The following is a 42,850-nucleotide window of genomic DNA, read 5'->3' as shown; positions in this document are numbered from 1 at the left end:
CGCCAACTCCTATCGCGCCACCTCGAACCTGCGCATCCGGACGGGTCCGGGCACCCACTATCGTCAGACCGGCAGCCTGTCGGCCGGCCAGACCATGACCGCCATCGGGTCGCAGGGCGAATGGGTGCAGATCGCCGGCGGCGGCTGGGTGAACGCCCACCACCTCGCGCAGAACTAAGCGCTTCGCAGCCTGCAACGTTGAGGGCCGTCCCGAATGGGGCGGCTCTTTCTTTTTGCGCTATCGGCCGTTCCGCCTGCTTGAGCGGCATTCTTTGTGCGCTACCGGCCTTCGGCCTGCTTGAGCGAGCTACTGACTGACCCAGAGGATACGGGCCATCCACAGGATATCGCGGCGGGCCAGGGCGCGGGGCGGATAGGCCGGATTGATCGAGGCCAGGGTCACTTCGCGCGCATTCATTGTCGCGATTTCCTTGGCCAGGGTCTCGCCGCCGGCGGTGCGCACCGCGACCCGGTCGCCGCGCCGCACGTCGGAGGCCTCCAGATCCACGATCACCCGGTCGCCAGGGCGATAGAGGGGCACCATGGAATCGCCGTCTATGGTCAGGCTGAACAGACTGTCCTTGCGCGTCGGCAGGTCGGTTTGATCCCAGCCGTCGGCCAGCGGCAGACCGGCGTCGTCGAAGAAGCCGTCGGCGCCCGCCCTGGCCAGGCCCAGCAGGGGTATGGAGCGATCCTCAGCCGGGGCGTCGTCGGCCAGCGCGGCGAAGGCGCCGAGAGATAGCCCGGTCGCCTCCAGAACGCGCGTCAGGCTCTCGGTCGAGGGCCAGCGCGGCCGGGGCGGCTCGCCGGGGCCGAACCGTTTCGACGGGTTGAAACTGGTGGCGTCCAGGCCCGCGCGCCGCGCCAGGCCAGAGGGCGACGTGCCCTCGCGGCGCGCCAGGGCGTCGATGGCCTTCCAGAGCTGGGCGTGGGACAGCGGCACGGGCGGTTCCGGGGCAGGGGCCGGTGGAGGATGCGACGCCGCAGTCTATCGCGAGGCGATAGGAATATCCACCTAGTCCGCGTCGGCCCCGATGGCGCGTCGCTCCTGCCAGGCCCAGAAGGTGCCGATGGCGATGGCCAGCATGATGCCGTAACCGGTCATGTTGACGACGGTGTAGAAGGCCGAGATCGGGGTGCGCAGGTTCAGGGCGATCATGACGTGGCTGGTCACGACCAGCAGTTGCAGCGCGCAAGCCCAGACCGGCCACGACCGCGGCGCCTTCCAGACCATGGCGATGAAAACCACCAGCATCGCTATGTCGATGGCGAACATCGACCACTGAACGCCGAACAGGCCGGCGTTGCTCTGGACGAGCACCGAAGCGAACCAGCCGAATGCGAACGTGCCGGCGCCTATTCTCTCTGGCTGTTCTCCCTTGAGAAAGGCGAACAGCGCAATGGCAGCGACGAAAACCGCACCGACATAGCCAGCAATGGTCTCGAACAACGAACGCCCCCATCGTCAGATGACAATGAGGGCGAACATACAGCAAAGTTCTCAGGAACCGGAGAGCCGATCCCCAAGATTACTGGAATTTCACGCAACGCGCAGATGGTCGCCCTTGCGGGTCATCGGGCGGTCGTCCCATTCGTCGGGCTTGTTCACCGGGCCCACCGCGTAGGTGCCGTAGCCGAGGCGACGGTGATCCTTTTGCAGCTCGGCGTGGCAGGCGACGACGGCGTCGCGCGCGGTGCTGAGGGCCATGATGGCCTCGATGGCCTTGGCCTGCGAGCCGGCGCCCGAAACCGGCGAGATCGACAGGGCGGCGCGGGCGCCGATCATCGACTGAACCAGGGTGGTGGCGTGGGTGATGGCGTCATCCACCGCTTTTTCGGTGGCGTAGAGCTCGCCGGCGACGCCAGCGATCACTTCAGTGCGGTCCATGACTTTACCCCTCAATAAAGAAAACACCGTCATTTCTTAACGCGCATTAAGGGTGTTTGATAGCGTTTTCTTTACCAGAAGTTACATTCAACCTTTGGTTGATTGTTGGCGCCCTCAGGTTGAGTCGTCGTCGTTGTCGAGCAGGAAGTGGGCGGTCAGGGCGGCGATGGGCTGGTCCCGCTCCTGCTGCCAGGCTTCGGCGGTGACGTGGGCGACGCGCCGACCGGCCTTGTTGATCCGCGCCTGGGCGAAGACGTCTGTCGGCCGACCCGAGCGTAGATAGGCCACGGTGACGTTGATCGGGCGGGGCAGCCGCAGGCGCGGATAGCTGAGCGAGACCTGGGCCACCGCCGTCATCTCCAGCAGGGCGGCGGTCGAACCGCCGTGCAGGGCCGGCAGCATGGGGTTGCCGATCAGGTGGTCGGCGAAGGGCATGACGACGGTCAGGTCGTCGCCGTTCAACTGTGTTCGCAGACCGAGGAAGCGGGCGTAGGGCAGGCTGTCCAGCAGGGAGACGGTCATGCGGCGTCTCCGGCGCGGCCGGCCTTGGCGCGCAGATTGGCGCCGGCGCGATGGTCGCCCTCGGCGCTGATGACATAGGCGGACTGGGCGGCGGCCACGGGGTCGGTCGGGTCGTCCTCGAAGGCCCAGGCGCGGACGAAGCCTATGCTGCGCGTCAGCCGATAGCAGCGCGCCTCGGCGATCAGGTCCCGGCCGGGGACGGCTGCGCGCATATAGTCGACACGCAGGTCCAGGGTGGCGATGGGCTGATAGGTTTTCAGCCCGACCCAGACGGCCAGGCCGCCCACATGGTCCAGCAGGGTCGTGACCAGGCCGCCCGCCAGGACGCCGGTTTCGGGATCGCCGACCAGGTCATCGCGATAGGGAAGCCGGAGACGAACCCGGTCGCCCTCCAGACCTTCATATTGAAAGCCCAGGGCGTGGGTGTGCGCCGCGCCCGAGGCGAGTTGAGGCAGGAGGGTGGTGAGGAAGAGATCCGTCATCGAGACGTCCTTTGGCTAGGGCGTCTGCGGTCGTCCGGGTCGCCGCAGCGCCTCGTCTTGGTGGCCCGCGGCGCAGGCCCTTGTCCATAGTGGATCGGTCGGCGTCGGCGGGCCGAGCCTTTATTGGGCCTTTGTCAGGCGAGGCGTTGACGCGCGACGGGCGCAGTCTCCGCGACCGGGGCGGCGGTTTCGGCGGCGAGGGCCGCGTTCATCGCCATGCGCAGGCGTTCCGGCTTGATCGGCTTTTCGACCACGGCGGCCATGCCGACGGCCAGATAGTGTTTGGCGTCGTCGGGATCGGCGTTGGCGGTCAGGGCCACGATCGGGATGTTGCGGTTGTCGCCGGGCAGGGCGCGAATGGCCTGGGTCGCCTGGACCCCGTCCATGCGCGGCATCTTGATGTCCATCAGGATCAGGTCGAACGGGCGGAGCTGAACGGCCTCCAGCGCCTCCTGGCCATCCTCGACGGTTTCGGAGGTGCAGCCGAACATTTCGCACAGGGCCTGGGCCACGACGCGGTTGGTGGCGTTGTCGTCGGCGATCAGGACGTGCGGGCGGGCCTGCAGGTCCAGTTCGTCCAGGCTGGAGACGTTCGACGGTTCGTCCTGCTGGATGACGGCGCGCGGCGCCGACAGGTCGAAGGCGAAGGTGGCGCCGCGACCGGCGTTGTTCTCGGCCCAGATGCGGCCGTCCATCCGTTCGACGATATGGCGGCAGATCGACAGGCTGAGGCCGGCGCCGTCGGGAGCGGCGGCGTGGTCGAAGATCTGGTCGATGCGGGCGGCGTCCAGGCCGGGGCCGTCGTCGCGGACGCGGGCCTCCAGGCGGACCTGATCGCCGATGACGAGGGCCTTCAGGCTGGCTTCCACCATGCCGTTGCGGGCGAATTTCAGCGCGTGGCCGATCAGGTTGTTGAACACCTGGGTCAGGCGCGGACCGTCCAGAACGCCCGCCAGTTCAGTGTCGCCTTCATAGCCGACCATCAGGGTGACGCCGTCCTGGGCGGCGCGCGGCGCCCACAGGGTCTGAGCCTCGTCCATCACGGCGCGCAGCGGCGTCGGAGCGGCCGACAGTTCCAACTCGCCGGCCTCGGCGCGGGCCAGGTCCAGGGCGTCCTGCAGGGTGTCCAGCAGGTTTTCCGAGGAATCGATGATGGTCTGGACATGGGCCAGGGCGGCGTCGTTCAGCGGCTGGCGACGCAGCAGTTCGGCCACCGCCAGGACGCCGTTCATCGGCGTGCGCAGTTCGCGGCTCATCAGGCCCATGAACTGGCTCTTGGCGCGAGCGGTCGCCGCGGCCTGGATTTCGGCGTCGCCGAGCGCGCGCACCTGCTCGGCCAGGTCGCGGTTCTGCTGGCGCTGGATGTCGTTGACGGCGCGCAGCAGGGACACCGCCGTGCCGACGCCGCGATAGGCGCCGTTGCGGGTGACGATGAAGCCGCGCATCAGGGCGCCGGGGCCGCTTTTCAGGATGATGTCGGAAAAGGCGTCGATGCGGACGCCGGCTTCGACCACGGCCGGCTCATTGTCCATGATGTGGGTGACTTCGCGGGCGCCGTACAGGCTGAGGCCCAGAGGGCCGGCCAGCTTCATCAGGAAGTCGCTGCGTTCGATCAGACCCAGGGGCCGCTCGCCGTCGACGACGGGGATGACCAGGGTGTCCGGCTCGCGCTCGAAACGCGCGAAGACCTCGCTCGCCATGGCGGCGGCGGTCACCGGCTCTACGCGCTCGGTTAGCACTTCGATCGTCGGCATACGGCCGGCACTCCAATAGGACCGGCGGAGATTGGCTGCGAACGCTTTGCGAAAGGGTTAAGGCGAATCGAAAATGCTCACCTTGACGAAAAGGGTCGGGGGTGTCGCGTTTTGCGGCTTCGGACGGACTGGCGTATAGAGGGCGCTGATCCGATCTTTCCCTGTTCCTTCTGGATGCGCGCGGCCGCCGGCCGACCGCAGGTTTGTCATGAGCGTTACGTCGCAAGCTTCTGAAACCTCTGCCCTTGTCCTGTTTTCGGGCGGACAGGACAGCGCCACCTGCCTGGCCTGGGCGCTGGAGCGGTATGAGCGGGTCGAGACCATCGGCTTCGACTATGGCCAGCGTCACGCGGTCGAGATGCAGGCGCGTCAGAGCGTGCGCGCGCAGATGGTGAACGTCCTGCCGCAATGGGCCGACCGGCTGGGGCCGGATCACGTCGTCGACCTGACCGGTTTCGGGGCCATCGGCGAGACAGCCATGACCACGGATCGCGCCATCGAGGCCGACGCGCGCGGCCTGCCCAACACCTTCGTGCCGGGGCGCAACCTGATCTTTCTGGTCGCGGCGGCGGCGCTGGCCGACCGGCGCGGGCTGGAGGTCCTGGTCGGCGGCATGTGCGAGACCGACTTCTCGGGCTATCCCGACTGCCGCAACGACACCATCCAGGCCATGTCGCACGCCCTGACCCTGGGTCTGGCCAAGCCGTCGCCGATCGAGACGCCGCTGATGTTCCTGACCAAGGCCGAGACCTGGGCCCTGGCCGAGCGGATCGGCGGGGCGGCACTGGTCGAGATGATCGTGGAGGCCAGCCACACCTGCTATCTGGGCGACCGGACGCATCGTCACGACTGGGGTTACGGCTGCGGCACCTGCCCGGCCTGCGAACTGCGCGCGGCGGGCTATGCGGAATGGGCGGCGCGCGCATGACCTATTCGGCCAAGGAAGTCTTTCTGACGGTGCAGGGCGAGGGCGGTCAGGCCGGGCGGCCCGCCGTCTTCCTGCGTTTTGCGGGCTGCAACCTGTGGAGCGGGCTGGAGCGGGATCGCGCCACCGCAGTCTGCACCTTCTGCGACACGGACTTCGTCGGCATGAACGGCGACGGCGGCGGCAAGTTCAAGACCGCCGACCTGATGGCTGACCACGTCGCCGGGATGTGGCGGGGCCGCGAGGGCGATCCCAGGCTGGTGGTCTGCACCGGGGGCGAGCCGCTGATGCAGCTGGACGCGCCCCTGATCGAGGCCCTGCACGCGCGCGGGTTCGAGGTCGCCATCGAAAGCAACGGCACCTTGCCCGCGCCCGAGGGGATCGACTGGATCTGCATCAGCCCCAAGGCCGACGCTCCTGTGGTCCAGACCTCGGGTCAGGAACTGAAGCTGGTCTATCCCCAGCCGCTCGCCATGCCCGAGCGGTTCGAGGGCCTCGATTTCGAGCGCTTCTGGCTGCAGCCCATGGACGGCCCCGATCAGGCCGCCAACACCGCCGCCGCCATTGAATACTGCTTGACCCACCCCCAATGGCGGCTCAGCGTCCAGACGCACAAATTTATCGGGGTAAGGTAGGTCCGCTAAGGGTGGTTAGCGAACATCAGCGAGCCGCGCGTCGTAGTCTTTCACATAGTCGAGCGGAAAGGCGTCCAGAACCTCACTCGTGTCAGCCTGGGCCAGATATAGAACCCATCGCTCGCCAGCGGGCGGCAAAGGGGTCTGGCCGCACCCATCGCTGCTAAGCGTGGTCGTGAATTCGAATGTCGATCGATTTACGGTCCGTTCCACTTCGGGCGTGATTTCTGCGACGACCCGCCAAGTGTTCCAGCCGGGAGCCTCAACACGCTCTGCATGGCTCACACTAGCTACGATAATCGCCCGTTGAGCTAACTCATCGGCACGCGGCACTCTCATCCGGCAGGCAATCGCGTCAGTCGCAGCGCCGAGAGCACAGGCGGCAGCGAGGAATGCGTGAAGTGGAGGGCGCATGACAGAAACTCCCGAGCTTGCCCCACCATAGGCGGACCTCTGGAAAGTCTCCAACGGGTCGAAAGCAGGCTTAGGCCACCAGTGTCTTCCCATCCGTCAGAAACGGCTCCACCGCCGCCATGGCGCGCGCGACATACTCGCCCTTCTCGCCGACCGGGGCGACGTAGTGGATGGCGTCCTCGGCGTCTTTGATGGTGGCCATTCGCGCGATCATCCAGGCGGCGAGGTATTGGGAGGCGAGGCAGCCGCCCGCCGTGGCGACATTGCCGTGGGCGGCGAAGGGGGCGTCCACGACGTTGACGCCGGCCTCGATCACCCAGGGCTTGGTGGTCAGGTCGGTGCAGGCGGGCAGGTCGCCGATCAGGCCCAGCTTGGCCAGCAGCAGGGTTCCCGAGCACTGGGCGCCGATCAACTGGCGCGACGGGTCCAGTTTCAGCTGTGACAGGAAGGCGGGGTCGGCGGCGTAGTCGCGGGTCCTGATCCCGCTGCCGATCAGGACGGCGTCGGCTTCGCTCAGGAACTCCAGCGGCTTCTGGCGCTGGATCGTCACCCCGGCCATCGAAGTGACCTCGGGCGTGGGGCAGGTGATGTGCGCCGCCCAGCCCTGGCTCTTCATCCGGTTCAGGATGCCCGCCGCGATGAAGCTGTCCAGCTCGTTGAAGCCGTCGAGGGTCAGGATGGCGATCTGCATGGCGGGCTCGTCAGGGGAGGGAGGCTCACCCTAGGCCGGGAAGGGCGCGCGCCGACAGGGCCGGTTGGTGCGTGAGCGGCCCTAGCCGTCCTTGCTAGCAGTCTTTGCCTTGGCGCTGGCGTTGTTCGCAGCGGCGCTGTTCGCGTTCGTAGTCGCGCTGCTCACGCTCGCGCTTGGCCTTGGTTTCCTCGTCCGAGGTGGTGACGGCGTCGAAGCCTGCGCCGACCACAGCCCCGGTGGCCTTGACCGTGCCGCCGACGACCGCCGCGCCGGTTCCGACCACGGCGCCGACGACGCAGCCTTGCAGCAGCAGCGAACCGCCGACGACGGCCAGAAGGGCGGTCGCCCGCGTGAAGGGTCTTTGCATCTGGTCCATCCCCGATTGATCCGCCTCTATGAGGCGAAAGGCATGAACGGACTCTGACCGTCCGCGCGAGCGCTTTTGAGGCCTAGAGGCTGTCGACCATGACCAGTTCGGCGTCTTCGCTGGCCGTGATGGTGATGGTCGGCTCGTCGACGATGCCGGCGCCGTCGCGGGCGTTCAGCGCCACGCCGTTGACGTCCACCCGGCCCACGGCGGGGACCAGATAGGCGCGGCGACCGGCGGCCAGGTCATAGGTCAGGCTCTCGCCCGCCTTGAGCGTCGCGGCCAGGATCTTGGCGTCGGCGTTGATCGACAGGGCCTCGTCCGCCGGATCGCCCGAGGCGACGACGGTGAAGCGGCCCGAGCGGTCGCTCTTGGGGAAGTCGCGCTGGCCCCAGGACGGCGGGGTGCCCGGCTTGTCGGTCTCGATCCAGATCTGGAACAGGGTGGTCGTCTCGTTCTCGAGGTTGAACTCGGAGTGACGCACGCCCGTGCCCGCGCTCATCACCTGAACGTCGCCCGCGCCGGTGCGGCCCTTGTTGCCCATCGAGTCCTCGTGGGTGATGGCGCCGGTACGGACATAGGTGATGATCTCCATGTCGGCGTGCGGGTGGGGCGGGAAGCCCGAGCGGGCCGCGATCTCGTCGTCGTTCCAGACGCGCAGACGGCCCCAGCCCATGCGCTTGGGATCATAGTAGTTGGCGAACGAGAAGTGGTGGCGGGCGTTCAGCCAGCCGTGGTTGGCGCCGCCGAGGGTGTTGAAAGGTCTGACGTCGATCATGGTTCGGTCTCCCATCCGAGGAATGCTTGAGACCTAGATAGGATCGCCAAATCCTATTTGCAACTGTCTTAGTATCAGATTGACCTCAACCCACCTGCGCCCGATGCCGCAGCTTGGCGTCGGCCAGGACGATGGCCGCCATGGCCTCGACGACCGGGACGCCGCGCAGGGCGACGCAGGGGTCGTGGCGGCCCTTGGTGCGCAGGTCGACCTCGGCGCCGTCGCGGTTGATGGTCTGGCGCAGGGTCAGGATGGAGGAGGTGGGCTTGAAGGCCACGCGCGCCGTCAGCGGCTGGCCGGTGGAGATGCCGCCCAGAACCCCGCCCGCCTTGTTGGACAGGAAGACCGGCAGGCCGTCGTCGCCCAGGCGCATTTCGTCGGCGTTGTCCTCGCCCGTCAGTTCGGCGGCGCCGAAGCCCGCGCCGATCTCGACGCCCTTGACCGCGTTGATGGACATCAGGCCCGCGGCCAGTTCGGCGTCCAGCTTGGCGTAGAGCGGAGCGCCCCAGCCGGCGGGGACGCCCGTGACCTCCAGCGCCACGACGGCCCCGATGGAGGAGCCGGCCTTGCGCACGCCGTCCAGATAGGCCTCCCAGGCGGGGACGACCTCGGCCGAGGCGGCGAACAGGGCATTGTCATAGACGGCGTCGAAGTCGATGGCCTCGTCGGGAATGCGGTGCGGGCCCAGCTGGACCACGCCGGCGCGAATGCGGATGCTGTCGCCCAAGACCTTGCGCGCCACGGCGCCCGCCGCCACGCGGCTGGCGGTTTCGCGGGCCGAGGAACGCCCGCCGCCGCGGTGGTCGCGCACGCCGTACTTGGCCTGATAGGCGTAGTCGGCGTGGCCGGGACGGAAGGCGCGGGCGATCTCGCCGTAGTCCTTCGACCGCTGGTCGGTGTTCTCGATCATCAGACTGATCGGCGTGCCGGTGGTGACCGGGCCGTTCCCGTCGTCGAAGACGCCGGACAGGATGCGGACCTGATCGGCCTCCTGCCGCTGGGTGACGAAGCGGCTGCCGCCGGGCTTGCGCAGGTCCAGCAGGGGCTGGATGTCGGCCTCGGTCAGCGGGATCAGCGGCGGGCAGCCGTCGACGACGCAGCCGATGGCCGGGCCGTGGCTTTCGCCCCAGGTGGTGACGCGGAACAGGTGACCGAAGGTGTTGTGCGACATGCTCTAGGGCTTAAGCCGCGATCCGCTCTGGCGTCCAGACCCGCGTGAAGCGAAGCAGCAGGTCTTCGGCGGCCGAGGGCAGGTCGGCCGAGGCCTCCAGCTTGACGAACAGGTCGCCGGCGGGGCGGTTTCCGCGCGCGGGCAGGCCTAGGCTCTTGAGCCGCAGACGCACCGGCTCGACCATGTCGGGGACCAGCCAGGACGAGCGCGGACCGGCGTGGGTCATGATCTCGATACGGCCGCCGTCATGCATCATCCGCTGCGACACGGCCCAGGTCATGAACAGGTCGCCGCCCAGAACCGAGAGGCCGTCGGCGGGGCGGATCAGGACGGGCAGCAGCAGGTCGCCTCCGTCCGCCGCGCCGCGCTTCAGGCGGATCTTGTCGCCGGTGCGCACGCCGGGCGGGGCGTGGACCAGCAGGGTGCGGGCGCCGAGGGTGATGCGGACGCAACCGCCGTTGAGCGCCTGCATCGGCGTCAGGGCCAGCAGGGGGGCTGGCGCGGGCGGCGGCGTGAAGGGCGTTGGCCTCGCGTGGCCGGGGGGCGCGGGCAGGGCCAGGGTCTGGGCCTGCAACAGGCGATAGGCGGCGATGACGCGGCGGAACTTGTCGGCGTCGCCGCCGGGCGCATCGGGGCGGGCGGCCTTGACCGCCGCGCGGAAGGCCGTCGTCAGGCCCTCGGCGCCGACGGGGCCGTCCAGACCCAGCAGCGACCGGGCGTCATCAAGAGTGAGAGCGTCCGCGCACATGGCCGCCAGCCTCGCCCGGATATGGTCAAGGCCGGGTTAACCTTGCCGAGTTTCGAAAAATCGCGGTCTGATGTCGGAATGGGCCTTGCCCGTTCGACGTAGCGATATCGCGGGGGAATGCCCCGCCGTTTAAACCAAGGGAGAGACGCCATGCGCGTGATGGTGATGATCAAGGGCACGGACGCCATCGAGGCGGGGGTTCAGCCCTCGGAGGCCCTGCTGCGGGACATGACGGCCTTCAATGAGGAACTGGCGGCGGCGGGCATGATGCTGGCGGGCGAGGGGCTGCATCCGTCGTCGAAGGGCAGGCGGGTCGTCTTCGGCGGGCGCGACACGCCGATCGTGGTCGACGGCCCCTTCGCCGAGACCAAGGAGCTGATCGCCGGCTTCTGGATCTGGCAGGTCAAGGACATGGACGAGGCCGTCGCCTGGGCCCGCCGCATCCCCGACACCGACAAGCTGCACGGCGAGGTCGAGATCCGGCCCATCCTGTCGATGGAGGATTTCGACGCCCTGACCCCTGACGTCGCGGCGCGGGAAGAGGCGCTGCGCCAGCAGACGGGAGGTTATGGCGAAGCTTGATGCCGCAACTTGTCCACGCCTGATGACGTAGGGGAAGCGCGGGTGTAAGGATTGAGCCATGACCCAGTCCGTGATCCCGCCCAGCCCGTCCGTCGAGGACTACGCCGCGCAGTTGGCGGCCAATGCGGATGAGACCATCTTCGAGCGGGGCGACCCTGTCGCCCTGTTCGTCGAATGGCTGGAGGCGGCCAAGGCGTCGGAGCCGAACGACGCCAACGCCATGACCGTGGCGACCGTGGATTCGCATGGTCTGCCGGATGCGCGGATGGTGCTGCTGAAGGACGTGGACGGGCGCGGCTTCACCTTCTTCTCCAATCAGGAAAGCGCCAAGGGCGAGCAGCTGTGGGCGCATCCGTCGGCGGCCCTGCTATTCCACTGGAAGTCGTTGCGTCGTCAGGTTCGCGTGCGCGGCCGGATCGAGCGGGTCAGCGACGCGGAGGCTGACGCCTATTTCGCCAGTCGGGCGCGCGAGAGCCGCATCGGCGCCTGGGCCTCGGACCAGTCGCGCCCGCTGGACAGTCGGGCGGTGCTGGAGAACCGGGTGGCCGAGCAGACGGCCTGCTTCGAGGGGAAGGACGTGCCGCGTCCCGACCGCTGGACCGGCTGGCGCGTGATCCCGCAACAGATAGAGTTCTGGCGCGACCGGCCCTTCCGCCTGCACGACCGGCTGCGCTTTGATCGCGAGGGCGACGCCTGGCGACGGACGCGTCTCTGGCCTTAAAGCGGCGTCAGGCGCCGTAGCGGGCCAGGAAGGTCTCGACCGCATCCTCGGCGATCTGCCGGGGCGCACGTCCCGCGATCACCTCGTCGCCCGTGACCAGGGGGACGAAGAAGACGGGATGTTCGATCATCCCCATCAACTGCCCGGCCGCCCACGAGGGCTTGGGCACGTTCAACTGCCCGGCCTTCGTCATCTCGGCCAGGGCCGCCATGAGCACGGCGCCGAAGTCGCGTTTCCCGCGCTCGAAGAAGCGCATGGCGATGGCTTCGAAGCGCGGCCGTTCGGCCAGGACCAGGCGGAAAATCGAGCGAACGAAGCTGTCGCTCATGAACTCGGCATAGGCGGTGATGAAGCCGACCAGCCGCTCACGCGGGGAGCCGGTGCAGGCGTGGACCGCCGCCATCCGCTGAGAGAAGTCCTCCGAGGCGTCGTTGATGACCGCCTCGAACAGGACCGCCTTGCTTTCGAAGAAGGCGTAGAGGGTCGCGGTCGAGACGCCGGCTTCCCGCGCGATCGGCTCCATGCGCGTACCGGCGTACCCTTCGGCTATGAAGTGCAATCGCGCCTGACGCACGATTGCGGCGCGTCGCGGGTCGTCGAGATCGGGGGCCTGAGCGGTCATCGAAACATTACCCAACAGTAATGCAAAAACCCTGCCTTTAAATTGCCGTTATTGCAACAAGGAACGAAGTTCTGCGAATGGAAATCATCTAATGATGCCAAGCCGCTAGAAGCGGGTGGGCCAGGACGGGGGCGGCGAGGCGAACCACCGCCTGCGGATCTTCCAGCCGCACCGCCGCCGTGGCGTCCGCGACGATGAAATCGGCATGGGTGCGCGAGGGTTCCGTATGGCGCTCGTGGCCCGGGCGCACCGTCGCCAGATACTGGGCGATCACCGATTCGGCGGTGCGTCCGCGCTCGGTCTGGTCGCGCAGCAGGCGACGGATGAAGCGGATGTCGGCCGGGGTGTCGACGAAGACCTTGATGTCGAACAGGGCGGTCAGCGCCGGGGTGCACAGGATATGCGTGCCTTCGACCACCACCACCTCGGCCGCCGGAACCGGTTCGCCGCCGGGCTCGCGTCCGTGGTGAATGAAGGAATAGACCGGCGCGGTGATTCCACGTCCCGCTTTCAGGGCGGCGAGGTCCGTGACCAGCAGGTCGTGATCGCGCGCGGCTACGTCGTCGAAGTCGTGCGTCGCCGCATCGAAGCCCGGCACCGAGGCGGCGTCCAGATAGTAGGAATCCTCGCGCAGCAGCACGCCCACGCCGGATGGCAGGGACGCGACGAGCGCCTCGGCCAGGGTGCTTTTGCCGGAACCGGACCCGCCGGTGATCGCGATCAGAATGGTCATGGGCGGCTCCTTCGACCGAAGCGCGAGCAGTGGCAAGCGCCGCTGATAAAACGCCGTGCGGCGCTTCCCTTGCGTCACGTTGCTTATCGGCGATCACATAGATAGCTTGGTTCTCAAGCGTCACTACAAATGAAGACGCAACACGAGGGAATGCGATGCTGGGTTTGATGCAGGACTGGCCGCTGACGGTCGACAAAATTCTCGACCATGCCAAGAATTGGCACCCTAACCGCGAGGTCGTGACGCGATCCGTCGAGGGACCGATCGAGCGCACCACCTATGGCGCCATTCATGGTCGCGCCAAGCGGGTGTCGAACGCGCTGAAGGCCTGGGGCGTGCAGCCCGGCGACCGCATCGCCACCCTGGCCTGGAACACCGCCGACCACATCGAGGCCTGGTACGGCATCATGGGCATCGGCGCGGTCTGCCACACCCTGAACCCGCGCCTGTTCCCGGAACAGCTGGTCTATATCATCAACCACGCCGCCGATCGGATCATCTTCGTCGATCTGACCTTCGTGCCGCTGCTGGACGCCATCCTGCCGCACTGCCCGTCGGTCGAGCGCGTCGTCATCATGACCGACGCCGATCACATGCCGCAGACCAAGCTGCCGGTGGTTGAATGCTACGAAACCGTGCTGGAGCAGTCGTCGGAAGACGTCGAGTGGGGCGGGTTCGAGGAAAACACCGCCTGCGGCCTCTGCTACACCTCGGGAACGACGGGGAACCCGAAGGGCGTCCTCTATTCGCACCGCTCGAACTTCATCCATACCCTGTTGGGGCTGCAGTCGACCGTCCTGGGCGCCACGCCCAAGGAGGTGATCCTGCCGGTGGTGCCCATGTTCCACGCCAACGCCTGGGGCATCGCCTTCGGCGGGCCGGCGGCGGGGTCCAAGCTGGTCATGCCGGGCGCTCGCATGGACGGCCCGGCCATCTATGAGCTGCTGGAGACCGAGGGTGTCACCTTCTCGGCGGCGGTGCCGACCGTCTGGCAGGGGCTGCTGAACCACCTGCGCGAGAACAAGCTGAAGCTCTCGACGGTCACGCGCGTTCTGATCGGCGGCGCCGCCGTGCCGGAAAGCATGATCCGCGCCTTTAACGACGAGTTCGGCGTCGAGGTCCTGCAGGGCTGGGGCATGACCGAGACCTCGCCCATCGGCACCCTGTCGAACATGACGCCGGAACTGGCCGCCATGCCGTTCGAGGAACAGCTGAAGTGGCGGGTCAAGCAGGGCACGCCGCCGCTGGGCGTCGAACTGAAACTGAAGAACTACGCCGGTCAGGAGATGCCGCACGACGGGCACACCTATGGCCGCCTGATGATCAAGGGCCCGACCATCGCCCGCGCCTACTTCCGCGACGAGGGCGGCGAGATCCTGGACACCGAGGGCTTCTTCGACACGGGCGACGTCTCGACCATCGACGATCACGGCTTCATGCAGATCACCGACCGGGCCAAGGACGTCATCAAGTCCGGCGGCGAGTGGATCAGCTCCATCGAGATCGAAAACCTGGCTATCGGCCATCCCAAGGTCGCCCTGGCCGCCGTCATCGGCTCGGCCCACCCGAAATGGGATGAGCGTCCGGTCCTGCTGATCAAGCTCAAGGAAGGCGAGAGCGAGGACAAGCAGGAACATCTCGACTTCCTGGTCGGCAAGATCGCCAAGTGGTGGATGCCGGACGACGTGGTCTTCCTGGCCGACATTCCGCTGGGCGCCACGGGCAAGATCGACAAGAAGCTGCTGCGCGAGCAGATGAAGGATTATCGTCTGCCGACCGCAGGCTGATCTTTCAGGAGGGCCGCATGGCTGAACCGACCCGGACCCAGGCGCGCGCGACGGAAATCCGCCTGCGCTGGTTGACGCTCGCGGCCTGTCTGGCGCCGCTGCTGGTTCTGACTGCGGTGTTCGGGACCCGGTTCGGTCTGTGGAGCGCCGGGTTCGGGCTGGAGGTGCTGACGCTGAAGATCGGCCGCATCCTGGCCTTCGCCGGACTGGCGGCGGCGCTGGTCGCCGTGCTGATCGCGTTCAAGGATATGCGGCGGCGCGGGCTCTACGCCGCCGCGGCGCTGGCGGTCGCCGGTGCGACGGTGGCTCTGTTCCTGATCCAGGGGCAGCGTTTCGCGGTTCCGGCGGCGAGCGACGTCACGACCGACGCCGCCGAGCCGCCGGCCTTTTCGCGCGCGGTCGTCGCCATGCGCGGCGGGCGGGGGACGTCCGGACCGGCTCCGGTCGCCTGTCCCGGCCTGATCGCGGTGCCCCGTCAGGTCGCGCCCGAGACGGCGGCCGCGGCGCTGGAGGCGGCGGGCTTCACCGTGCGCGGCGCAGCAGCCTTCCGCGCCGACGGGTCCAAGGAGGGTTTCTGGTTCGGGTTGACCCATGACGCCGCCATCCGCATCCGCCCGGGCCGCACCGACGTGCGCGTGGCGGCGCGCGGGGACATGAAGATCGGCGACGAAGCCTGTCGTCTGGCGCGCGCCGTCGTTCAGGGGCTGGCGCCGGCAGGTTGAGATTGCATTGTTCGATCGCGCTCCGGTAAGGTCAAGAAAACCGGGGGGTTAGATGACAGATGCAACGCTAGGGACGGAACCGCTCGACGACGGGCTGGGACCCATTCACGGGGTCTATCCTCAGAGCGACGACGCGGGCGAGGTGCTGCGCTTCGAATCGACGCTGCGGCCCAAGCACTTCCTCGGGTTGAGCCTGCGCAACGGCCTGCTGAACATTGTCACCCTGACCCTCTATCGGTTCTGGGGAAAGACCGAGGTGCGGCGTCGGGTCTGGCAGGGCGTCCGGCTGAACGGCGACGCCTTTGAATACACCGGCCGGGGCAAGGAGCTGTTCATCGGCTTCCTGCTGGCGCTCGTGGCCCTGGGCCTGCCGATGCTGCTGCTGATCTTCGCGATCCAGTTCGGCGGGCCGGCGATGATCGTAGTGCTGTATCCGGTCGTCTATTTCGGCCTGTTCTGGCTGTGGGGCTTCGGGATCTTCACGGCCTTCCGCTACATGGCCAGCCGCACGACTTGGCGCGGCGTCCGCTTCCGGCTGGGCGGATCGGCGCGCAGCTATGGCTTCAGGTATCTGGGCGCCCTCTTCCTCAGCGGGCTGTCGATGGGCTGGTTCTGGCCCGTGGCCCAGCGGGGCCTGGCCGAGAAGCTGTGGGACGAGCTGCGGTTCGGCGACCGTCGCATCCGGTTCCGCATGGGCCGGGCGGAAAAGGTCAGCGTCTATGGTTGGTACGCCCTGGGCTGGATCGGCACGGCCGTCGGCTACCTGGTGTTCGTCTTCGGCATGGTCGGTCTGTTCGCCGCACTGGGGATGCTGGATGCGCCGGCGGGGCGGGGCCCCGGCCTGGGTTTCACGCTCGGTCTCTATGGGGTGATGCTGCTTCTGGCGCCGGTTTTCCTGCTGATCTGGTCGCCCTATCACGCCGCCATGCTGCGCTCGATCAGCGCGGGGGTGACGCTGGACGGCGCCGGCTTCCATCTGGACGTCAAGGCGATGCCGCTCTGGTGGCTGACGGTGTCGAACCTGGGCGCCCTGCTGATCTCGCTGGGCTTCCTGATGCCCTGGGTGCAGGCGCGCACGGCGCATTTCATGGTGTCGCGGCTGACCTCGGCGGGCACGGCGCATCTGGATCTGGCGCGGCAGGCGGGCAAGGGGCCGGGATCGGGCGAGGGTCTGGCCGACGCCTTCGGCTTCTCGGCCATCTGACGTGCAGGGTCGCCTTTACGACGGGCTAAGTTCCCGCCCCGCGACGGTCGAGATCGAATGGAGCGACGACGGCCTGCGCTTCGCGTCGGACGCCGGCGAGGCCCGGTTCTGGCCGCAGGACGGGCTGAAGGTCGTGCGCGAGGGCGATCAGGCCCGGTTGTCGCATCCGTCCGATCCCGACGCGCGTCTGGTGCTGGCCGAAGCCGACTGGATCGCGCTTGGCGGATCGGTCGCCGTCGAGAAGCGGGGGCGGATCAGGGAGGCGCGGCTGGTGATCGGTCTGGCCGCCGTCGGCCTGTCGGTCACGGCTTTCGTCTTCTGGGGCGTGCCCGTGTTTGCCGGCCCCTTGGCGCGGGCGACGCCGATCGAGATGGAACAGAAGATGGGCGACAGCTTCGACGCGCAGATGGGCGCCATGTTCCATCGCTGCGAGGGCGAGGCGGGGCAGGACGCGCTGGGTGATCTGGGCGAGCGGCTGGCGGCCCGGTCCGACACCCCGTTCGACGTGCGCGTGCGCGCGGTCCAGGCCCCCTTCGTCAACGCCTTCGCCTTGCCGGGCGGCTCCATCCTGGTCACCGACGACCTGATCCGCGAGGCCGAGACGCCCGACGAACTGGCCGCGGTCGTGGCCCACGAGGTCGCCCATATCGAAAAGCGCCACGTCATGCAGGCAGTCTGGCGCAGTCTGGGCGTCGGCCTGTTGCTGGACGCGGTGGTCGGCGGCGGCACGGGGGCGGGGCAGCAGGCGGTGCTTCTGGCAGGACAGGCCACCGACCTGCGCTATGGCCGTGAGGCTGAGCTGGAGGCCGATCAGCGCGGGCAGGCTCTGCTGGTCGGCGCCGGGCTGTCGTCGCAAGGCATGGCGCCCTTCTTCGAGCGGATGCACGGCGCGGGCGAGGACAGGCGGCTGGAGGCCGCGGCCGAGTTCGTCTCGACCCACCCCGACTCGGCGCGCCGGGCTCAGCGGGCGCGCAACGACGCCAAGCCGGGGGCTTCGGCCCTGACGCCTAGCGAATGGGCCGCCGTTCGCGCCAGCTGCGGCGCGGGGTCAAAGGATCCGGTAACGCGCCTCAAGGACCGGCTGCGGCGACGCGGCGACGACGCCCCGGTCGACCAGGGCGATCAGATGGGCCAGGACCGACAGGCTAGCCGCCGGCCATAGGCGCTGATCCACGGCGGCGTAGAGGGCTGGGACCATCTCGGCGATGGCCTCGTCGCCCGCCGCCAGCCGCGCCATGATCTGCGCCTCGCGCTCCAGCCGGTGATGGCGATAGGCCTTCAGGAAGGGCGCGACCTGGGTGATGGCCGGGCCGTGAGTCGGCCATATGGTCGAGAAGCCGCGCGCCAGCACCCGGTCCAGGCTGGCCATATAGGCCGTCATGTCGCCGTCGGGCGGGGCGACGACCGTGGTGGACCAGCCCATGATATGATCGCCGCTGAACAGGGCGTTCTCCTCGCGCAAGACGAAGGCCATGTGGTTCGAGGCATGGCCGGGCGTGGCCATGGCCTCGATCGTCCAACCGTCGCCCTCGATCCGCTGGCCGTCCGTGATGATGACGTCGGCCTTGAAGTCGGCGTCGTCGTCCTCGTCCATCGCGGCTGCATCCATCTGATCCGAGGCATGGACCGTCGGCCCGTGCGGCCGCGCCGCCAGGATCGGCGCGCCGCCGACGGCCTCGGCGAAGGGGCGGGCGAGGGGGGCGTGGTCGCGGTGGGTGTGGGTCACCAGGATGTGGCTGACGGTCCGCCCCTTCACCGCCCGCAGCAGGGCGTGCAGGTGGGCCTCGTCCTCGGGGCCGGGATCGATCACCGCCACGCCCGCGCCCGGCATATCGCGCCCGACGATATAGGTCCCCGTGCCGGTGAAGGTGAACGGCCCGGGGTTGTCGGCGATCACCCGCTGGATCATCGGCGAGACCTGATCGCGATGGCCATAGGTGAAGTCGAACTGGCGGACATAGGGGATCACGGGCGGGCGTCCTCGGCGGGCGGTAGCGGTCGGTGCGGCGCCGACCTTGCGTTCAACGCTTGTAACCTATTCGGGAGCCCTCGCCGTGATCCAAACCGCCGTTTTTCCTGTGTCAAATCGGCTTCCGGCCGTAATCGTCGCCTTGTCGTGTCTCATCGCGGCGCAATGGGCCGTCGCATCGTGCACGCCGGAACCCGCCGCGCCCTACGCCGCGCGGGCCGCCCTTGTCCGCTAGAGCGGCAAGCGGCTGAGATCGTAGCCGGCGGCCAGGGCCTGGACGCGCAGGGCGTCCGCGTCCGCGCCGCGGCTTCGCTCGGCCATGGCCCAGGTCGCTGCCGACCGCATTCCGGAGCGACAGTACATCAGGGTCGGCGCGGGGTCGGCCAGCCATTGGCCCACGCGCGCCACCGTCTCGGGATCGGGCAGGCCGCGCACCGGCGCGTCCAGATAGTCCAGGCCGGCGGCCTCGGCGGCGGCCCGGACCTCGTCGCTGGTCGGTTGGCCCGGTTCTTCGTGGTCGGGGCGGTTATTGACGATCCGGCGCAGCCCCAGCCGCGCGGCCAGGGCGGCCAGCGACTGGGGGGCGATCTGGCCCGACACCCAGATGTGCGTGTTCAAGGCGACCGGGTCGGTCATGGCTATTGTCTCCTGACGCGCACGGCGCGACTGCGGCCGGCGGTGAGCTGATAACTGCCCAGGGCGGCGCGGCGCACCCGGACATCCATGCCCGCGCGATTCTGGAACCGCACGGGATCGGAATCGATCTGGCGCCATTCCGACCCGTCCGCCAGTCGGAACAGCCATTTTCCGTCCAGGCCCTGGCCGGCGCTCAGAAGCGTGGTCTCGACCGCGTCGATTCGCTCCTTCGCCTCGTCTCGAGCGAACATCGAAGGCAGGGCCGGCATTTCAAAGCCGAACAGCTGGCGACGAGCTTCCCGAATCTGTCCGCGATCGACCACCACCACCTCCCCCTGCCGTTCCGCGGCGTCCAGGGCGCCCGCCGCGCGGTCGAAGCACGTCAGTCGCTCGGCGTCGGTTGTGATCGTCCGGCAACGCGCGACCTCGGCGAGGAGGGCGGATCGCTGGGGAGCGGAATCTTGCGCGCGGCCCGGTTCCGGAAGCAGAAAAACTGCGGCGCAAACGCCGATCAAGGTGAGGGTGGTGCGCATAATCGTGATTTCCTGAACGAATGTCCGGCAAGAATTCGTGCAGGTTCGGCACGTTTTGCCAAGCGTGAGTGTAGATGGAGCGTGGCGATTTTGCGACAGGGTGGAGGCGACTTTATTACGGGAAGGTAATTTCTCTGTCCGATGCCGACATCGGGCGGCTAACCTCTGAGTCAGCTATCGGTCGAGCGCTTTGTCAGGCGTCGAAGAAAGTAGCCGTGAATGACAGGCCGGGGCGAAAGCCTTGCCGTTGTCAGTCACAACATCAGGAGGGTGACACTTGAAATTCCAGATCAAACGCGAGCGTCTGCTGGCGTCCACGATGATTGCGGGCTTTGCGCTCGCCGGCCTGGCGGCTCCCGCCATGGCCCAGACAACCCCGGAGCCGGCTCAACCCGAGCAGGCCAGCCAGGTCAGCGACATCGTGGTCACCGGTTCGCGCATTCGCCAACCGAACCTCACCACCACCAGCCCGGTGACCCAGGTCACGGGCGAAGACATCGACGTTCAGGGCGTGACCCGCGTCGAGGATCTGGTGACCCAGCTGCCGCAAGCCTTCGCGGCGCAGAACTCGACCGTCTCCAACGGCGCATCGGGCACGGCGACCGTGTCGCTGCGTAACCTGGGTTCGTCGCGCACCCTGGTCCTGATCGACGGCAAGCGCATGGGCTACGGCTCGCCGCAGGACGACGCCGCCGACCTGAACCAGATCCCCGGCCAGATGGTCGAGCGGGCTGAAGTGCTGACGGGCGGCGCCTCGGCCGTCTACGGTTCGGACGCCATCGCCGGCGTCGTGAACTTCATCATGCGCCGCGACTTCGAAGGCATCGAAATCGACGCCCAGTACGGCTTCAACCAGCACAACAACGACTATGACGGCGTGGGCAACCTGCGCAACGTCATCGCCGGCCGCGCCGCGACCAACCCGGCGAACTTCAAGCTGCCCGACGACAACGTCACCACCGGCTTCAGCCGCGAAGTGAACGTCCTGATGGGCGTCAACGCACCGGACGACAAGGGCAACATCACCCTGTACGCCGGCTATCGCAAGAACAACAAGGTCCTGGGCCGCGACTACGACTACGCGTCCTGCTCGCTCCAGGCGCCCACGGTTGGGAACCCGCAAGATTTCCGGTGCGGCGGTTCCGGCACCTCTTTCCCGGGCCAGTTCACGGACTTCACCAACTTCGCATACACGGTTGACGCTGCCGGCAACTTCATCCCGTATGTCGCCGCGCGTGATGCCTACAACTTTGGTCCGTCGAACTACTATCAGCGTCCGGATGAACGCTACACCCTGGGCGCCTTTGGACACTACGACGTCCATGACAAGGTCGAGCTGTACACCCAGCTGATGTTCAGCGACTATTCGACGCTCGCCCAGATCGCGCCGTCGGGTAACTTCTTCGGCGAATTCTCCAACGGCTTCCGCACCACGGACGGCAGCTCGACCATCGCCTGCAACAACCCGCTTCTGTCGGCCCAGCAGCGTACGGCCATTGCCTGTACCGCAGCCGACATCGCCGCCGGCGTCGACAAGTCGATGTATATCGGTCGTCGTAACGTCGAAGGCGGCGGACGTCAGTCGGACATCCGCTTCCAATCGTATCGCGGCGTGGTCGGCGCCCGCGGCGATCTGAACGACGCCTGGAGCTATGACCTGACCGCCCAATACTCGCGCGCTCAGTTCACCAACATCTACCGCAACGAGTTCTCGAACACCCGTCTGGCGCGTGCGCTTGACGTCGTGACGGATCCGGTCACCGGCCAGCCCGTCTGTTCGTCGGTCGTCGCCGGCATCGACGCCGACTGCGTGCCCTACAACATCTTCAAGTCGGGCGGCGTGACGCAGGCGGCGCTGGACTATCTGCAGGTGCCGCTGGTCGCCACCGGCTGGACCACCCAGCAGGTCGTTTCGGGCTCGCTGACGGCGGACCTGGGCGTCTATGGCGTCAAGTCGCCCTGGGCCACGCGCGGCGTTCAAGCGGCGTTCGGCGCTGAATATCGCCGTGACGGCCTGGACCTGACCCCTGACGTGTCGTTCACGTCGGGCGACGGCGCCGGCCAAGGCGGCGCGACCACGGGCATCAACGGCGCAAACCAGGTCTATGACGTCTTCGCCGAAGCGCAGATTCCGATCGCCGAAGGCATGGCCTTCGCCGACCAACTGTCGGTCGACCTGGCCTACCGCCACTCTGAGTACGAGCTGGGCGGCGGCACGGACTCGTGGAAGTTCGGCGCCGACTGGGCTCCGATCTCCTCGGTTCGGTTCCGCGCCAGCGCCCAACGCGCTGTCCGCGCGCCGAACGTGATCGAACTGTTCACCGCGCAGAGCTTCAACCTGTTCGACCTGGACGCCGATCCCTGCGACAAGAACGAGGCTGCGACCTATGCTGGCGACGCCGCCTGCATCGGCTCCAACCCCTGGCAGGTCACCCTTGCGGAAGCCACCAGCCCCGGCATTTCCAGCCCGGCTGGCCAGTACAACTTCCTGCAGGGCGGCAACACCGCGCTGACGCCGGAAGAATCCGACACCCTGACCTTCGGCGTCGTCTTCACGCCGGAGTTCCTGCCGGGCTTCAACCTGACGGTCGACTATTTCGACATCCAGATCGAAAACCTGATCTCGTCCATCGGGGCCCAGAACTCCCTGGACGCCTGCTATGGATCGGGTCTGGCTGCGGCCTGCGCCAACATCCAGCGTAACGCCAACGGCCAACTCTGGATCGGCACCGGCAATGTGGTGGACCTGAACACCAACATCGGCGGTCTGTCGACCTCGGGCGTTGATGTGGCGGCCAACTATAACCTGGATCTGGCCGACTTCGGCTGGGACCGCGCCGGCACCCTGGGCTTCGCCCTGGTCGGCACCTGGCTGAACTCGCTCGAGACCGACACCGGCCTCGGCTTCTCCAACTCGGTGTATGACTGCGCCGGCTTCTTCGCCAACCAGTGCGGCGTTCCGAACCCGGAATGGCGTCACCGCTTCCGCGTCGATTGGGGCACCCCGATCGAGGGCCTGAACGTCAACGCCACCTGGCGCTACTACGGCGGTGCCGAGATCGCTGTTCTGGGCCTCGACGGCAGCCTGAACAACTCGCCGGCCATCCGGATCGACCGCGAGTTCGACGCCATGAACTACATCGACCTGGCGGCGACCTGGCAGGCTCGGGACAATGTCTCGGTCCGCGCCGGCGTGAACAACGTCTTCGACATCGATCCGCCGCTGTCCACCAGCGTCGGCACGACGGGTAACAACAACACCTACCCGCAACTGTACAACGCCATGGGCCGCTACATCTTCTTCGGCGTCACGGCTAACTTCTAAGCTTTCAGGGCGACCTGAAAACTGGGCGGCGGACCTTCGGGTCCGCCGCCTTTTTCTTTTCCAGCCATTGCGCTTGATCGAAATACGGCACGCAGGGGCGGACGCGCAGTCCATCGGACCGGCGCCGCCTCGGTGTTTTCAGGATGCGGCGGTCCCGCCAGGCCGGCGTGCGGCCGCGCCCGCCGCCTGGCGGATCAGGCGGCGGTGTCGCGCGCGATAGCGTGCGGATCGTAGTTGAGAATCGGGGCCAGCCAGCGTTCGGCCGTCTCGACGTCCCAGCCCTTGCGGCGGGCGTAGTCCTCGATCTGATCGCGGTCGATCTTGCCGACGCCGAAGTAGTGGCTGCCCGGATGGCCGAAGTAGAGGCCGCTGACCGAGGCCGGGGGCGTCATGGCGTAGCTTTCGGTCAGGGCCATGCCCGCGTTGTTCCCGGCGTCCAGAAGGCGGAACAGGGTGGCCTTTTCCGTGTGGTCGGGCTGGGCCGGATAGCCGGGGGCAGGGCGGATGCCCTGATACTTCTCTTCGATCAGGTCCTGCACTGAGGTCGCCTCGTCGGCGGCGTAACCCCACAGCTGGGTGCGAACCTCTTTGTGCAGGCGCTCGGCGAAGGCTTCGGCCAGACGGTCGGCCAGGGCCGTGGCCATGATCGAGGAATAGTCGTCGCCGGCGTCCTTGAAGCGTTTGGCGATTTCCAGTTCGCCATGCCCCGCCGTGACGGCGAAGGCGCCGACGTAGTCCTGGCCTTCTTCAGCGACGAAGTCGGACAGGGCCAGGTTGGGCTTGCCGTTCGCCTTCTTGATCTGCTGGCGCAGGGTGTGGAAGCGGGCGATCTCTTCGGTGCGGCTCTCGTCGGCATAGACGGCGATGTCGTCGCCGTCGGCGCGGGCGGGCCAGAAGCCGACGACGCCCTTCGCCGTGAACCACTTTTCGTCGATGATCCGCTTCAGCATGGCCTGGGCGTCTTTGAACAGGTCCTGCGCCGCCTCGCCGACGATCTCGTCTTCCAGGATCAGCGGATAGCGGCCGATCAGCTCCCAGCTGGCGAAGAAGGGGGTCCAGTCGATGTGGTCGGCCAGATCCTGCAGATCCCAGGCGTCGAACGCCCGCACGCCGAGGAAGGAGGGCTTGCCCGGCATGGGGGCGGCCGGATCGGGCTGGAAGCGGTTGTCGCGCGCCTGCTGGAGCGTGGCGCGGGCCTTCACCTCCTGGCCGCGGGCGTATTGCTCGCGGATGCGCACGTATTCGTCGCGGGTGGCGGCCTCGTTCTTCGCCTTGTCGGTCGGCGACAGCAGGCCCGAGACCACGCCGACGGCGCGGCTGGCGTCGATGACATAGGTGGTCGAACCCTTGCGATAGCCGGGCTCGATTTTGACCGCCGTATGGGTGCGGCTGGTCGTGGCCCCGCCGATCAGCAGGGGGATGTCGAAGCCGCGCCGCTCCATCTCGCGGGCGACGAAGACCATCTCGTCCAGCGAGGGCGTGATCAGGCCCGACAGGCCGATGATGTCGACCTTGTGCTCGACGGCGGCGTCCAGGATGCGGTCGGCCGGGACCATGACGCCCAGGTCGATGACCTCATAGTTGTTACATTGCAGCACGACGCCGACGATGTTCTTGCCGATGTCGTGGACGTCGCCCTTGACCGTGGCCATCAGGATGCGGCCGGCCTGCTCGCGCGGCTTGCCGGCCTTTTCGGCCTCCATGAAGGGTTCCAGCCAGGCCACGGCCTGCTTCATCACGCGGGCGGATTTCACCACCTGCGGCAGGAACATCTTGCCCGAGCCGAACAGGTCGCCGACCACGTTCATCCCGTCCATCAGCGGGCCTTCGATGACGTGCAGGGGGCGCTCGACCGACAGGCGGGCCTCTTCGGTGTCGGCCTCGATGAACTCGGTGATGCCGTGGACCAGGGCGTGGGCGATCCGGGCCGCGACGGGCTGCTCGCGCCAGCTCAGGTCGACGACGCGCGCCGCGCCCTTCTCGCCCTTGTAGCGGGGCGCCATGTCCACCAGCCGCTCGGTGTTGGACACGTTTGTCCGCTGCGGCCGGTTCAGGATCACGTCCTCGACGGCTTCGCGCAGTTCGGCGTCGATGTCGTCATAGACGGGCAGGTCGCCCGCGTTGACGATACCCATGTCCATGCCGGCGTTGATGGCGTGGTAGAGGAAGACGCTGTGGATCGCCCGGCGCACCGGCTCGTTGCCGCGGAAGCTGAACGAGACGTTCGACACCCCGCCCGAGATGCGGGCGTAGGGCAGGGTGGCCTTGATGACCCGCGTCGCCTCGATGAAGTCGACGGCGTAGTTGTCGTGCTCCTCGATCCCCGTCGCCACGGCGAAGATATTGGGGTCGAAGATGATGTCCTCGGGCGGGAAGCCGACCTCGTTGACCAGGATGTTGTAGGCGCGGGTGCAGATCTCGATCTTGCGCGCGGCGGTGTCGGCCTGGCCCACCTCGTCAAAGGCCATGACCACGACGGCGGCGCCGTAGCGCAGACATTTGACGGCGTGCTCGCGGAAGGCGGCCTCGCCCTCCTTCATCGAGATCGAGTTGACGATCGGCTTGCCCTGAACGCACTTCAGGCCCGCCTCGATGACCTCCCACTTGGAGCTGTCGATCATCACCGGGACGCGGGCGATGTCGGGCTCGGCCGCGATCAGGTTCAGGAAGGTGCGCATGGCCGCGGCGCCATCCAGCAGGCCCTCGTCCATGTTGATGTCGATGACGGCGGCGCCCGCCTCGACCTGCTGGCGGGCGACGTCGAGGGCGGCGGTGTAGTCGCCGTCCACCACCAGCTTACGGAACTTGGCCGAGCCGGTGACATTGGTCCGCTCGCCGACGTTGATGAAGACCGGACGCATCACGCCACCAGCTCGAAGGGTTCCAGCCCCGACAGGCGCATGGCCACCGGGCGTTCGGGAATCTCGCGCGGCTTCAGCGGCGCGACCTCTTCGGCGACGTGTTTGATGTGGTCGGGGGTGGTGCCGCAGCAGCCGCCGACGATGTTGACCAGACCGGAGGCGGCCCATTCCTCGATGAAGTGGGCGGTTTCGTGGGGTTGCTCGTCGTACTGACCCATGGCGTTGGGCAGGCCGGCGTTAGGATAGGCGGCGACCAGGGTGTCGGCCACGCGGCTCAGTTCGGCGATGAAGGGGCGCATCAGGTCGGCGCCCAGGGCGCAGTTGAAGCCCACGGCGAAGGGCTTGGCGTGGCGCACGGAGTTCCAGAAGGCTTCGGCGGTCTGACCGCTCAGGGTGCGTCCCGAGCGGTCGGTGATGGTGCCGGAAATCCAGATGGGCAGGGCGGGCAGGCCCTCGTCCTCGAGGTCCTTGATGGCCTTGATGCAGGCCTTGCAGTTCAGCGTGTCGGTGATGGTTTCGATCAGATAGAGATCGACGCCGCCCTCGTTCAGGGCCTTCACCTGATGACGATAGGCCTCATAGACCTCGTCGAAGGTCACCAGCCGCGCGCCGGGGTCGTTCACGTCCGACGACATGGACAGCATCTTGTTCAGCGGGCCGATGGAGCCGGCGGCGAAGCGCGGCTTGTGCGGCTCCTTGGCCGTCCAGCGGTCGGCCGAGGCGCGGGCCAGTTTGGCGCCTTCCAGATTGATGTCCCAGACGGCTTGCGCGTCCAGTTTGTAGTCGTCCTGAGCGATGACGGTGGCCGAGAAGGTGTTGGTCTCGCTGATGTCCGCGCCCGCGCCATAATACTGGTCGTGCAGGTCGGCGATGATGTCGGGACGGGTGATGCAGAGGATGTCGTTGTTCCCCTTCATCTGGTCCTTTTCGTCATAGCCGGCAGCCGCGACGAAGCGGTCGCCGCGGAAGTCGGCCTCCTCCAGCCCGCGCCGCTGGATCATGACGCCCCAGGATCCGTCGAGGACCAGGATGCGTTCCTTGGCCGCCGTGTGTAGGGCGGCGATCCGTTCGGGGCGAGACAGGGGGGAAGTCATTTACGCAACAGCCTTGGTTTCACGCACGCCCAGCACCCGGCAGATCGCGTAGACCAGCTCGGCGCGGTTCAGGGTGTAGAAGTGGAAGTCCGAGAACCCCTCTTCCTGCAGCCGCGCGCAGGTCTCGGCGGCGATGGAGGCGGCCAGCAGCTTGCGGGTCTCGGGGTCGTCGTCCAGCCCGTCGAAGTGGGCCGCCAGCCAGTCGGGGATGCTGGCGCCGCAGGCCGCGCTCATCCGGCTCAGGCCCTTGAAGTTGGACACCGGCATGATGCCGGGGATCAGGGGAATGGTCACGCCCGCCGCCCGCACCCGGTCGCGGAAGCGCAGGAAGGCCTCGATATCGAAGAAGAACTGGGTCACGGCGCGGGTCGCCCCGGCGTCCACTTTCGCTTTCAGCACGTCGATGTCGTGGTCGATCGACGGGCTTTCCGGGTGCTTTTCGGGATAGGCGCCGACCGTGATGTCGAAGCCGCCGATGCGGCTGATGGCGGCGGTCAGTTCGGTGGCGTTGGCGTAGCCGTCGGCGCGCGGGACGTAGGCGCCGCCGATGCCGTCTCCGCCCGGCGGGTCGCCGCGCAGGGCGACGATGTGATCGACGCCGATGGCCTTGTAGCCCTCGATGACCTCATCGACCTCATCCCGGCTGGCCTCGACGCAGGTCAGGTGGGCGGCGGGACGCAGGGTGGTTTCGCTGATGATGCGCTGGACCGTGCGGTGGGTGCGCTCGCGCGTCGAGCCGCCCGCGCCATAGGTGACCGAGACGAAGGCCGGGTTCAGCGGCTCCAGACGACGGATGGCGTTCCACAGATTGGCCTCGGCCTCGTCCGACTTGGGCGGAAAGAACTCGAAGGAGACGTTGACGGCGTTGCGGTTGGAACCGGCGCGGGCGACCGGGCCGAGCGGCGACAGCAGCAGGGCGCGGGCTTCGGCCAGATTGAGCGAGGCGGGGGAGGCCATCAGGCGGTCTTTCGGGTAGGGACGGCGGCGCGTTCGCCGGTCCAGATGTGGACGGTCAGGCCCTCGGTGTCGGGCGGCAGGGCGACCGGGGCGTCGGCGGTCAGACCCGCATCGGCCAGCCAGCCCTGGATTTCCTCGTCGGCGAAGCCCAGGCGGCGGTGCTGGTGGGCTTCGCGCAGCTGCTCCAGCTGGTGCGGAGCGAAATCGACGATCAGCAGCTTGCCGCCGGGCATGACCAGACGCGCGGCCTCGGCCACGGCGGCGGCGGGATCGGCCAGGTAGTGCAGGACCTGATGCACGATCACCAGATCGGCGCTGCCGTGCGGCAGACGGGTCGAGAAGATGTCGCCGTGGCGCAGTTCGACCTTGTCCAGCCCGGCCTTGGCGACGTTGGCGCGGGCGATGTTCAGCATGTTCTGGCTCAGGTCGAGCCCGACCGACATCTTCGCCTTCTTGCCGAACAGGGTCAGCATCCGGCCCGAGCCGGTGCCCAGGTCGACGACCCGCTCGAACGGGCCGGGGCCGGCCGCCTGTTCGACGGCGGTTTCCACCGCGCTTTCGCAGACATAGAGGCTGCGCATCTGGTCCCACTGGGGCGCGACCTGTTCGAAATAGCGGGCGGCGTCGATGGCGCGCTCCTTGCGCACTTCGTCCAGACGGCGATGGTCGGCCTCGCCCTCGGCGTCGTCCAGCAGGTCCAGCACCGTGTCGATCAGGCGACGCGACAGGGCGTCGTGCGACAGGCGGTAGAAGACACGCGCCCCGTCGGGGAATCGTTCGATAAGCCCGGCGTCGGCCATCAGCTTCAGGTGACGCGACACGCGCGGCTGGCTCTGGTCCAGAACCCGCGACAGCTCCATGACCGACAGTTCCTCGGCGGCGAGCAGGGACAGCACCCGCAAACGGGTCGGTTCGCCCGCGGCGCGCAGGGCCTCGACGGTCTGGTCAGCGGTCAGCGTCATGAGGTTATATAAAGATATCCTTATACGATTATGCAAGCAAAATCTGACCGCAAGCGGGTTCGATGCGACGGTCACGCCGCATGGATTATTCGAAGACCCGTGAAATCGCGGCGGCTCAGATCGTGACGGGCGTCTTCAGCGGCTCGCCCGCGAAATGGGCCGACAGGTTCTGAAGCAGCAACATCAGCATCCCCTGAACCGCCTCGGTCGTGGCCCCGGCGGTGTGGGGCGTCAGCACGGTGTTGGGTACGGTGGCCCAGCGCGCGGCGTCGGTCGGCTCGGTCTCGAACACGTCCAGGGCAGCCCCGCCCAGGCGCCCGTCGCGCAGGGCGGCGATGACGGCGTCCTCGTCCACCAGCTGACCGCGCGCGACATTGACCAGCAGGCCGGAGGGACCGAGCGCCTCGATCACCTCGGCCGAGATCAGGCCGCGATTGGTCTCGTCCGCACGGCAGGCGACGACCAGAACGTCCGAGGCGCGGGCCAGGTCCAGCAGGCTGTCGGCGCGGGGCCAGGCGGCGTCCTTGGCGCGCGGCGCCCACCACTGGACGGTCATGCGCATGACCTCGGCGCGCCGGGCCACGGCCTCGCCGATGGCGCCCAGGCCGACGATGCCGATCGTCTGCCCGCCCATCGACGGGGTGATGGTCTTGGACGCCGGGGTCCAGCCGCCGGCCCGCAACTGCCGGTCGCCCTCGGCGATCTGACGCCGCGCGGCCAGGATCAGGCCGATGGCGTGGTCGGCCACGTCTTCGTGGTTGATGGCGGGGGCGTGGGTGACGGGCAGGCCGCGGGCGCGGCACCACTCGACGTCGATGCCGTCATAGCCCGAGGTGAAGCAGGCGATCAGCGACAGGTTGGGCAGGCGCTCGATCAGGTCCTTGTCCAGCTCGAACTCGCCGGCCACGACCAGAACGCGCACATCGGCGGCGGCCTCGATCGGCGGCCCTTCCCAGAAGCGATAGACGTCGTATGCGCCTTCGAGAAAGACGCTGAGCGGCGCGAGGTGCCGCTGCATGATCAGGATGGCGGGGCGCTGGGTCATGAGAGCCAGACTAACCCGGTTCCGCAGGAGCGCCAGCGGCCAAAGAAAAACGGCCCCCCGAGCGTATCGGAGGGCCGTTCTTCATACTGGTAGTCGGATCAGCGACCGAACTTCTGGTGCTGGATGCGCTTGGGAATGATGCTGTCCGCACCCAGGCGGCGCATCTTGTCCTGTTCGTAGGCTTCGAAGTTGCCCTCGAACCATTCCACGTGGCCGTCGCCTTCGAAGGCCAGGATGTGGGTGGCCAGACGGTCCAGGAACCAGCGGTCGTGGGAGATGACCACGGCGCAGCCGGCGAACTCCTCCAGAGCCTCTTCGAGGTTCTGCAGGGTTTCGATGTCCAGGTCGTTGGTCGGTTCGTCGAGCAGGATCAGGTTGCCGCCGGTGGCCAGGGTCTTGGCCAGGTGCACGCGATTTCGTTCACCCCCGGAGAGCTGCCCCACCTTCTTCTGCTGGTCGCCGCCCTTGAAGTTGAAGCTGCCGACATAGGCGCGGGTGTTAATCTCGCGCTTGCCGACCATCATGATGTCGGTGCCGCCCGAAATGGCCTGCCAGATGGTGTCGTCCGGCTTCAGGTCGTCGCGCGACTGGTCGACATAGGCCAGCTTGACCGTCTCGCCGACCTTGATGGTGCCGCCGTCCGGCGTTTCCTGGCCGGTGATCAGCTTGAACATGGTCGACTTGCCGGCGCCGTTGGGGCCGATGACGCCGACGATGCCGTTGGGCGGCAGCTTGAAGGTCAGGTTGTCGAACAGGGTCTTGTCGCCATAGGACTTCTTCAGGCCCTCGACTTCCAGAACCACGTTGCCGAGGCGCGGGCCGGGCGGGATCTGGATGACGGCGAAGGACTGGGCCTGACGGCTGCTTTCCTGATCGGCGACCATCTTCTCATAGGCGGCCAGACGGGCCTTGGACTTGGCCTGACGAGCCTTGGCGCCCGAGCGGACCCATTCCAGTTCGCGGGTGAGGGCGCGCTGGCGGGCTTCCGATTCCGACTGCTCCTGCACGACGCGCTTGGTCTTGGCTTCCAGCCACGAGGAGTAGTTGCCCTCGTGCGGGTGGCCCTTGCCGCGGTCCAGCTCCAGGGTCCACTTGGTGACCTGATCCAGGAAGTAGCGGTCGTGGGTGACCAGGATGACGCAGCCTGGGAAGTTCTCCAGGTGGTGCTGCAGCCAAGCGACGGATTCGGCGTCCAGGTGGTTGGTCGGTTCGTCCATCAGCAGCATGTCGGGCTTGCTGAGCAGCAGGCGGGCCAGAGCCACGCGGCGCTTTTCACCGCCCGACAGGTTGGTGACTTCCCAGTCGTCCGGCGGGCAACGCAGGGCGCCCATTGCCTGGTCGATGCGGCTGTCGATGTCCCAGACGTCGCCGGCGTCGATCTTCTCCTGGAGGGCGGTCATCTCCTCCATCAGCTCGTCGGTGTAGTTTTCGCCCAGTTCGTTGGCGACTTCGTTGAAGCGGTTGACCCACTGCTTCTCTTCGCACCAGGCCTCGACGTTCTGGCGAACGTTCAGGCTGTCATCGAGCTTGGGCTCCTGCTCCAGGTAGCCGCGCTTGATGCCGTCGGCGGCGCGGGCTTCGCCCTGGAACTCGGTGTCCAGGCCAGCCATGATCTTCAGCAGGGTGGACTTACCCGAGCCGTTGACGCCGACGACGCCGATCTTGGCGTCGTTGTAGAAGCTCAACCAGATGTTCTCGAAGATCTTTTTGCCGCCGGGGAAGGTCTTGGTCAGACCCTGCATCTGGAAAATATATTGCTGCGCCATGAGGTGCGTTTACGCCCTGTCGTCTGATCGAATGGGGAGGTCGGCGCGGGATGTAGCCGTCGCGCGCCCTTTGAGCAAACTCTAGACGTAACGCGGGGCGGTTTGAAGGCGGCGCCGCTGCATCTGTTCCGCCCCGTCGCGGCCTCTACCCGTCATGCCCGTGGGGGATAGGGGAGCGACGTCCATGATGTCACGTTCGTTCGGCGCGATCATCGCCGCCGGGGTTCTGGCCTGCACGGCGGAAGGGGCGAGCGCGCAGGATCGCGAGACGTTCGGCGCAGTGATGGACGCCTTCGCGCAAAGGGCGATGCAGCGGGTCGAGGCGGCGCCCGGCATGGCGATCGCTGTCGTCGACGAGCGCGGGCTGGTGCACGTCGCCGGTTTCGGCGTGGCGGACGTGGCGACGGGCGCGCCAGCGACGGCGAACACGCGCTTCTACATCGCCTCGGCCACCAAGTCCTTCACCGCCCTGTCCATCGCCGCGATGGCCCGGCGCGGCGAGCTCGATCTGGACGCGCCCCTGGCCGACTGGGCGCCGCCGTCCGGCGTGCCGACGGACATCGCCGACAGGATCACCCCGACCGACCTGTTGAGCCACCGCTCCGGCGTCGATAACGCCCCCATCGCCTTCCGCGTCGCCTATTCCGGGGACTGGACGCCCGAAGTTCTGTGGCGACTGACGGCGGAGACCCGCCCGCGCGACACGCCCTATGGCCAGTTCGTCTATTCCAACTCGGGCTACAACCTCGCGACCGTGCTGACGGAGCGCCGCTGGGGCCGCGACTGGCGCGAACTGGTTGAGGCTGAGGTTCTGACGCCGCTGGGCATGACGGCCACGACCGCCCGCATCGACGAGGCCCGCGCGGCGGGCGCGGTCGTCGCCGCCGGCCATTTCGGTCGCGTGCCGAGCGAGCCGGAGCGGTCGCCGCTGCAAAAGAGCGACGCCACCATGCAGTCGGCGGGCGGGCTGATCTCGACGGCGAACGACATGGCGATCTGGCTGGAGGCCCAGATCAACGACGGCCGTGTCGGCGGGCGTCAGGTGTTTCCGGCGGGCCTGGTCGCCTCGACCCATGTGTCGCGCGTGGCGCAGGACACGACCTTCGGCCCCTATGTCCGCACCGGTTATGGTCTGGGCTGGCAGGTCGGGCGCTATGGCGACGACGTTCTGATCCACCACTTCGGCAACTTCTCGGGCTCGCGCGCCCATGTCTCCTTCATGCCCGAGCGGCGTCTGGGCGTGGCGGTGATGGTCAACGAGGACGCCTTCGCGGGAGATATGGCCGATGTGGTCGCCAACTACGCCTATGACTGGTTCGCGGGCCTGCCGGACATCGAGGCTGCCTATGAGGCCAGGCTCGACGCCTTGATCGCCGAGCGCGACCGTCGTCGCGCGGGCATCGCCGGGGCCGTGGAGGCGCGGGCGAAACGACCGCGCACCCTGTCGCTGGCCAACGCCGCCTATGTCGGGGATTACGTCAACGACGTCTATGGGACCCTGACGATCCGAGAGGCGGGCGATCGGCTGTCGGTCGCCATCGGCGTGCAGCAGACCCTGGCCGAACACCTGACCGAAGAGGAGGGTCTTCGGGTCGAGCTGACCCCGTTCCGGGGCGAAGGCGTGGTGTTCAGGCTGGACGCCGACGGTCGCCCCGCCTCGCTGACCTATCAGGACGCGGTTTTCGAGCGGAACTAGGGCTTGGCCGGCAGGATCGCCATCAGGCCGCGGGTGAAGCCCGCCGGCGCGACCGTCAGGTGGTCCTCGTCGGTCAGCACCGCCGACTGGACGCTGAGACCCGGATAGGCGCGGGATTTCAGCAGGCGCTCCATCGTGCGCATATCGCCGACCATGTCCGCCTCGCTGTTGTGGCGGGCGGTCGGGCCGGGGCCTTCGAAGGCGCCGACGTACATGAAGACCTGGGCGGGCAGGTCGCGATGGGTGCGGGCGTAGTCCGCCTCCATCTTCATCATGTGGCGCTGGTCGTACCAGAAGGACGGGCTGCCCAGGACATAGCCGCTGAACATGGTCGGATCGGTGAACATGATCTGGGCGCCCAGCAGCCCGCCGTAGGAATGGCCCAGCAGGATGCGGCGCGCCGGATCAGCGCGGAACTTCTGATCCACGAAGGGCAGGGCCTGGGTCTTCAGATAGGTCTGATAGGCCGCGCCGCCGCCGTGAACGGCGTCGCCCGAACTGCGCGGGCCGTTGGGCGTGGGCGTGTAGTCGCGACGGCGGCTGTCGGCGCCGCCGTCGCCCTTGGCGTAGGACAGGCCGACCAGGATGAACTCCTCGATCACCGGTCCCTCCAGATTCACCCGCCGCGCGATCTGGCGGATGATGGGGAAGGCGTAGTCGGCGTCGGTGACATAGAGGACCGGATAGCGCCGGTTCGGCTCGGCCTCGTAGCTGGCGGGCAGGCTGACGAAGACCTCGTAGTCTCGGCCCGAAACCGGATCGGGCACGCTCCAGACCTGGGTGCCCTTGAGCACATAGGGCGCACCCTCGGCGGCGGATGCTGTCGCGGTTTGTGCGTCCGCCCGTTCGCCGCAGCCTGCGACGAGGCTCGCCGCCACCAGAATCGTCGCCAGTCCCAATGCCCGCATGGACGCCCCCTCAAGCTTCACCAGAAGGGCAGGGTTCAGGGGAAATGCGGCGCTGAAAGGGCGATCAGGCGTAGTTGAAGCTGATCGAGATGCGCTGCTCCTCGGCGCGGTTGGCCGGCACCTCGTGGCGCAGCCAGCTCTCCCACATCAGGACCGTGCCCGAGGCGGGCTTCAGATAGACGAAGGGCTTCTCGGCTTCGGTCGCTTCGGCGGTCAGGCCCGGACGGGCCATCATCATGACCAGACGCGGGTCCTCGATCTTCAGCGACGAGGCGCCGTCGGGGACGTGGATGTAGATGGTGCCGGAAATGATGGCGTGCGGGTGGATGTGGCCGGTGTGGCCGCCGCCGGGCATCAGGACATTGACCCACAGATTGTCCAGTCGGGGCTTCTTGGCCAGATCGAAGTGCAGCGCCTTGGCGTAGGCGGCGGCGTGCTTGTCCAGCAGCTTCTTCAGCTCGGCGAACTCGGGGAAGCGGTGCGGCAGGTCGTTGATCGAGCCGTAGGAGGTGTAGCCCGGATAGTGGTTGGCCTTGCACCATTCGATCCCGGCCTCGTCTTCCTCGGCCATGACCAGGCAGAGGTCGAGGATCTCCTCGTGCAGTTCGGGCCAGGCGGCGGTTTCGGCCAGCGAGGCTTCGTAAACCTGGGTCGGGAAGAGGGGGCGCAGGGACATGGCGGTTCCATACCGCTCCGTCATCGGTTTGGGGAGGGCGTTGCCACAAGACGCTCATCCCGGCGAAGGCCGGGATCCAGATGCAAGCGCTGAGGCTCCTTCCTGAAGGCGTGACGAGAGCCCAGATTTCTCGGCACCGCGTCATACAATCTGGATCCCGGCCTTCGCCGGGATGAGCGGAGTGGGGGTTAGAAACCCAAGCCCGCCTCGCCGCGCAGGATGGCCTCGGCCTCGGGGCTGTGTTTGGCGTCTGAGCGGTCGTGCAGGACCAGCGGGGGCAGCAGACGCAGCGGCGCCTTGCCGGTCTTGACGGCCTGAACCAGCACCCGCTTGGCGGGCTGGTCGGCGTAGGGGTGGATGGGGCGGATGGCGAAGGAGCCGGCCTTGTCGCCCAGCAGGGCCAGCAGGTCCGCCAGGCGGTCGGCGCGGTGAATGACCACGATCTTGCCGCCCTCGCGCACGGCTTTCAGCAGGAAGCCAGTCCAGGCCCTCAGCCCGTCGTCGGCCATCCAGGCGCCCCTCTTGCCGGGGCCGGGCGCCCGCAGCGCGCCGGGGTCGTCGAAGAAGGGCGGGTTGCTGACCGCCCAGTCGAAGGTCGGCAGGGCCAGCGCTCGAAAGCCCTGCGCCACATCGCCGTTGAGAATGGCCGTTCGGTCATCAACGCCGTTCAGCGCGGCGTTCTCGCGGGCCAGTCCGGCGGCGAGCAGATCGCGCTCCAGCCCCGTCAGGGCCACGCCGGGACGACGCGCCGCCACCTGCATCAGCACCGCGCCCGCGCCGCAGCCCGCCTCGATCAGCCGCTCGTCCGGTTTGGCGTCGACAGCGGCGGCCAGCAGGGCGGCGTCCATGCCCGCGCGATAGCCCTTCACCGGCTGGCGCAGCCGGACGCGGCCGCCCAGCAGGGCGGATTCCGCAACATCGGCGGCGGCGGTAAGGGTTGACCCGGCTTGACCCGTCATGACGCCGCCACCATTGTGCGCCGCATCGCGTTCGGGCAAGCGGATGCGTGTGATTTGCGGGCGAATCTCCCTGTTCGCCCCCTGAGTTGAAAGAGATTTTCGTGGACGCAGCTCTCGTCGCCGCTCCCCGCCCCAAAGGCGATGTGGACGCCCTTGTTCGTCTGGCCAAGGACGACATGGCGGCGGTCGACGCCCTGATCATCGCCCGGATGCAGTCCGACGTGCCGGTGATCCCGCTGTTGGCTGAGCACCTGGTCTCGGCGGGCGGCAAGCGTCTGCGGCCCCTGCTGACCGTCGCCGCAGCGCGCGCCATCGGCGCGACGGGCGACATCGAAGGGCCCAAGAAGCTGGCCGCCTCGGTCGAGTTCATCCACACCGCGACCCTGCTGCACGACGACATCGTCGACGGCTCGGAAATGCGGCGGGGCAAGGTGGCGGCGCACCTGATCTGGGGCGCGGCCTCATCGGTGCTGGTCGGCGACTTCCTGTTCGCGCGCGCCTTTGAACTGATGGTCGAGACGGATTCCCTGCGGGCCCTGGGCATTCTGGCGACGGCCTCGAGCGTCATCGCCGAGGGCGAGGTGCTGCAACTGACGCGCGCCCACGACCTGAACCTGGACCAGGCCACCTATCTGCAGATCATCCGCGCCAAGACCGCCGAACTGTTCGCCGCCGCCGCCGAGTCGGGCGCGGTGGGCGCCGGCGCGACCGAGGAACAGGTCAAGGCGCTGCGCGACTACGGCATGGCCCTGGGCATCGCCTTCCAGCTGGCCGACGACGCGCTCGATTACGGCAGCGACACGGCGACGCTCGGCAAGAACGCGGGCGACGACTTCAACGAGGGCAAGGCCACCCTGCCGCTGCTGCTGGCCGTCCAGCGCACCAAGGGCAAGGAAGACCTGTTCTGGGACCGCGTCATCACCAAGGGCGAACGCACGCCCGAGGACTTCAATCGCGCGCGCGAACTGATCCTGGGCACCGGCGCGGTCGAGGCGACGCTGGACGCCGCGGGCGACTACGCCGACCGGGCCAAGGCGGCGCTGTCAGTCCTGCCGGCCAGCGACTGGCGCTCGGCGCTGGAAGATCTGGCGGACTTCGCGGTCAGCCGCGCGGCGTAAGCAGGCGGCCAGCGGGAATTCTCCCTCCCCCATGAAAGGGGAGGGAGGGTCACAATCCTATTTCAGCGAGGCGCAGAACTTCTGGATGCGGCCGCAGGCTTCTTTCAGCACGTCTTCCGACGTGGCGTAGCTGACGCGGAAGTAGGGGCTGAGGCCGAAGGCCGTGCCCTGAACCACAGCCACGCCCTCCTGGTCCAGCAGTTCGGCGGTGAAGACCTCGTCGTCGGTGATGACCACGCCGGATTCCGTCGTCTTGCCGATCAGGTCTTCGATCGAGGGATAGACGTAGAAGGCGCCTTCCGGCGTGGGGCAGCGCACGCCCGACGCCTGGTTCAGCATCGACACGACCAGGTCGCGGCGCTTCTCGAAGGCGGAGGCGCGCTCGGCCAGGAAGTCCTGCGGGCCGTTCAGGGCCTCGACGGCGGCCCACTGGCTGATCGACGAGGGGTTCGAGGTCGTCTGGCTGGCCACCTTGCGCATCAGGTCGATCAGGGGCTTGGGGCCGCCCGCATAGCCGATGCGCCAGCCGGTCATGGCGTAGGCCTTGGACACGCCGTTGACCGTCAGGGTGCGGTCATAGAGGTCCGGCGCCACCTGGGCGATGGTCAGGTATTCGAACCCGCCATAGACGAGGTGCTCGTACATGTCGTCGGTCAGGATCCAGACCTGCGGATGCTTGCGCAGCACCACGGCCAGGGCTTCCAGTTCGGCGCGGGTATAGGCGGCGCCGGTCGGGTTCGACGGCGAGTTGAGGATGATCCACTTGGTGCGCGGCGTGATGGCCGCGTCCAGCACCTCGGGGCGCAGCTTGAAGCCGTCGGCTTCCTCGCCGATTACGGTGACGGGCTCGCCGCCGGCCAGCAGCACCATGTCCGGGTAGGACACCCAGTAGGGGGCGGGCACGATGACTTCGTCGCCGGGGTTCAGCGTCGCCACGAAGGCGTTGTAGATCACCGGCTTGCCGCCCGAGGCGACGTGGATCTGGTTGGCGGCGTAGGTCAGGCCGTTCTCACGCGCGAACTTGGCCGCGATGGCGGTCCGCAGTTCCGGCATGCCGTCGGCGTCGGTGTACTTGGTCTCGCCGCGGTTGATGGCCTCGACGGCGGCGGCCTTGATGTTGTCCGGGGTGTCGAAGTCCGGCTCGCCGGCGCCCAGGCCGATGACGTCGCGGCCCTCGCGTTTCAGTTCACGCGCCCGGGCGGTCACGGCCAAGGTGGCCGAAGGCTTGACGCGGGCGAGGGCGGAGGACTGAAGGCTGGACATAGCTATCCCGTCTGGTGGATGTGGTGAGAGCCGGGGAGGCGAGGCTTGATACGCAACCCGGCGCGCGCGCACAACGTTTGTGCGCCTTGCGGACGATCAAAAGGCGATTTGGGCGAAATTAATGCGGCGGATCGTCGATTTCCTGCTGAATATGGAGGCGCAGCGGTGGCGTACGCTGCTGGTCAGCCTGCTGTTGCTCGGCGGAATCATCGCCCTGTTCGCTTTCGGCAAGGTGCATTTCACCCTCGGCGCCGAGGAGAAGCTTGAGGCCTGGCTGGCCGGCTATCGCGTCGGGCCCTGGGGGCTGGTCGCCGCTGTCGTGGTCTTCACCCTGTCGGCCTTCGTCGGCGTGCCGCAGTTCATCCTGATCGCCGCCTGCGTGGTGGCCTTCGGTCCGTGGTTCGGCTTCCTCTACAGCTGGATCGCGACGGTGGCGTCGGCCGCCGTCACCTATTGGCTGGGGCGCGGTCCCACGGCGCGGGCGCTTGAGCGGTTCGGCGGCGGCGTCACCGAGCGGCTGAAGCGGTTCGTCGGGCGCAACGCCTTTTCCGCCAGCTTCATCATCAGGAACGTGCCCTCGGCGCCCTTCATCGTCGTCAACATGGCGTTCGGCGCGGTGCGGGCCTCGTTTCCGGGCTTTCTCGCCGGGTGCGCGCTGGGCGTCCTGCCCAAGACCGCCCTGGTCGCCTTCTTCGGCGGTTCCTTCATGGCGGCGGTTTCCGGCGACGGCGTATGGACCTCTTTGATCCTCGCCGGCGTTGCTGTCGTGTGGCTGGCGTTGATGCTGGCGGTGCGCGAGGTCGTGAAGCGACGCGAGGCTGCGCGCACGGACTGATCCCATCCGGAGGAGATGACCGATGCTCAAGCTCTACTATTCGCCCGGCGCCTGCGCGATGGGCTCGCATATCGCGCTGGAGGAAGCCGGCGCCGACTATGTCCTGGAAAAGATCGACCTAGCCAAGGGCGAGCAGAAGCGGCCGGAGTATCTGGCGATCAATCCCAACGGGGTGACGCCGGCGTTGGCGACGCCGCAGGGGATCATCACTCAGAACGTCGCCATTCTGGCCTATGTCGCCCAGACGCACCCGCACGCCCAGCTCGCCGATCTGGACGATCCCTTCGCCTTCGGCCGGTTACAGGCCTTCAACGCCTGGCTGACCTCCGCCCTGCATCCCGCCATCGGCAAGGTGGTGTTCAGTCGCCCGCCGCTGGAGGGCGCGGCGAGGGATGCGGCGGTCGAGGCCGCCCTGGCGAAATACGACCTGGCCGAACACCATATGCTGGTCGGCCCCTGGGCGTTGGGCGAGGATCATTCGCTGACGGACGGCTATCTGATGGTCTTCACCCGTTGGGGGCGGCAAGCAGGCCTGCTGGACAAGGCGAGGTTCCCCAAATTGAACGCTCATCTCGATCTTGTGCAGTCGCGTCCGGCTGTTCAGCGGGTCCTGCATATGGAAGGGCTGCAACCGATTTGATCCAGTAAGACCTCCTTCAGTATTCGCCTGTATGTTTGATGGTGGGGCGTGGAGGAAATCTCTGATGGATACGCGTTCCCTTGAGTTGCAGCATCGCGTCATCATCCGTCGCGCGATCGCTTTGAAGGGTATGTCCGGCATGGTTCGGGCGCCCGATGACAGTCGCGAAGCGCTCGGCCTGATAGAGGCCATCGACCAGTTGCTGGTTGAACATCTCACGATCGAGGATCAGGTGCTTTATCCAGCGCTTCTTGACGCCCCGGACGCCGCTACACGAGCCTTCGCGGCGGATTGCATCGAGGAGATGGGCGGTATTCTGGATGTCTGGGTCCATTACCGCGAACAGTGGACGGCTGAGCGGATACTGGCCGATCCACGACGGTTTCACGAGGTGACCGGCGGCGTGGTCGGCGCGCTGGCTAGCCGCGTCGAGAAGGAGGACGCCGAACTCTATCCGGCGATGGACGCCCTGATGGCGGCGCGAGCGGGCCGCGACGCGGCCTAGAGCCCGCCGGGACTGGAAGCGGGGCTGTAACCGGGTCGTGATCCGGGTTCGGATTCGGGGCTTGTAATCCAACCGGCATACAGGCAAACGGGCCTGTAGTCGGCTAGGCGAGGACGATCAGGCGGTCTTGTGCAAGGGATGCGCAGGACGGGGGGCGTCGCCACAGCGGACTAGCACGAAACACGCCCTCGCAGGCTCGAACAAGCGGTACCCGACGCCCATGCTTTCACCCCTCTTCGGCATGATCTCCAACGACATCGCAATGGACCTGGGGACAGCCAACACCCTGATCTATATGCGCGGTAAAGGCATCGTCCTGAACGAGCCGTCGGTTGTCGCCCTGCGCAACGTCGGCGGCCGCAAGATCGTCCACGCCGTCGGTCTGGAAGCCAAGCAGATGCTGGGCCGCACGCCCGGCCACATGGAAGCCATCCGTCCGATGCGCGACGGGGTCATCGCCGACTTCGAAGTCGCCGAAGAGATGATCAAGCACTTCATCCGCAAGGTTCATAACCGCAAGGGCTTCGTGAACCCCAAGATGATCGTCTGCGTCCCCTCGGGCGCCACGGCCGTCGAACGCCGCGCCATCAATGATTCCTGCCTGAACGCCTCGGCCCGCCGCGTCGGCCTGATCGACGAGCCCATGGCCGCCGCGATCGGCGCTGGTCTGCCGATCCACGAGCCGACCGGCTCGATGGTCGTCGACATCGGCGGCGGCACGACCGAGGTGGCCGTTCTGTCGCTGTCGGGCATCGTCTATTCGCGTTCGGTCCGCGTCGGCGGCGACATGATGGATGACGCCATCATCAGCTACATGCGCCGCAACCATAACCTGCTGATCGGCGAGACGACCGCCGAGCGCATCAAGAAGGACATCGGCACCGCCCGTATCCCGGCCGACGGCGAAGGCCTGTCGATCGAGGTCAAGGGCCGCGACCTGATGCAGGGCGTGCCGCGCGAAGTGAAGATGAGCGAGCGTCAGGCGGCCGAGGCCCTGGCCGAGCCGGTCTCGCAGATCGTCGAAGCCGTCAAGGTCGCGCTGGAAGCCACGCCGCCGGAACTGGCCGCCGACATCGCCGACAAGGGCATCATGCTGACGGGCGGCGGCGCTCTGCTGCGCGGCCTGGACGTGGAAATCCGCGACCACACCGGCCTGCCGGTTCAGGTGGCCGACGATCCGCTGTCCTGCGTCGCCATCGGCTGCGGCAAGGTGCTGGAGCACCCGTCGTGGATGAAGGGCGTCCTCGAGTCCTCGCTCTGAGGCTGATCAGCCTGTCGTAGGGACTGCGTTCTTCGGGAATCGGTTTTTGCGATAGGCTCTCACCGCCGGCGGGCCATGGTTCGCCGGTCCCGAACCTCTAGCAGGAAGGCTGGCCGTGGCGTTTCGCGACGGACCGTTCGAGAATATCAAGGTGCCGCTGGCCTGGACGGCCGCGGTGGTCGTCGTCGTTGGCCTCGTCGGCGCCGTCATGCTGCTGCTCGGCGACCGCCGGGACGCCCAGAACGTCGACGGCTTTGCGCCCGTGCGGGCCGGTTTCGAAGCCGGCGCCGCGCCGGTGGGCGGCGCCTTGTCCGCGCCTGTCCGCTGGACCGGCAACGCCGTCGATTACGTCAAAGGCTATTTCTTCGCCGTGTCGGAGAACCGGCGGCTGCGCGCCGAGATTGTCGAACTGAACGCCTGGCGCGACGACGCCCTGGCGTTGAAGAACGTCAACGCCCGCTATGAACAGATGCTGGGCGTCAAGACCGAGCCGCCGGTGGCCATGGTCACGGGCCTGGCCATCACCGACGCGCGTGGGCCCTTCGCTCGTTCGCGCCTGCTGAACGTCGGCGGCGCCAAGGGCGTTCGCGTCGGCAATCCGGTGCTGAGCGAGCACGGTCTGGTCGGGCGCATCATGGGCGTGTCCTCGGGCAACAGCCGGATGCTGTTGCTGACCGACGTCGCCTCTCGCACTCCCGTTCTGGTCGAGCGCACCGACGCCCGCGCCATGCTGACCGGCGACGGCAGCGGCAGTCCGCGTCTGGACTATGTGCGCGGCCAGGGATCGGTGCAGGAAGGCGACCGCATCATGACCTCGGGCGACGGCGGCGGCTTCCCGCGCGGCCTGCCCATCGGCGTGGCCGCCAAGGGTGTCGACGGGTCGTGGCGCGTCAAGCTGTTCAGCGACCGCACGGCCATCGACTATGTCCGCGTTCTGCTGTTCCAGGACTTCAGCCAACTGGCCGATCAGAACGCGCTGAACGCGCCGCCCCTGGCCAGTCTGAGCGTCGCGCCGCCGCCGACCCCGGCCCAGGCCGCCGCCATTCAGGATGTGGCCACGCGCCGCGCCGCGGCCGCGGCCGCGACCGCCGAACG

Annotated in this window: 43 protein-coding genes; 17 read left to right on the top strand and 26 right to left on the bottom strand. The window is 67.6% G+C overall.

The annotated features are described in order from the left end of the window. Nucleotides 1-28: 28 nt before the first annotated feature. Nucleotides 29-178, top strand: coding sequence for an SH3 domain-containing protein (locus tag ACREEF_RS07660; protein ID WP_431565002.1), 150 nt, complete (start codon nucleotides 29-31; stop codon nucleotides 176-178). Nucleotides 179-307: 129 nt separating this feature from the next. Here ACREEF_RS07660 and ACREEF_RS07655 read toward each other — a convergent pair whose 3' ends face one another. The 6 genes from ACREEF_RS07655 to ACREEF_RS07630 form a co-directional block, all read right to left on the bottom strand. Beyond that, a complete protein-coding gene (locus tag ACREEF_RS07655) occupies nucleotides 308-943 on the bottom strand; it encodes a S24 family peptidase (RefSeq protein WP_431564999.1) in 636 nt (211 codons plus the stop codon). Between the two features lie 72 nt (nucleotides 944-1,015). Further along, the gene (locus tag ACREEF_RS07650; RefSeq protein WP_431564998.1) at nucleotides 1,016-1,450 is read right to left on the bottom strand and encodes a hypothetical protein; all 435 of its coding nucleotides are present in this window, start codon (nucleotides 1,448-1,450) and stop codon (nucleotides 1,016-1,018) included. 90 nt (nucleotides 1,451-1,540) lie between these two features. Continuing rightward, nucleotides 1,541-1,888: a hypothetical protein gene (locus tag ACREEF_RS07645; RefSeq protein WP_431564997.1), complete on the bottom strand. Its 348-nt coding sequence runs from the start codon at nucleotides 1,886-1,888 to the stop codon at nucleotides 1,541-1,543. Nucleotides 1,889-2,002: 114 nt separating this feature from the next. Then, nucleotides 2,003-2,410, bottom strand: a complete 408-nt coding sequence (locus ACREEF_RS07640; protein WP_431564996.1) for a PaaI family thioesterase — start codon at nucleotides 2,408-2,410, stop codon at nucleotides 2,003-2,005. After that, complete coding sequence (locus tag ACREEF_RS07635) at nucleotides 2,407-2,892, bottom strand: PaaI family thioesterase (protein ID WP_431564995.1); 486 nt, start codon at nucleotides 2,890-2,892, stop codon at nucleotides 2,407-2,409. The genes ACREEF_RS07640 and ACREEF_RS07635 overlap by 4 nt, the downstream gene beginning before the upstream one ends. Nucleotides 2,893-3,026: 134 nt before the next feature. Next, nucleotides 3,027-4,646, bottom strand: a complete 1,620-nt coding sequence (locus ACREEF_RS07630; RefSeq protein WP_431564994.1) for a response regulator — start codon at nucleotides 4,644-4,646, stop codon at nucleotides 3,027-3,029. A gap of 208 nt (nucleotides 4,647-4,854) precedes the next feature. Here ACREEF_RS07630 and queC point away from each other — a divergent pair, with 208 nt between their 5' ends. Continuing rightward, nucleotides 4,855-5,574 carry a 7-cyano-7-deazaguanine synthase QueC gene (gene queC, locus ACREEF_RS07625; protein ID WP_431564993.1) on the top strand — a complete coding sequence of 240 codons (720 nt, stop codon included), beginning with the start codon at nucleotides 4,855-4,857 and terminating at the stop codon, nucleotides 5,572-5,574. Then, nucleotides 5,571-6,206, top strand: a complete 636-nt coding sequence (gene queE / locus ACREEF_RS07620) for a 7-carboxy-7-deazaguanine synthase (RefSeq protein ID WP_431564992.1) — start codon at nucleotides 5,571-5,573, stop codon at nucleotides 6,204-6,206. Before queC ends, queE begins: the two co-directional genes overlap by 4 nt. 484 nt (nucleotides 6,207-6,690) lie before the next feature. On the opposite strand, the gene ACREEF_RS07615 is transcribed toward queE, so the two are convergent. The 5 genes from ACREEF_RS07615 to ACREEF_RS07595 form a co-directional block, all read right to left on the bottom strand. Further along, nucleotides 6,691-7,311, bottom strand: a complete 621-nt coding sequence (locus tag ACREEF_RS07615; RefSeq protein WP_431564991.1) for a DJ-1/PfpI family protein — start codon at nucleotides 7,309-7,311, stop codon at nucleotides 6,691-6,693. A 94-nt stretch (nucleotides 7,312-7,405) separates the two neighbouring features. After that, nucleotides 7,406-7,678: a hypothetical protein gene (locus ACREEF_RS07610; protein WP_431564990.1), complete on the bottom strand. Its 273-nt coding sequence runs from the start codon at nucleotides 7,676-7,678 to the stop codon at nucleotides 7,406-7,408. An 82-nt stretch (nucleotides 7,679-7,760) separates the two neighbouring features. Next, the gene (locus ACREEF_RS07605) at nucleotides 7,761-8,456 is read right to left on the bottom strand and encodes a pirin family protein (RefSeq protein ID WP_431564989.1); all 696 of its coding nucleotides are present in this window, start codon (nucleotides 8,454-8,456) and stop codon (nucleotides 7,761-7,763) included. An 85-nt stretch (nucleotides 8,457-8,541) separates the two neighbouring features. Then, the gene (aroC, locus tag ACREEF_RS07600; protein WP_431564988.1) at nucleotides 8,542-9,627 is read right to left on the bottom strand and encodes a chorismate synthase; all 1,086 of its coding nucleotides are present in this window, start codon (nucleotides 9,625-9,627) and stop codon (nucleotides 8,542-8,544) included. 10 nt (nucleotides 9,628-9,637) lie between these two features. Beyond that, nucleotides 9,638-10,375, bottom strand: a complete 738-nt coding sequence (locus ACREEF_RS07595; RefSeq protein ID WP_431564987.1) for a DnaJ C-terminal domain-containing protein — start codon at nucleotides 10,373-10,375, stop codon at nucleotides 9,638-9,640. Between the two features lie 150 nt (nucleotides 10,376-10,525). Here ACREEF_RS07595 and ACREEF_RS07590 point away from each other — a divergent pair, with 150 nt between their 5' ends. Further along, entirely contained in the window at nucleotides 10,526-10,957 is a 432-nt protein-coding gene (locus ACREEF_RS07590; RefSeq protein WP_431564986.1) for a YciI family protein, read from the top strand. 58 nt (nucleotides 10,958-11,015) lie between these two features. Then, on the top strand, nucleotides 11,016-11,678 hold the full coding sequence (gene pdxH, locus ACREEF_RS07585; protein ID WP_431564985.1) for a pyridoxamine 5'-phosphate oxidase: 663 nt from the start codon (nucleotides 11,016-11,018) through the stop codon (nucleotides 11,676-11,678). Between the two features lie 7 nt (nucleotides 11,679-11,685). Here pdxH and ACREEF_RS07580 read toward each other — a convergent pair whose 3' ends face one another. After that, nucleotides 11,686-12,300 (bottom strand): TetR/AcrR family transcriptional regulator C-terminal domain-containing protein, encoded by a 615-nt coding sequence (locus ACREEF_RS07580; protein ID WP_431564984.1) that lies wholly within the window; start codon nucleotides 12,298-12,300, stop codon nucleotides 11,686-11,688. 88 nt (nucleotides 12,301-12,388) lie between these two features. Continuing rightward, nucleotides 12,389-13,033, bottom strand: coding sequence for a uridine kinase (gene udk / locus ACREEF_RS07575; protein WP_431564983.1), 645 nt, complete (start codon nucleotides 13,031-13,033; stop codon nucleotides 12,389-12,391). A gap of 155 nt (nucleotides 13,034-13,188) precedes the next feature. On the opposite strand from udk, the gene ACREEF_RS07570 reads away from it, so the two are divergent. From ACREEF_RS07570 to ACREEF_RS07555, 4 genes are read left to right on the top strand one after another with little or no spacing between them, the layout of a single operon-like run. Beyond that, nucleotides 13,189-14,820 carry a long-chain-fatty-acid--CoA ligase gene (locus tag ACREEF_RS07570; protein ID WP_431564982.1) on the top strand — a complete coding sequence of 544 codons (1,632 nt, stop codon included), beginning with the start codon at nucleotides 13,189-13,191 and terminating at the stop codon, nucleotides 14,818-14,820. A gap of 17 nt (nucleotides 14,821-14,837) precedes the next feature. Next, entirely contained in the window at nucleotides 14,838-15,542 is a 705-nt protein-coding gene (locus ACREEF_RS07565; protein ID WP_431564981.1) for a DUF1499 domain-containing protein, read from the top strand. 52 nt (nucleotides 15,543-15,594) lie between these two features. Next, complete coding sequence (locus tag ACREEF_RS07560) at nucleotides 15,595-16,746, top strand: YjgN family protein (RefSeq protein ID WP_431564980.1); 1,152 nt, start codon at nucleotides 15,595-15,597, stop codon at nucleotides 16,744-16,746. 1 nt (nucleotide 16,747) lies between these two features. After that, nucleotides 16,748-17,908, top strand: coding sequence for a M48 family metallopeptidase (locus ACREEF_RS07555; protein WP_431564979.1), 1,161 nt, complete (start codon nucleotides 16,748-16,750; stop codon nucleotides 17,906-17,908). On the opposite strand, the gene ACREEF_RS07550 is transcribed toward ACREEF_RS07555, so the two are convergent. The 3 genes from ACREEF_RS07550 to ACREEF_RS07540 all read right to left on the bottom strand — a co-directional run bounded on the left by ACREEF_RS07550 (nucleotide 17,795) and on the right by ACREEF_RS07540 (nucleotide 19,884). Beyond that, nucleotides 17,795-18,715: an MBL fold metallo-hydrolase gene (locus ACREEF_RS07550; protein WP_431564978.1), complete on the bottom strand. Its 921-nt coding sequence runs from the start codon at nucleotides 18,713-18,715 to the stop codon at nucleotides 17,795-17,797. The two genes, ACREEF_RS07555 and ACREEF_RS07550, sit on opposite strands and share 114 nt — an antisense overlap. A 231-nt stretch (nucleotides 18,716-18,946) precedes the next feature. After that, a complete protein-coding gene (locus tag ACREEF_RS07545; RefSeq protein WP_431564977.1) occupies nucleotides 18,947-19,351 on the bottom strand; it encodes a TIGR01244 family sulfur transferase in 405 nt (134 codons plus the stop codon). 2 nt (nucleotides 19,352-19,353) lie between these two features. After that, entirely contained in the window at nucleotides 19,354-19,884 is a 531-nt protein-coding gene (locus tag ACREEF_RS07540) for a hypothetical protein (RefSeq protein ID WP_431564976.1), read from the bottom strand. Nucleotides 19,885-20,161: 277 nt separating this feature from the next. Here ACREEF_RS07540 and ACREEF_RS07535 point away from each other — a divergent pair, with 277 nt between their 5' ends. After that, on the top strand, nucleotides 20,162-23,209 hold the full coding sequence (locus ACREEF_RS07535; protein ID WP_431564975.1) for a TonB-dependent receptor domain-containing protein: 3,048 nt from the start codon (nucleotides 20,162-20,164) through the stop codon (nucleotides 23,207-23,209). Between the two features lie 194 nt (nucleotides 23,210-23,403). Here ACREEF_RS07535 and metH read toward each other — a convergent pair whose 3' ends face one another. The 6 genes from metH to ettA all read right to left on the bottom strand — a co-directional run bounded on the left by metH (nucleotide 23,404) and on the right by ettA (nucleotide 31,894). Continuing rightward, nucleotides 23,404-26,070: a methionine synthase gene (gene metH / locus ACREEF_RS07530; RefSeq protein WP_431565001.1), complete on the bottom strand. Its 2,667-nt coding sequence runs from the start codon at nucleotides 26,068-26,070 to the stop codon at nucleotides 23,404-23,406. After that, the gene (locus ACREEF_RS07525; protein ID WP_431564974.1) at nucleotides 26,070-27,164 is read right to left on the bottom strand and encodes a homocysteine S-methyltransferase family protein; all 1,095 of its coding nucleotides are present in this window, start codon (nucleotides 27,162-27,164) and stop codon (nucleotides 26,070-26,072) included. Before ACREEF_RS07525 ends, metH begins: the two co-directional genes overlap by 1 nt. Continuing rightward, nucleotides 27,165-28,121, bottom strand: a complete 957-nt coding sequence (gene metF / locus ACREEF_RS07520; RefSeq protein ID WP_431564973.1) for a methylenetetrahydrofolate reductase [NAD(P)H] — start codon at nucleotides 28,119-28,121, stop codon at nucleotides 27,165-27,167. It lies immediately after the preceding gene. Then, complete coding sequence (locus ACREEF_RS07515; protein WP_431564972.1) at nucleotides 28,121-29,083, bottom strand: ArsR/SmtB family transcription factor; 963 nt, start codon at nucleotides 29,081-29,083, stop codon at nucleotides 28,121-28,123. Before ACREEF_RS07515 ends, metF begins: the two co-directional genes overlap by 1 nt. Nucleotides 29,084-29,198: 115 nt before the next feature. Beyond that, on the bottom strand, nucleotides 29,199-30,128 hold the full coding sequence (locus ACREEF_RS07510; RefSeq protein WP_431564971.1) for a 2-hydroxyacid dehydrogenase: 930 nt from the start codon (nucleotides 30,126-30,128) through the stop codon (nucleotides 29,199-29,201). A gap of 98 nt (nucleotides 30,129-30,226) precedes the next feature. Beyond that, nucleotides 30,227-31,894 carry an energy-dependent translational throttle protein EttA gene (ettA, locus tag ACREEF_RS07505; protein ID WP_431564970.1) on the bottom strand — a complete coding sequence of 556 codons (1,668 nt, stop codon included), beginning with the start codon at nucleotides 31,892-31,894 and terminating at the stop codon, nucleotides 30,227-30,229. Between the two features lie 184 nt (nucleotides 31,895-32,078). Between ettA and ACREEF_RS07500 the strand changes: the two genes are divergently transcribed. Further along, nucleotides 32,079-33,590 carry a serine hydrolase gene (locus ACREEF_RS07500; RefSeq protein WP_431564969.1) on the top strand — a complete coding sequence of 504 codons (1,512 nt, stop codon included), beginning with the start codon at nucleotides 32,079-32,081 and terminating at the stop codon, nucleotides 33,588-33,590. Here the strand turns inward: ACREEF_RS07500 and ACREEF_RS07495 are convergent. The 3 genes from ACREEF_RS07495 to ACREEF_RS07485 form a co-directional block, all read right to left on the bottom strand. Continuing rightward, nucleotides 33,587-34,498 carry an alpha/beta hydrolase gene (locus ACREEF_RS07495; RefSeq protein ID WP_431564968.1) on the bottom strand — a complete coding sequence of 304 codons (912 nt, stop codon included), beginning with the start codon at nucleotides 34,496-34,498 and terminating at the stop codon, nucleotides 33,587-33,589. The two genes, ACREEF_RS07500 and ACREEF_RS07495, sit on opposite strands and share 4 nt — an antisense overlap. A 64-nt stretch (nucleotides 34,499-34,562) precedes the next feature. Next, nucleotides 34,563-35,174 (bottom strand): TIGR02466 family protein, encoded by a 612-nt coding sequence (locus ACREEF_RS07490; RefSeq protein ID WP_431564967.1) that lies wholly within the window; start codon nucleotides 35,172-35,174, stop codon nucleotides 34,563-34,565. 188 nt (nucleotides 35,175-35,362) lie between these two features. Continuing rightward, nucleotides 35,363-36,133, bottom strand: a complete 771-nt coding sequence (locus tag ACREEF_RS07485; RefSeq protein WP_431564966.1) for a tRNA1(Val) (adenine(37)-N6)-methyltransferase — start codon at nucleotides 36,131-36,133, stop codon at nucleotides 35,363-35,365. Between the two features lie 143 nt (nucleotides 36,134-36,276). Between ACREEF_RS07485 and ACREEF_RS07480 the strand changes: the two genes are divergently transcribed. Then, nucleotides 36,277-37,251 (top strand): polyprenyl synthetase family protein, encoded by a 975-nt coding sequence (locus tag ACREEF_RS07480; protein WP_431565000.1) that lies wholly within the window; start codon nucleotides 36,277-36,279, stop codon nucleotides 37,249-37,251. 57 nt (nucleotides 37,252-37,308) lie between these two features. Here ACREEF_RS07480 and ACREEF_RS07475 read toward each other — a convergent pair whose 3' ends face one another. Further along, nucleotides 37,309-38,514, bottom strand: coding sequence for a pyridoxal phosphate-dependent aminotransferase (locus ACREEF_RS07475; protein ID WP_431564965.1), 1,206 nt, complete (start codon nucleotides 38,512-38,514; stop codon nucleotides 37,309-37,311). 121 nt (nucleotides 38,515-38,635) lie between these two features. On the opposite strand from ACREEF_RS07475, the gene ACREEF_RS07470 reads away from it, so the two are divergent. From ACREEF_RS07470 to mreC, 5 genes are all read left to right on the top strand, one after another. Next, the gene (locus tag ACREEF_RS07470; RefSeq protein WP_431564964.1) at nucleotides 38,636-39,349 is read left to right on the top strand and encodes a TVP38/TMEM64 family protein; all 714 of its coding nucleotides are present in this window, start codon (nucleotides 38,636-38,638) and stop codon (nucleotides 39,347-39,349) included. A gap of 22 nt (nucleotides 39,350-39,371) precedes the next feature. Further along, nucleotides 39,372-39,989, top strand: coding sequence for a glutathione S-transferase family protein (locus ACREEF_RS07465; protein ID WP_431564963.1), 618 nt, complete (start codon nucleotides 39,372-39,374; stop codon nucleotides 39,987-39,989). Between the two features lie 64 nt (nucleotides 39,990-40,053). Beyond that, on the top strand, nucleotides 40,054-40,494 hold the full coding sequence (locus tag ACREEF_RS07460) for a hemerythrin domain-containing protein (RefSeq protein ID WP_431564962.1): 441 nt from the start codon (nucleotides 40,054-40,056) through the stop codon (nucleotides 40,492-40,494). A gap of 220 nt (nucleotides 40,495-40,714) precedes the next feature. Then, nucleotides 40,715-41,755: a rod shape-determining protein gene (locus ACREEF_RS07455; RefSeq protein WP_292082454.1), complete on the top strand. Its 1,041-nt coding sequence runs from the start codon at nucleotides 40,715-40,717 to the stop codon at nucleotides 41,753-41,755. A gap of 115 nt (nucleotides 41,756-41,870) precedes the next feature. Beyond that, nucleotides 41,871-42,850: rod shape-determining protein MreC (gene mreC, locus ACREEF_RS07450; RefSeq protein ID WP_431564961.1), on the top strand; the 980-nt coding region annotated here is incomplete at its 3' end.

This window comes from Brevundimonas sp., from assembly GCF_050729455.1.
GTDB lineage: Bacteria > Pseudomonadota > Alphaproteobacteria > Caulobacterales > Caulobacteraceae > Brevundimonas.
Note: the sequence above shows the minus strand (reverse complement) of the source record. Positions and strands in the feature narration are given on the sequence as shown.

What these genes read in the sequence shown, in the direction of transcription:
- ACREEF_RS07645 (WP_431564997.1), bottom strand. Translation starts at nt 1,888, where the DNA reads ATGGACCGCACTGAAGTGATCGCTGGCGTCGCCGGCGAGCTCTACGCC.
- ACREEF_RS07640 (WP_431564996.1), bottom strand. Translation starts at nt 2,410, where the DNA reads ATGACCGTCTCCCTGCTGGACAGCCTGCCCTACGCCCGCTTCCTCGGT.
- ACREEF_RS07635 (WP_431564995.1), bottom strand. Translation starts at nt 2,892, where the DNA reads ATGACGGATCTCTTCCTCACCACCCTCCTGCCTCAACTCGCCTCGGGC.
- ACREEF_RS07630 (WP_431564994.1), bottom strand. Translation starts at nt 4,646, where the DNA reads ATGCCGACGATCGAAGTGCTAACCGAGCGCGTAGAGCCGGTGACCGCC.
- queC (WP_431564993.1), top strand. Translation starts at nt 4,855, where the DNA reads ATGAGCGTTACGTCGCAAGCTTCTGAAACCTCTGCCCTTGTCCTGTTT.
- queE (WP_431564992.1), top strand. Translation starts at nt 5,571, where the DNA reads ATGACCTATTCGGCCAAGGAAGTCTTTCTGACGGTGCAGGGCGAGGGC.
- ACREEF_RS07615 (WP_431564991.1), bottom strand. Translation starts at nt 7,311, where the DNA reads ATGCAGATCGCCATCCTGACCCTCGACGGCTTCAACGAGCTGGACAGC.
- ACREEF_RS07610 (WP_431564990.1), bottom strand. Translation starts at nt 7,678, where the DNA reads ATGCAAAGACCCTTCACGCGGGCGACCGCCCTTCTGGCCGTCGTCGGC.
- ACREEF_RS07605 (WP_431564989.1), bottom strand. Translation starts at nt 8,456, where the DNA reads ATGATCGACGTCAGACCTTTCAACACCCTCGGCGGCGCCAACCACGGC.
- aroC (WP_431564988.1), bottom strand. Translation starts at nt 9,627, where the DNA reads ATGTCGCACAACACCTTCGGTCACCTGTTCCGCGTCACCACCTGGGGC.
- ACREEF_RS07595 (WP_431564987.1), bottom strand. Translation starts at nt 10,375, where the DNA reads ATGTGCGCGGACGCTCTCACTCTTGATGACGCCCGGTCGCTGCTGGGT.
- ACREEF_RS07590 (WP_431564986.1), top strand. Translation starts at nt 10,526, where the DNA reads ATGCGCGTGATGGTGATGATCAAGGGCACGGACGCCATCGAGGCGGGG.
- pdxH (WP_431564985.1), top strand. Translation starts at nt 11,016, where the DNA reads ATGACCCAGTCCGTGATCCCGCCCAGCCCGTCCGTCGAGGACTACGCC.
- ACREEF_RS07580 (WP_431564984.1), bottom strand. Translation starts at nt 12,300, where the DNA reads ATGACCGCTCAGGCCCCCGATCTCGACGACCCGCGACGCGCCGCAATC.
- udk (WP_431564983.1), bottom strand. Translation starts at nt 13,033, where the DNA reads ATGACCATTCTGATCGCGATCACCGGCGGGTCCGGTTCCGGCAAAAGC.
- ACREEF_RS07570 (WP_431564982.1), top strand. Translation starts at nt 13,189, where the DNA reads ATGCTGGGTTTGATGCAGGACTGGCCGCTGACGGTCGACAAAATTCTC.
- ACREEF_RS07565 (WP_431564981.1), top strand. Translation starts at nt 14,838, where the DNA reads ATGGCTGAACCGACCCGGACCCAGGCGCGCGCGACGGAAATCCGCCTG.
- ACREEF_RS07560 (WP_431564980.1), top strand. Translation starts at nt 15,595, where the DNA reads ATGACAGATGCAACGCTAGGGACGGAACCGCTCGACGACGGGCTGGGA.
- ACREEF_RS07545 (WP_431564977.1), bottom strand. Translation starts at nt 19,351, where the DNA reads ATGACCGACCCGGTCGCCTTGAACACGCACATCTGGGTGTCGGGCCAG.
- ACREEF_RS07540 (WP_431564976.1), bottom strand. Translation starts at nt 19,884, where the DNA reads ATGCGCACCACCCTCACCTTGATCGGCGTTTGCGCCGCAGTTTTTCTG.
- metH (WP_431565001.1), bottom strand. Translation starts at nt 26,070, where the DNA reads ATGCGTCCGGTCTTCATCAACGTCGGCGAGCGGACCAATGTCACCGGC.
- ACREEF_RS07525 (WP_431564974.1), bottom strand. Translation starts at nt 27,164, where the DNA reads ATGACTTCCCCCCTGTCTCGCCCCGAACGGATCGCCGCCCTACACACG.
- metF (WP_431564973.1), bottom strand. Translation starts at nt 28,121, where the DNA reads ATGGCCTCCCCCGCCTCGCTCAATCTGGCCGAAGCCCGCGCCCTGCTG.
- ACREEF_RS07515 (WP_431564972.1), bottom strand. Translation starts at nt 29,083, where the DNA reads ATGACGCTGACCGCTGACCAGACCGTCGAGGCCCTGCGCGCCGCGGGC.
- ACREEF_RS07510 (WP_431564971.1), bottom strand. Translation starts at nt 30,128, where the DNA reads ATGACCCAGCGCCCCGCCATCCTGATCATGCAGCGGCACCTCGCGCCG.
- ettA (WP_431564970.1), bottom strand. Translation starts at nt 31,894, where the DNA reads ATGGCGCAGCAATATATTTTCCAGATGCAGGGTCTGACCAAGACCTTC.
- ACREEF_RS07500 (WP_431564969.1), top strand. Translation starts at nt 32,079, where the DNA reads ATGATGTCACGTTCGTTCGGCGCGATCATCGCCGCCGGGGTTCTGGCC.
- ACREEF_RS07495 (WP_431564968.1), bottom strand. Translation starts at nt 34,498, where the DNA reads ATGCGGGCATTGGGACTGGCGACGATTCTGGTGGCGGCGAGCCTCGTC.
- ACREEF_RS07490 (WP_431564967.1), bottom strand. Translation starts at nt 35,174, where the DNA reads ATGTCCCTGCGCCCCCTCTTCCCGACCCAGGTTTACGAAGCCTCGCTG.
- ACREEF_RS07485 (WP_431564966.1), bottom strand. Translation starts at nt 36,133, where the DNA reads ATGACGGGTCAAGCCGGGTCAACCCTTACCGCCGCCGCCGATGTTGCG.
- ACREEF_RS07475 (WP_431564965.1), bottom strand. Translation starts at nt 38,514, where the DNA reads ATGTCCAGCCTTCAGTCCTCCGCCCTCGCCCGCGTCAAGCCTTCGGCC.
- ACREEF_RS07470 (WP_431564964.1), top strand. Translation starts at nt 38,636, where the DNA reads ATGCGGCGGATCGTCGATTTCCTGCTGAATATGGAGGCGCAGCGGTGG.
- ACREEF_RS07465 (WP_431564963.1), top strand. Translation starts at nt 39,372, where the DNA reads ATGCTCAAGCTCTACTATTCGCCCGGCGCCTGCGCGATGGGCTCGCAT.
- ACREEF_RS07460 (WP_431564962.1), top strand. Translation starts at nt 40,054, where the DNA reads ATGGATACGCGTTCCCTTGAGTTGCAGCATCGCGTCATCATCCGTCGC.
- ACREEF_RS07455 (WP_292082454.1), top strand. Translation starts at nt 40,715, where the DNA reads ATGCTTTCACCCCTCTTCGGCATGATCTCCAACGACATCGCAATGGAC.